At 71.5% G+C, this 56009-nt stretch carries 51 protein-coding genes, 1 tRNA gene and 1 pseudogene (1 of these 53 running past the window's edge); 29 read left to right on the forward strand and 24 right to left on the reverse strand.

The features are described from left to right. Positions 1–496, forward strand: a 496-nt coding sequence (locus QMK24_RS24260; RefSeq protein WP_283468832.1) for a zinc-binding dehydrogenase, incomplete at its 5' end; no start/stop codon positions are given. A 44-nt stretch (positions 497–540) separates the two neighbouring features. Here the strand turns inward: QMK24_RS24260 and QMK24_RS24265 are convergent. Together QMK24_RS24265 and QMK24_RS24270 are read right to left on the reverse strand one after the other, a co-directional pair. Then, on the reverse strand, positions 541–1047 hold the full coding sequence (locus QMK24_RS24265) for a DUF402 domain-containing protein (protein ID WP_283468834.1): 507 nt from the start codon (positions 1045–1047) through the stop codon (positions 541–543). Positions 1048–1056: 9 nt separating this feature from the next. Beyond that, entirely contained in the window at positions 1057–1692 is a 636-nt protein-coding gene (locus QMK24_RS24270) for a TetR/AcrR family transcriptional regulator (protein WP_283468836.1), read from the reverse strand. A gap of 63 nt (positions 1693–1755) precedes the next feature. Here QMK24_RS24270 and QMK24_RS24275 point away from each other — a divergent pair, with 63 nt between their 5' ends. After that, positions 1756–2916 (forward strand): acyl-CoA dehydrogenase family protein, encoded by a 1161-nt coding sequence (locus tag QMK24_RS24275; RefSeq protein ID WP_283468837.1) that lies wholly within the window; start codon positions 1756–1758, stop codon positions 2914–2916. A 155-nt stretch (positions 2917–3071) separates the two neighbouring features. After that, the gene (locus QMK24_RS24280) at positions 3072–3683 is read left to right on the forward strand and encodes a TetR/AcrR family transcriptional regulator (protein ID WP_283468838.1); all 612 of its coding nucleotides are present in this window, start codon (positions 3072–3074) and stop codon (positions 3681–3683) included. 40 nt (positions 3684–3723) lie between these two features. Here the strand turns inward: QMK24_RS24280 and QMK24_RS24285 are convergent, their stop codons facing one another. Together QMK24_RS24285 and QMK24_RS24290 are read right to left on the reverse strand one after the other, a co-directional pair. Beyond that, a complete protein-coding gene (locus tag QMK24_RS24285; protein ID WP_283468840.1) occupies positions 3724–4185 on the reverse strand; it encodes a MaoC family dehydratase in 462 nt (153 codons plus the stop codon). Between the two features lie 193 nt (positions 4186–4378). Further along, positions 4379–5812, reverse strand: a complete 1434-nt coding sequence (locus QMK24_RS24290; protein ID WP_283468841.1) for an amidase — start codon at positions 5810–5812, stop codon at positions 4379–4381. A 445-nt stretch (positions 5813–6257) separates the two neighbouring features. Between QMK24_RS24290 and QMK24_RS24295 the strand changes: the two genes are divergently transcribed. After that, positions 6258–7058: an aminotransferase class IV gene (locus tag QMK24_RS24295; protein ID WP_283468843.1), complete on the forward strand. Its 801-nt coding sequence runs from the start codon at positions 6258–6260 to the stop codon at positions 7056–7058. 195 nt (positions 7059–7253) lie between these two features. Continuing rightward, positions 7254–10064, forward strand: coding sequence for a penicillin acylase family protein (locus QMK24_RS24300; RefSeq protein WP_283468844.1), 2811 nt, complete (start codon positions 7254–7256; stop codon positions 10062–10064). Between the two features lie 73 nt (positions 10065–10137). Here QMK24_RS24300 and QMK24_RS24305 read toward each other — a convergent pair whose 3' ends face one another. Next, positions 10138–11514 carry a lipase family protein gene (locus QMK24_RS24305; protein ID WP_283468845.1) on the reverse strand — a complete coding sequence of 459 codons (1377 nt, stop codon included), beginning with the start codon at positions 11512–11514 and terminating at the stop codon, positions 10138–10140. A gap of 224 nt (positions 11515–11738) precedes the next feature. Between QMK24_RS24305 and QMK24_RS24310 the strand changes: the two genes are divergently transcribed. The 4 genes from QMK24_RS24310 to QMK24_RS24325 are packed head-to-tail and all read left to right on the forward strand — an operon-like array spanning position 11739 to position 15895. Next, positions 11739–12527 carry an SDR family oxidoreductase gene (locus tag QMK24_RS24310; protein ID WP_283468921.1) on the forward strand — a complete coding sequence of 263 codons (789 nt, stop codon included), beginning with the start codon at positions 11739–11741 and terminating at the stop codon, positions 12525–12527. Then, the gene (locus QMK24_RS24315) at positions 12524–14209 is read left to right on the forward strand and encodes a class I adenylate-forming enzyme family protein (RefSeq protein WP_283468846.1); all 1686 of its coding nucleotides are present in this window, start codon (positions 12524–12526) and stop codon (positions 14207–14209) included. Before QMK24_RS24310 ends, QMK24_RS24315 begins: the two co-directional genes overlap by 4 nt. 54 nt (positions 14210–14263) lie before the next feature. Then, positions 14264–14857, forward strand: coding sequence for a TetR/AcrR family transcriptional regulator (locus QMK24_RS24320; protein ID WP_283468847.1), 594 nt, complete (start codon positions 14264–14266; stop codon positions 14855–14857). Positions 14858–14911: 54 nt separating this feature from the next. Beyond that, positions 14912–15895, forward strand: coding sequence for an NADPH:quinone oxidoreductase family protein (locus QMK24_RS24325; protein WP_283468849.1), 984 nt, complete (start codon positions 14912–14914; stop codon positions 15893–15895). A gap of 60 nt (positions 15896–15955) precedes the next feature. On the opposite strand, the gene QMK24_RS24330 is transcribed toward QMK24_RS24325, so the two are convergent. Next, complete coding sequence (locus QMK24_RS24330; protein ID WP_283468852.1) at positions 15956–17170, reverse strand: acyl-CoA dehydrogenase family protein; 1215 nt, start codon at positions 17168–17170, stop codon at positions 15956–15958. Next, positions 17170–18207: a phosphotransferase family protein gene (locus QMK24_RS24335; protein ID WP_283468855.1), complete on the reverse strand. Its 1038-nt coding sequence runs from the start codon at positions 18205–18207 to the stop codon at positions 17170–17172. Before QMK24_RS24335 ends, QMK24_RS24330 begins: the two co-directional genes overlap by 1 nt. Before the next feature lie 158 nt (positions 18208–18365). Here QMK24_RS24335 and QMK24_RS24340 point away from each other — a divergent pair, with 158 nt between their 5' ends. After that, positions 18366–19694 carry a glucarate dehydratase family protein gene (locus QMK24_RS24340; protein ID WP_283468857.1) on the forward strand — a complete coding sequence of 443 codons (1329 nt, stop codon included), beginning with the start codon at positions 18366–18368 and terminating at the stop codon, positions 19692–19694. A gap of 87 nt (positions 19695–19781) precedes the next feature. Here the strand turns inward: QMK24_RS24340 and QMK24_RS24345 are convergent, their stop codons facing one another. The 3 genes from QMK24_RS24345 to QMK24_RS24355 all read right to left on the reverse strand — a co-directional run bounded on the left by QMK24_RS24345 (position 19782) and on the right by QMK24_RS24355 (position 22755). Further along, positions 19782–20720, reverse strand: coding sequence for an MBL fold metallo-hydrolase (locus tag QMK24_RS24345; protein WP_283468859.1), 939 nt, complete (start codon positions 20718–20720; stop codon positions 19782–19784). Positions 20721–20760: 40 nt separating this feature from the next. Beyond that, a complete protein-coding gene (locus QMK24_RS24350; RefSeq protein WP_283468861.1) occupies positions 20761–22158 on the reverse strand; it encodes a GntP family permease in 1398 nt (465 codons plus the stop codon). Between the two features lie 66 nt (positions 22159–22224). Continuing rightward, a complete protein-coding gene (locus QMK24_RS24355) occupies positions 22225–22755 on the reverse strand; it encodes a gluconokinase (RefSeq protein ID WP_283468864.1) in 531 nt (176 codons plus the stop codon). A 115-nt stretch (positions 22756–22870) separates the two neighbouring features. Here QMK24_RS24355 and QMK24_RS24360 point away from each other — a divergent pair, with 115 nt between their 5' ends. Next, positions 22871–23578 (forward strand): FadR/GntR family transcriptional regulator, encoded by a 708-nt coding sequence (locus QMK24_RS24360; protein ID WP_283468867.1) that lies wholly within the window; start codon positions 22871–22873, stop codon positions 23576–23578. A gap of 123 nt (positions 23579–23701) precedes the next feature. Continuing rightward, complete coding sequence (locus QMK24_RS24365; protein WP_283468869.1) at positions 23702–24583, forward strand: hypothetical protein; 882 nt, start codon at positions 23702–23704, stop codon at positions 24581–24583. Between the two features lie 55 nt (positions 24584–24638). Here QMK24_RS24365 and QMK24_RS24370 read toward each other — a convergent pair whose 3' ends face one another. Continuing rightward, positions 24639–25079, reverse strand: a complete 441-nt coding sequence (locus QMK24_RS24370; protein ID WP_283468870.1) for a MarR family winged helix-turn-helix transcriptional regulator — start codon at positions 25077–25079, stop codon at positions 24639–24641. 137 nt (positions 25080–25216) lie between these two features. Between QMK24_RS24370 and QMK24_RS24375 the strand changes: the two genes are divergently transcribed. After that, the gene (locus QMK24_RS24375) at positions 25217–26752 is read left to right on the forward strand and encodes an MFS transporter (RefSeq protein WP_283468871.1); all 1536 of its coding nucleotides are present in this window, start codon (positions 25217–25219) and stop codon (positions 26750–26752) included. 40 nt (positions 26753–26792) lie between these two features. Further along, entirely contained in the window at positions 26793–27716 is a 924-nt protein-coding gene (locus QMK24_RS24380) for an NADP-dependent oxidoreductase (RefSeq protein WP_283468874.1), read from the forward strand. 27 nt (positions 27717–27743) lie between these two features. On the opposite strand, the gene QMK24_RS24385 is transcribed toward QMK24_RS24380, so the two are convergent. Beyond that, complete coding sequence (locus tag QMK24_RS24385) at positions 27744–28052, reverse strand: DUF202 domain-containing protein (protein WP_283468875.1); 309 nt, start codon at positions 28050–28052, stop codon at positions 27744–27746. Positions 28053–28228: 176 nt separating this feature from the next. Beyond that, positions 28229–28594 (reverse strand): YidH family protein, encoded by a 366-nt coding sequence (locus QMK24_RS24390; RefSeq protein ID WP_283468923.1) that lies wholly within the window; start codon positions 28592–28594, stop codon positions 28229–28231. A 133-nt stretch (positions 28595–28727) separates the two neighbouring features. Between QMK24_RS24390 and QMK24_RS41545 the strand changes: the two genes are divergently transcribed. Next, positions 28728–29042, forward strand: coding sequence for a hypothetical protein (locus QMK24_RS41545; RefSeq protein ID WP_349307850.1), 315 nt, complete (start codon positions 28728–28730; stop codon positions 29040–29042). On the opposite strand, the gene QMK24_RS24400 is transcribed toward QMK24_RS41545, so the two are convergent. From QMK24_RS24400 to QMK24_RS24410, 3 genes and pseudogenes are all read right to left on the reverse strand, one after another. Beyond that, a complete protein-coding gene (locus QMK24_RS24400) occupies positions 28933–29475 on the reverse strand; it encodes an NUDIX hydrolase (protein WP_283468925.1) in 543 nt (180 codons plus the stop codon). The two genes, QMK24_RS41545 and QMK24_RS24400, sit on opposite strands and share 110 nt — an antisense overlap. A gap of 24 nt (positions 29476–29499) precedes the next feature. Then, positions 29500–29901: pseudogene (locus QMK24_RS24405) on the reverse strand (ASCH domain-containing protein); the annotation flags it as partial. A 9-nt stretch (positions 29902–29910) separates the two neighbouring features. Next, positions 29911–31083, reverse strand: a complete 1173-nt coding sequence (locus QMK24_RS24410) for an ABC-2 transporter permease (protein ID WP_283468877.1) — start codon at positions 31081–31083, stop codon at positions 29911–29913. A 131-nt stretch (positions 31084–31214) separates the two neighbouring features. On the opposite strand from QMK24_RS24410, the gene QMK24_RS24415 reads away from it, so the two are divergent. The 3 genes from QMK24_RS24415 to QMK24_RS24425 all read left to right on the forward strand — a co-directional run bounded on the left by QMK24_RS24415 (position 31215) and on the right by QMK24_RS24425 (position 34280). After that, positions 31215–32972 carry an acyclic terpene utilization AtuA family protein gene (locus tag QMK24_RS24415; RefSeq protein ID WP_283468878.1) on the forward strand — a complete coding sequence of 586 codons (1758 nt, stop codon included), beginning with the start codon at positions 31215–31217 and terminating at the stop codon, positions 32970–32972. Positions 32973–33071: 99 nt separating this feature from the next. Continuing rightward, the gene (locus tag QMK24_RS24420) at positions 33072–33245 is read left to right on the forward strand and encodes a hypothetical protein (protein WP_283468879.1); all 174 of its coding nucleotides are present in this window, start codon (positions 33072–33074) and stop codon (positions 33243–33245) included. Positions 33246–33311: 66 nt separating this feature from the next. Beyond that, complete coding sequence (locus QMK24_RS24425; RefSeq protein ID WP_283468882.1) at positions 33312–34280, forward strand: pirin family protein; 969 nt, start codon at positions 33312–33314, stop codon at positions 34278–34280. Between the two features lie 63 nt (positions 34281–34343). Here the strand turns inward: QMK24_RS24425 and fahA are convergent, their stop codons facing one another. Further along, entirely contained in the window at positions 34344–35603 is a 1260-nt protein-coding gene (gene fahA, locus QMK24_RS24430; protein ID WP_283468885.1) for a fumarylacetoacetase, read from the reverse strand. Positions 35604–35890: 287 nt separating this feature from the next. Between fahA and QMK24_RS24435 the strand changes: the two genes are divergently transcribed. Continuing rightward, positions 35891–37363: an SDR family NAD(P)-dependent oxidoreductase gene (locus QMK24_RS24435; protein ID WP_283468887.1), complete on the forward strand. Its 1473-nt coding sequence runs from the start codon at positions 35891–35893 to the stop codon at positions 37361–37363. Positions 37364–37508: 145 nt separating this feature from the next. Here the strand turns inward: QMK24_RS24435 and QMK24_RS24440 are convergent. Next, positions 37509–37596 (reverse strand) — tRNA-Leu (locus QMK24_RS24440). A 207-nt stretch (positions 37597–37803) separates the two neighbouring features. Here QMK24_RS24440 and QMK24_RS24445 point away from each other — a divergent pair. The 3 genes from QMK24_RS24445 to QMK24_RS24455 all read left to right on the forward strand — a co-directional run bounded on the left by QMK24_RS24445 (position 37804) and on the right by QMK24_RS24455 (position 40518). Beyond that, positions 37804–39141, forward strand: a complete 1338-nt coding sequence (locus QMK24_RS24445) for a M20/M25/M40 family metallo-hydrolase (RefSeq protein WP_283468889.1) — start codon at positions 37804–37806, stop codon at positions 39139–39141. A 131-nt stretch (positions 39142–39272) separates the two neighbouring features. Next, complete coding sequence (gene chpH / locus QMK24_RS24450; protein ID WP_283468890.1) at positions 39273–39506, forward strand: chaplin ChpH; 234 nt, start codon at positions 39273–39275, stop codon at positions 39504–39506. A 124-nt stretch (positions 39507–39630) separates the two neighbouring features. Then, entirely contained in the window at positions 39631–40518 is an 888-nt protein-coding gene (locus tag QMK24_RS24455) for a chaplin (RefSeq protein WP_283468892.1), read from the forward strand. A gap of 134 nt (positions 40519–40652) precedes the next feature. On the opposite strand, the gene QMK24_RS24460 is transcribed toward QMK24_RS24455, so the two are convergent. After that, positions 40653–40841: a DUF5703 family protein gene (locus QMK24_RS24460; protein WP_283468894.1), complete on the reverse strand. Its 189-nt coding sequence runs from the start codon at positions 40839–40841 to the stop codon at positions 40653–40655. A 47-nt stretch (positions 40842–40888) separates the two neighbouring features. Here QMK24_RS24460 and QMK24_RS24465 point away from each other — a divergent pair, with 47 nt between their 5' ends. Further along, positions 40889–41497 carry a hypothetical protein gene (locus QMK24_RS24465; RefSeq protein ID WP_283468896.1) on the forward strand — a complete coding sequence of 203 codons (609 nt, stop codon included), beginning with the start codon at positions 40889–40891 and terminating at the stop codon, positions 41495–41497. A 105-nt stretch (positions 41498–41602) separates the two neighbouring features. On the opposite strand, the gene QMK24_RS24470 is transcribed toward QMK24_RS24465, so the two are convergent. Beyond that, on the reverse strand, positions 41603–43873 hold the full coding sequence (locus tag QMK24_RS24470; protein ID WP_502962535.1) for a helix-hairpin-helix domain-containing protein: 2271 nt from the start codon (positions 43871–43873) through the stop codon (positions 41603–41605). A 335-nt stretch (positions 43874–44208) separates the two neighbouring features. Continuing rightward, entirely contained in the window at positions 44209–45189 is a 981-nt protein-coding gene (locus tag QMK24_RS24475) for an aldo/keto reductase (protein ID WP_283468897.1), read from the reverse strand. Between the two features lie 126 nt (positions 45190–45315). Here QMK24_RS24475 and QMK24_RS24480 point away from each other — a divergent pair, with 126 nt between their 5' ends. Continuing rightward, complete coding sequence (locus QMK24_RS24480; RefSeq protein WP_283468898.1) at positions 45316–46365, forward strand: LLM class F420-dependent oxidoreductase; 1050 nt, start codon at positions 45316–45318, stop codon at positions 46363–46365. Between the two features lie 38 nt (positions 46366–46403). Here the strand turns inward: QMK24_RS24480 and QMK24_RS24485 are convergent, their stop codons facing one another. Both QMK24_RS24485 and QMK24_RS24490 read right to left on the reverse strand, forming a co-directional pair. Beyond that, a complete protein-coding gene (locus tag QMK24_RS24485; protein WP_283468899.1) occupies positions 46404–47009 on the reverse strand; it encodes a hypothetical protein in 606 nt (201 codons plus the stop codon). Positions 47010–47211: 202 nt separating this feature from the next. Next, complete coding sequence (locus QMK24_RS24490) at positions 47212–48195, reverse strand: magnesium and cobalt transport protein CorA (protein WP_283468900.1); 984 nt, start codon at positions 48193–48195, stop codon at positions 47212–47214. Between the two features lie 54 nt (positions 48196–48249). Here QMK24_RS24490 and QMK24_RS24495 point away from each other — a divergent pair, with 54 nt between their 5' ends. The 5 genes from QMK24_RS24495 (at position 48250) to QMK24_RS24515 (ending at position 55158) form a co-directional block, all read left to right on the forward strand. Then, the gene (locus QMK24_RS24495; protein ID WP_283468901.1) at positions 48250–48954 is read left to right on the forward strand and encodes a histidine phosphatase family protein; all 705 of its coding nucleotides are present in this window, start codon (positions 48250–48252) and stop codon (positions 48952–48954) included. Between the two features lie 158 nt (positions 48955–49112). Then, positions 49113–49703, forward strand: coding sequence for a DUF3090 domain-containing protein (locus tag QMK24_RS24500; protein ID WP_283468902.1), 591 nt, complete (start codon positions 49113–49115; stop codon positions 49701–49703). Further along, positions 49667–50569: an SCO1664 family protein gene (locus QMK24_RS24505; protein ID WP_283468903.1), complete on the forward strand. Its 903-nt coding sequence runs from the start codon at positions 49667–49669 to the stop codon at positions 50567–50569. The genes QMK24_RS24500 and QMK24_RS24505 overlap by 37 nt, the downstream gene beginning before the upstream one ends. Positions 50570–50688: 119 nt before the next feature. Further along, positions 50689–51918, forward strand: coding sequence for a cysteine--1-D-myo-inosityl 2-amino-2-deoxy-alpha-D-glucopyranoside ligase (gene mshC, locus QMK24_RS24510; protein WP_283468904.1), 1230 nt, complete (start codon positions 50689–50691; stop codon positions 51916–51918). A 165-nt stretch (positions 51919–52083) separates the two neighbouring features. Next, on the forward strand, positions 52084–55158 hold the full coding sequence (locus QMK24_RS24515; protein WP_283468905.1) for an NPCBM/NEW2 domain-containing protein: 3075 nt from the start codon (positions 52084–52086) through the stop codon (positions 55156–55158). Between the two features lie 39 nt (positions 55159–55197). Here the strand turns inward: QMK24_RS24515 and QMK24_RS24520 are convergent, their stop codons facing one another. Then, a protein-coding gene (locus QMK24_RS24520) for a PAC2 family protein (protein ID WP_283468906.1) crosses the window boundary here: on the reverse strand, positions 55198–56009 show its 3' portion. Its footprint extends 136 nt past the window's final position; the window shows 812 of its 948 coding nt (coding positions 137–948); its start codon lies off the right edge, out of view; its stop codon occupies positions 55198–55200.

Consider the following 56009-nt stretch of genomic DNA (forward strand, 5'->3'; position numbering starts at 1 on the left):
GTCCGCCCGCATCGCGGGCGCAGGCCCGGTGATCGCCGTCGATGTCTCGCCCGCCAAGGAGGAGCTTGCGCGGGCGGCAGGCGCCACCGAGTTCCTGATCGCATCCGAGGACACCGCGAAGCGGATCCGCAAACTGACCGGTGGGTACGGCACGGATGTCGCCATCGAGTGCGTCGGCCGCGCCGAGACCATCCGTACCGCCTGGTCCGCGACCCGCCGCGGCGGCCGTACCACGGTCGTCGGCATCGGCGGCCAGGACCAGCAGGTCACCTTCTCCGCGCTGGAGCTGTTCTACTTCGGCCGTACCCTGTCCGGCTGCGTGTACGGCAACAGCGACCCGGCCAGGGACCTGCCGGTGCTCGCGGAACACATCCGTGCCGGCCGCCTCGACCTGGGCGCGATGGTGACGGAGCGCATCGGCCTGGACGGCATCCCGGCGGCGTTCGAGGCGATGACGGCTGGGCGGGGCGGGCGGGCTCTGGTGGTCTTCGACTGATCGTGGCGGCGGGCTTCTGGGGTCGGGGGCCGGGGCCGACTGCTCTACTCGACGAGGGCGAGCCAGCTGCGGTAAGCCGTGGCGAACGGCTCCGCCCCGGCACCGACCTGCTTCATGAGCCACTGCGCCGTTCCGGCGGCGTGCTCGATCACGTCGGCCGGATACCCGTACCGGACCTGGTGCTCGGCGAACTCGTCCTCGTCCACCAGCCGCGGCGCCGGCTCCTCGCGCTTGAGCAGTACATCGAGATCGAGGTCGATCATCGTGACCTCGGTCCCGGACACCCACTGCGGCGGCGTGGTGATGTCGCAGTAGATCTGGGTGGAGCGGGGCGCGGCGTTGAAGACCGCCGTCCACCACCCCTCCCGCGGGAAGAGGATCACATGCGCCTCCGGGACGGGCACTTCCGGACTGTGGCCCTTGCGCATCACGCTGTTGGCGGGCAGCCCGAGCCATACCCCGTGCTCGTCCTCGCCGAGTCTGCGCATCCGCAGATTCCAGTGCAGCGAGCCGTCGTACTTGCGGTAGTTGACGTACACGAGTTCCGGCATGACCGGATGCTATCCGCGCAGCTGCTCGTACTGCAGCGCCAGCCCGTCCACCAGCGCCCGCAACCCGGTCTCGAAGGCGCCCTCGTCGACCCGCTGCTGATGCTCCGCCAGCAGATGGGCGCGGCCCAGGTGCGGATAGTCGTCCGGATCGTACGCCGCCGCGTCGTCGACGAAGCCGCGGGCGAACGAGCCGAGAGCCGAGCCCGCCACGAAGTACCGCATCAGGGCGCCGATCCGCGTCGCGTGCGCGGGCGGCCAGCCCGCGTCCACCATGCCGCCGAACACGGCGTCCGCCATCCGCAGGCCGGCCGGGCGGCGGCCCGGGCCCTGGGCGAGGAACGGCACGATGTTGGGGTGCGCGGTCAGGGCCGCGCGATAGGAGCGGCCCCAGTCCAGCAGTGCTGTCTGCCAGTCGGCACCGCCCTGGAACATCGACAGATCGACCTGGGCGACGACCGTGTCGGCCACCGCGTCCAGGATGTCGTCCTTGACCTTGAAGTGGTTGTAGAGCGACGGTCCGCTCACCCCGAGCCCCGCCGCGAGCCGCCGGGTCGAGAGCGCCTGCAGGCCTTCCGCGTCCACGAGGGTGAGCGCCGCGGCGACGATGAGTTCGCGGCTCAGGAGGGGCTTGCGGGGGCGGGCCATGCGCCACATAGTAGAGCCTGCCAACCCGAAACTAGCAGTGCTAATTTATGAGAGGTGCCCCCAGTGGACCTTGCGCTCTCGCAGGAGCAGACCGCCGTCCGGCAGCTCGCCAAGGACTTCACGGACCGCGAGATCACTCCGCATGTGGTGGCGTGGGACCGCGCCGAGAGCGTGGACCGGGGCATCGTCAGGAAGCTCGGCGCACTGGGGTTCCTCGGGCTCACCATCGACGAGGAGTACGGCGGTTCGGGCGGCGACCACCTCGCGTACTGCCTCGTCACCGAGGAGCTGGGCCGCGGGGACTCCGCCGTGCGCGGCATCGTCTCCGTATCGCTGGGGCTCGTCGCCAAATCGATCGCGCACTGGGGGAGCGAGGAGCAGAAGTGCGCGTGGCTGCCCCGGCTCACCTCCGGTGAGGCGGTCGGGTGCTTCGGGCTGACCGAGCCCGGCACCGGTTCCGACGCCGCCAACCTCACCACCCGCGCGGTGCGCGACGGCGACTCGTATGTCATCAGCGGCTCCAAGATGTTCATCACCAACGGCACGTGGGCCGATGTCGTCCTGCTCTTCGCCCGCACCGGCGACCCCGTCGAAGCGCCCGGGCACAAGGGCGTCAGCGCCTTCCTCGTCCCCGCCGATGCCCCGGGACTGACCCGCCGCGAGATCCACGGCAAGCTCGGACTGCGCGGCCAGGCCACCGCCGAGCTGGTCCTCGACGGCGTCCGGGTGCCGGCCTCCGCCATGATCGCCCCCGAGGGCAAGGGTTTCTCCGTCGCGATGTCCGCCCTCGCCAAGGGACGGATGTCGGTCGCGGCGGGCTGTGTCGGCATCGCCCAGGCGTGCCTGGACGCCGCCGTGGCGTACGCGGGGGAGCGCGAGCAGTTCGGCAAGCCGATAGCCGGGCACCAGCTGGTGCAGGAGCTGATCTCCGACATCGCCGTGGACGTCGACGCCGCCCGTCTCCTCACCTGGCGCGTCGCCGACCACATCGACCGCGGGCTGCCCTTCGCCACCGAGTCGTCGGTGGCGAAGCTCTACGCCAGCGAGGCCGCCGTGCGCGCCGCCAACAACGCGCTGCAGGTGTTCGGCGGCTATGGGTACATCGACGAGTACCCGGCGGGGAAGCTGCTGCGGGACGCCCGCGTCATGACGTTGTACGAGGGCACCAGCCAGATCCACAAGCTGCTCATCGGACGCGCCCTGACCGGTGTCTCGGCCTTCTGAGTGGCGGGGCCGCGTGCCGGCCTGTGGTGCGGCGTTCCGGCGGGCGGTGCCGCGTGCCGCGGACCGACCGGCCGGTCTGTGGCGGACCGACCGGTCGGATTGACCGACCGGCCGGTATCTAAGCGCTTGCTCACCTTGGCTGTAAGGTGTCCGCCATGGATGTGGAGGCAGGAACGACCGACGCGTGGGGCGACGTCACACCCGATGCGGCACGCCGGCTGGTGATCGCCGCCGTCGAGGCGTTCGCCGAGCGCGGGTACCACGCGACGACGACCCGCGACATCGCCGGACGCGCGGGCATGAGCCCCGCCGCGCTCTACATCCACTACAAGACCAAGGAAGAGCTGCTCTACCAGATCAGCCGGGTCGGCCATCTGCGCTCCGTCGGCCTGCTCGAAGAGGCGGCCAACGGTGACGGCGCTCCCGGTGAGCGGCTCGCCGTCGCCGTCCGGGCCTTCGTCAGCTGGCACGCGGAGCGGCACACCACCGCGCGCGTCGTGCAGTATGAACTCGGCGCCCTCGCCGAGGACCACTACACCGAGATCGTCGCGCTGCGCCGCAAGTCCGAACGCGCGGTCCGCTCGATCATCGAGGACGGCGTACGGACCGGTGCCTTCGATGTGCCGGACGTCGCGGGGACGGCGCTCGCCATCCTGTCGCTGTGCATCGACGTCGCCCGCTGGTTCAACCCCGACGGACGCCGTACGCCCGACGACGTCGGCGTGCTCTACGCCGACCTCGTCGGTCGCATGGTCAGCCCGCGCTAGGGCCTGTCCGGCTGCGGCCCGGACCCGGCGAACCCATGCGTCAGAGGTAGAAGCGGGCGACCGTCTCCGCGACGCACACCGGTTTGTCCCCGCCCTCGCGCTCGATCGTCACCTTGGTGACGAGCTGGACGCCGCCGCCGACCTCGGTGACCTCCATGATCTGCGCGGTCGCCCGCAGCCGCGAACCGACCGGTACGGGCGCGGGGAAACGGGCCTTGTTCACGCCGTAGTTGACGCCCATCTTCACGCCTTCGACCCGGAAGAGGTCGGGTGTGAACGACGGGATCAGCGACAACGTCAGATAGCCGTGCGCGATGGTCGTACCGAACGGTCCGTTCGCGGCCTTCTCGGGGTCGACATGGATCCACTGGTGATCGCCGGTCGCCTCCGCGAAACCGTCGATCCGCTTCTGGTCGATCTCCAGCCAGCCGGTCGTGCCGAGCTGCTCGCCGACGGCCGCCCGGAGATCGTCCAGCGAAGCGAAGATCCTGGCCTGCGACATCTGATGCCTCCTGTGGACACGGTTACTAAGCGCTTGCTCAGCATGGTTCCGGTCGTCGGCCATGTCAACGTCGCAGCGCCTCGCAGCCCCTCGCAGCCCCTCGCAGCACGTCTCGGAGCGAGGCCGGGCTCGGGAACCGGCGCCGTCAGTGCCTCCGGGCGGCCCCGCTCACCACACCGAGGGTGCCCCCCGCTCACCACACCGAGGGCCGCCGCGCCGCCCACGGCCGGGCCGCCTCGAGCTGCGCCGACAGCTGGATGAGGGTGGCCTCGTCCCCGTACCGGCCGCCGAACATCACCCCGATCGGCAGCCCCGCCTCCGTCCAGTGCAGCGGGACGCTCACCGCCGGCTGGCCGGTGGCGTTGTACAGCGGTGTGAACGGCGTGAAGGCCGCCAGGCCCTCGAACTCCGCCGCCGGGTCGGCATCGTTGCGCAGACCGCCCACCAAGGCGGGCGGCTGCGCCAGCGTCGGGGTCAGGATGACGTCGTACGAGGACAGCAGCGCGTCGGCGATCAGCTGTCCCAGCGCGCGGAACGAGTACAGCGCCGCCGCGAACTCCGGCCCCGACACCCGGCCGCCCCGCTCGCGCAGATGCCGGGTGAGCGGCATCAGCAGCTCCTCGTGCTCCGGCGCGACCGGGTAGACGGTGGACATCACGCCCCACGCCCTGCCGAAGGCGTGGCGGATGCCTTCGTCGACCGGCAGTTCCATCTCGTCCACCTGGTGGCCGAGACCGCGCAGCAGCTCCGCCGCCGCGTCGTACGCCGCCCGGCAGTCGGGGTGCAGTTCGACTCCGGGCACCGGCGGGGTCGGCAGTGCGACCACCCGCAGCTGCCCCGGCTCGGTACCGGCGTACGAGGCGAAGGTCGCGCCGGGCGGCAGAGCGGGAACGCCGTACGGGGCGCCCGGCATCGGGCCGGCCAGGACGTCGAGCAGCGTGGCGGCGTCCGCGACGGTCCGGGCGATCGGCCCCGACGTGCTCAGACCGCTCACGTCGTGCTGCACGGGACCGCCGCTGACCCGTCCCCGGCTCGGCTTGATGCCGAACAGCCCGCAGACGGACGCCGGTATGCGGATCGAGCCGCCACCGTCACTGCCCTGCGCGACCGGCGCCAGCCCGGACGCCACCGCGGCTGCGGCGCCCCCGCTGGAACCGCCCGCGGAGCGTTCCAGGTCCCAGGGCGTGCGGGCGGGCGGCGCGAGCTGGTTCTCGGTGTAGCAGGGCAGCCCGAACTCGGGGGTGTTGGTCTTGCCGAGCAGGATCGTCCCGGCCTCACGGAGCTTCGTCACCACATGGTCGTCCACGTCCGGGACGTGATCGGCGTACGCCCGCGAGCCGAGCGTGCAGCGCACCCCCGCCACGAAGTTGAGGTCCTTCACCGGTACCGGGACGCCGTGCAGCGGCGGCAGCTCCCGCTGCTCCCGGCGCGCGGACAGCGCCTCGCTCTCCGCGTCGGCCGCCTGCTTGCGGGCGACCTCGGGGGTCACGGTGATGTACGCGCCGACGGACTCGTTGAGCCGCTCGATGCGGTCGAGATAATGCTCGGTCAGCTCGACCGGCGATACCGATCCGGTCCGTACCGCCTCCGCCTGCTCCACCGCGGTCAGATCGTGCAGCTGCGCCATGGCTGTCCCGTCCTCTGCTTGTTCGACTTGTACGACGTCGCGTCACCTGCGTCGCGATCCTCGCACTACCGGCCGGTAGCGGAAAGACCCCGTGCGAGGTCGGCGATCACCTCCAACTGGGCCGACTGCGCACCGCCGCCAGCGCCGCCAACGCGGTCAGCGCCTCGATCCGCGGACTCAGCAGCGAGTCGTTCGCCCACACCGAATCAGACCCGAGCCGCTCCGCCCGCACCCCGAACCCGACCACCGCCCGGGGGTCCGTCCCCGCCCCCCCACTGGGCCTTACCGGTCGGCAGCAGCACACCCGTACGTACGCCATGATTCGTCATGCCCCCATCGTGTGCGCGCCCCGAACAGCCCTCAATTCCCCAATGGGAATGGCCGGCCGGGGCGCCGGATCGGTGTGGGAGCCCGCCCGGGACGGTGACGTGATTGGGTGATCGGCATGACTGGTTCTCCTTATCCGCGGGTAGAGATCAACGGCCACACCGCCACGGCCGAGGACCTGAGGCGGTTCGTTATGGTCAGCAGTTATGGCCACTTCACCGCCATGCAGGTCAGGAATCGCGCGGTGCGCGGTCTGGACTTCCATCTCGACCGGCTGGCCACCGCCACACAGGAGCTGTACGGCACCGGCCTGGACGGTGAGCGGGTGCTCGACGCGATCCGGCACGCGCTGTGGGACGACGTGGACGCGTCGGTGCGCGTCAACGTCTTCCGTCCCGATCCGAACCCCCGCCCCGCCGACGAGGTCTCGCTCCTGGTGAGCGTCCGCGGCCCCGGGGCCGGGCCGAGCGGCCCGCAGAGCCTGATGTCCGTCGAACACCAGCGGCCCGTGGCCCATGTGAAGCACGTCGGAGGCTTCGGGCAGGGCTACTTCGGAAACGAGGCGCGGGCGGCGGGGTTCGACGAGGCGCTGCTCGTGGGGCACGGCGGGGTGATCTCGGAAGGCTCGATCACCAACATCGGCTTCGCCGACGGCGACTCGGTCGTCTGGCCGGACGCGCCCGCCCTGCACGGCATCACGATGCGGGTGATCGAGCGGGAGATGACCGCGGCGGGGCTGCCGTGGCGTCATCAGCGGGTCCTTGTGGCGGACGTGCCCTCGTTCGACGGCGCGTTCGTCTGCAACTCCCGGGGGATCGCCCCGGTCAGCAGGCTGGACGACCTGGTCCTGCCGACCGACGCCGGCCTGGTGAAGAGGGTGATCGAGCTCTTCGAGTCCGCCCGCTGGGACGCGCTCTGAGCCGCACGAACACAGGCACGAACACAGGCACGGGTACGGGTACGGGCACGGGTACGGGCACGGGCACAGGCGCCAACCCCCGCCGACCGGATGAGGCGATCCTGTGCCCGACCCGCAAAGGTGACGCATGTTCACCTTCCGGCAGCCGCGTACCGGCGGTAACCTCCGGCGCATCGGCCTCCGGGAGGAGCAGAAATGCCACAACGCACCGGCAAACCACGCACCGGCAAGGTAGGCAACAGCAAGCTCGGAACGGTCACCGCAGCGGCGCTGCTCGCGCTTGGCGTCACCCTCGTCGTACCGCTGCCGCACGCGGCGCAGGCGGCGGCTCCCACCACCGACTACTGCCAGAGCCAGTGCGGCGACATCCTGCCGCCCGGTGAGAACGGCAATGCGACGCTCGCCGACATCCTCGCCCACAAGGTCTTCGGCACCCGCCCCGCGCACGCCGCCGACCAGCTCGGACCGTACAGCGCCCTGGCCACCGGCTATCCGGCGCTCACCGACGCCTCGATCGGCTCCTTCTTCAACGACGCCTCGTTCGGCGTCCCGTCGAACCAGGTCGCGTCCGTGACGACGCCGCGCGCCGATGTCACCATCACCCGCGACAAGAAGACCGGCGTCCCGCACATCAAGGGCACCACCCGCGACGGGACGGAGTACGGCGCCGGGTACGCCGCCGCGCAGGACCGGCTGTGGCTGATGGACCTGTTCCGGCACGTGGGGCGCGGCCAGCTGTCGTCGTTCGCGGGCGGCGCGGCCGCCAACCAGCAGCTGGAGCAGGAGTTCTGGCGGGCGGCCCCGTACACGGAGCCGGACCTCCAGGCGCAGGTCGACCAGATCACGGCGGGCAACGGCGCGCGCGGACAGCAGGCCCTGGCGGACGTCCAGGCGTACGTCAGCGGCATCAACGCCTACATCACCCAGTCCAAGAACGGCCGCTACTTTCCCGGTGAGTACGTACTGACCGGCCAGATCGACGCGATCACCAACGTGGGCGAAATCCAGCCATTCAAACTGACCGACCTGATCGCGCTCGGCTCGGTCATCGGCGCGCTGTTCGGCTCAGGCGGCGGCGGAGAGGTGCAGAGCGCGTTCTCACTGCTCACCGCACAGGGGAAGTACGGGGTGGCCGAAGGCACCAAGGTCTGGGAGACGTTCCGCGAACGCAACGATCCCGAGGCCACGTTGACCGTGCACGACGGCACCGGCTTCCCGTACGCGGGCAAGCCGGCGACCCCGCGCGGCGCGGCGCTGCCCGACGTCGGAACTGCCGTGGTGCCGGAACCGCTGGTCTACGACCGCGCCGGCGGCGCGGCGACCCGCGCGAAGACTCCGGTCAAGGCGGCCGGGCCGCTCAAGGCCGCACAGGGCATCTTCGACAACGGCGCGCTGCCGGCGAATCTCTTCTCCACCAAGAAGGGCATGTCCAACGCCCTGGTCGTCAGCGGCGCGCACACCGCGAGCGGCCAGCCCGTCGCCGTGTTCGGCCCGCAGACCGGCTACTTCGCGCCGCAGCTGTTGATGCTCCAGGAGCTCCAGGGGCCCGGGATCAGTGCGCGCGGCGCCTCGTTCGCCGGACTCGGGATGTATGTGGAGCTCGGCCGCGGCCAGGACTACGCCTGGAGCGCCACCTCGGCCGGCCAGGACATCACCGACACCTACGCCGTCGAGCTGTGCCAGGACGCGGTGCACTACCTCTACCACGGGGTGTGCACGGCCATGGAGAAGCTGCAGCGCGTCAACTCCTGGAACCCGACGGTCGCCGACTCCACCGCCAAGGGCTCCTATCGGATGCAGGTCTACCGGACGGCGTACGGTCCTGTGGAGTACCGGGCGACGGTCGGCGGCAAGGCGGTCGCGTACACGACGCTGCGCAGCTCGTACCGGCACGAGGCCGACTCGATCATCGGCTTCCAGATGCTGAACGATCCCGGCTACGTCCATGACGCGGCCTCGTTCCAGCAGGCCGCCCAGCACATCAACTACACCTTCAACTGGTTCTACGCGGACTCCCGGCAGACCGCCTACTACAACAGCGGCACGAATCCGGTGCGCGCCGACGGTGTGGACCCCTCATTCCCGGTGAAGGCGGAGGCAGGCTACGAGTGGCAGGGCTGGGACGCGGCGACGAACAGCGCCACCTACACCCCGCCCGCGCAGCACCCGCAATCCGTCGACCAGGACTACTACATCTCATGGAACAACAAGCAGGCCAAGGACTTCACCTCGGCCGGCTTCGGCAACGGGTCCGTGTACCGCGGTGACCTGCTGGACGCCCGGGTGAAGCAGCTGGTCGCCGCGGGCGGCGTGACCCGGTCCGCGCTCACCCGGGCGATGGCCGACGCCGCGCTGACCGACCTGCGCGGTGAGGACGTCATGCCCGACCTGCTGCGCGTGCTGCGCAGCGCGCCGGTAACCGACCCGCAACTGGTCACCGCCGTCCAGCAGTTGTCCGACTGGGGCGCGGCGGGCAGCAAGCGCCGGGAGACCTCGGCGGGCTCCCACGTGTACGCGAACGCCGACGCGGTCCGCACCATGGACGCGTGGTGGCCGCTGCTGGTCGACGGCGCGTTCAGGCCGGGGCTCGGTGACGATCTGTACGGGGCGCTGACCGGGAACCTCCCGATCGACGAGTCGCCGTCCGCCGGTCACGGACCGACGGGCTCGCACGCGGGCAGCTCCTTCCAGAGCGGCTGGTGGAGCTATGCGGACAAGGACCTGCGGACGGTTCTCGGCGATCCGGTACGGGGCTGGACGCCGCGGGCCTTCTGCGGTGGCGGTGACCTCGGTGGCTGCCGCGACACGCTGCTGGCGACGTTGAAGCAGGCGGTCGCGAAGACTCCGGCCGTCGTCTATCCGGGCGACGCCACCTGCTCGGCGGGTGACCAGTGGTGCGCCGACTCGATCATCCAGCGGCCGCTCGGCGGGATCACCCAGGACAGGATCAGCTGGCAGAACCGGCCCACCTTCCAGCAGGTCGTGGAATTCCCCGCGCACCGGTAGGAGCTCGCATTCGCCGGAGAGTCCGAAAGGCATGAGGAAACGGCAGCGGGCGTGCGCGCCGCGGGACGGCTGATCAGTGAGCGATCCGTCCCGCGGCGAGCACCACTTGTGCCAGCTCCTCATGGCAGATGTCGCTGTGCGCACCCGCCGGCGGCGAGCCGCTGCACACGACGGCCGACGCGTCCACACTCACGCACCCATTGGCGGGGAACCGGCCCTCGCGGGCGTCCGCGAGCGTCGCCGTACGGGTGCCGTCGACGGCCTGGATGCCGTCGTGCCCGATCGCACCCCAGCGGTCGCCGAGTCCGAGGAACGAGGTGGCGTCGCCCGACAGCCGCGACGCGAGCGGGTAGATCACACCGAGCGCGGTGTCATGGCTGGAGTAGCAGGACACCACGGGCCCGTCCACCCGGTTCTCGACGTCGCGCAGCGCCCCGCCGTACTCCGTTTCACCGGGCAGCTGCCGCGCGAACGCGTAATGGGAGAAGGCGCCCTGGAGCAGCGTCACCGACTTGACGTTGCGCACCCCGGCGGGCAGTCCGAGCAGCGCGAACGACACCAGCCGCCCGCCGAAGCTGTGCCCCACCAGGTGTACCCGTACCGGTCCTGCCGTCTGCGAGAGCCGGCCGAGCATGGGGCCGAGGCCGAGCTGGCCGATGGTGCCGGCCCGCCGCTTCATCGCGAAGTACGAGGCTTGCCGCAGCAGTTCGTGCGCGCCGTTCCAGAGCCGTTTCCCCAGGCCGCCCAGGAACTCCGGCTCCTCGGGACCCAGATCGACGCCCGTCTCCTGAAGCGCGGCGGTCAGCGTCTCGCAGAGCGCGACCGGGTCGTCCCCGAGGATCGCCGGCTCGGCCTCCGGCGCGCCGTTGGCGGCGTCGGCGCCGAACGCGGCGGCCGGGCTGCCGGCGGGGAGTCCGACGAGGTCGCGTACCAGGCGGGCGAACTCCCCGAACGCCTCCGCGGAGCCGGGGCGCTCCCGCAGCATTTCCGCCAGCCGTCCGACCGTCGCGGCATGGCCGGGGAAAGCGGCGGTCAGGGCGAGGCACGTCTCCGGGCTCAGTACGATCCGGTCGGCAGGGAGGGCGACAGGGGTGTCAGGGGCGTCCTGGGCGTCGTGGCCGTCAAGGGCGGTGAGGGAGGTGAGCACCGCCGAGTGCGTGAAGTCGGGGATCGGCTCGTCGCTGAACCGCATCGCGGGCCACAGCACACCGACGTAGCCGAGGCTGGTGCCGGGCGCGGGACCGAGCAGCCCGGGGAAGGGGGCGAAGAAGCGGTCGTAGAGCCAGGTGGCCATGGACCGGTCGTTGTTCCAGCCGTGCGCGAACATCACCAGATCGGTGATCCTCGCCTCGGTCACCTGCGCCAGCAGCTGATCCCGCTGCCGGGGGTCCACGTCCCCGTCCGCGTCGAAGGTCAGTTCCCAGTAGGGCTGCACGCTCATCGCCGCCATGACGGTCCCCCTCGACTTCGACTTCGACTTCGACTTCGACTTCGACTTCGACTTCGACTTCGACCTCGTTCTCCCCCTGCGTCATGTGCCCGCATCATCCCGAAGGGGGAGGAGACAGGCCATACGTCGCGCATACGATTTTGCTCTTCCGTGCTCATGACCGACCGCTTAGTATGCGAAGGGAGCCGGAGCCAAATCGAGTCGAAGGAGACACGATCGTGGTCGTGGAAACACTGCGCGATGCCCGAGTGGTCGTCACCGGGGCAGGTGGCGGCATCGGTGCCGCCCTGGCCCGCAGATTCGCCGCCGAGGGCGCGCGGGTCGTGGTCAACGACCTGAACGCCGGAGCCGCGCAGGCCGTTGCCGACGAGATCGGCGGCACCGCCGTCCCGGGCGACGCCTCGGGCATCGTCGGCAAGGCCCGTGACGCGCTCGGCGGCACGATCGACATCTTCTGCGCCAACGCGGGTGTCGGCACCGGCAGCGGCGCCGACGCCACCGACGAGGACTGGGAACTCTCCTGGGACGTCAACGTCATGAGCCACGTCCGCGCCGCCCGCGAGCTGCTGCCCGAATGGCTGGAACGCGGAAACGGCCGGTTCGTCGCCACCGTCTCGGCGGCCGGACTGCTCACCATGGTGGGCGCCGCGCCGTACTCGGTCACCAAGCACGGGGCCTACGCCTTCGCCGAGTGGCTGTCGCTCACCTACCGGCACCGCGGAATCCAGGTGCACGCGGTCTGCCCGCAGGGCGTACGCACCGACATGATGCGCGCGGCCGGCGCCGCGGGTGAACTGGTCCTCGGGCCCACCGCGATCGAGCCGGAGGAGCTCGCCGACGCCGTCATCGAGGGCATCGTCGCCGAGCGCTTCCTGATCCTCCCGCACCCCGAGGTCGCCGGATACTACGCGGCCCGCGCGGCCGACCCCGAGCACTGGCTCGACGGGATGAACCGCCTGCAGCAGAAGCTGGAGCGCGTCACGGGCGACGCCGGGGGCTGGAGCGGCGAGTGATCTCCTATGCGTCCAAGCCCTGGCTCCAGCACTTCACCGAGGAGCAGCGCTCGCTGCCCGACCCCCCGCCGAGCGTGCTGCACTCCTTCCGCGCGGCCGTCGCCCGGGTGCCGGACCGTACCGCTCTCGCCTACTTCGACGGACGGCTGTCCTACCGCGAGGTCGACGAGCTCTCCGACGGCCTCGCGAACCACCTCGCCGGACGCGGTTTCGCGCCCGGTGACCGGCTCGCGGTCATGCTGCAGAACATCCCGCAGTTCGTGATCGCGCTGCTCGGCGCGTGGAAGGCCGGCGGCACGGTCGTACCGGTCAACCCCATGTACAAGACCCACGAGCTCACCCACATCCTCAGCGACGCGGACGTTCGCGCGATCGTCTGCTCCGACCGCGCCTGGGACGGCTATGTGCGGCAGACCGTGGCCGGATCCCCGGTCCGGATCGCACTCACCACCAGTGATCTGGACCTGCAGACGCGGGACGACCGGCGGGTACTGCCCGAGGGCCGCTTCCAGGCGGCCGGAGCGGCCGGAGCGGCCGGAGCCGAAGCGCCCCACGCCGACGACCTGCTCACCGCCGCCCGCGTCGCAAGCGGGCCGGCAGTCCCATCGTCCCGCCCCGAGCGCGATGGCATCGCGCTGATCAGCTACACCTCCGGTACCACCGGCGCCCCCAAGGGCGCGATGAACACCCACGGGAACATCTCCTACAACGCCGACCGGCAGCGCTGCATGCTCGCCCTCCCGGACGGGTCCGTGATCTTCGCACTGGCGCCGCTGTTCCACATCACCGGCATGGTCGCCCAGCTCTCCTCGGCCATCGCCAACGGCGCCACGCTGGCGCTCGCCAACCGCTTCGAGGCGGGCGTCGTCCTGGAGGCGTTCCAGGAGCACCGGCCCGCCTACACCGTCGGCCCCGCCACCGCGTTCATGGCGCTGATGGCCCGCCCGGAGGCCACCCGGGAGCACTTCGCGTCATTCCGCTACATCTACTCCGGCGGCGCGCCCCTGCCGCCGGCCGTCGTCGAGGGGTTCCGCGAGCGGTTCGGCCCCTACCTCCGCAACGGCTACGGCCTGACCGAGTGCACCGCGCCCTGTGCGAGCGTCCCCGGCGACCAGGAGGCACCCGTCGACCCGGCGTCCGGCACCCTGTCGGTCGGCGTCCCCGGGCCGAACACCATGGTGCGGATCATCGACGAGCTCGGCGCGGACGTACCGTTCGGTACCCACGGAGAGATAGCGGTGCGCGGCCCGATCGTGATCCCCGGCTACTGGAACCGGCCCGTGGAGTCCGCGGCCGCGCTGCCCGGTGGCGAGCTGCGCACCGGCGACATCGGCTTCATGGACGAGGCGGGCTGGCTCTACGTCGTCGACCGGAAGAAGGACATGATCAACGCGTCCGGCTTCAAGGTCTGGCCGCGCGAGGTCGAGGACGTGCTCTACACCCACCCCTCCGTTCGTGAGGCGGCGGTCGTCGGCATCCCCGACGCCTACCGGGGCGAGAGCGTCAAGGCGTACGTCAGCCTGCGACCCGGCCGGTCCGCGGAGGCCGCCGAGCTCATCGCTTACTGCAAGGAGCGGCTCGCGGCGTACAAGTACCCGCGGGAGGTGGAAGTGCTCGACGAACTGCCGAAGACCACCAGCGGGAAGATCCTGCGGCGCGAACTGAAGGTCCGCGCCGGATAGGGTCCATACCGTTCGGAATGTTGTCCGGCGCACGGTGCGGAGAAAGGGCAGGCCATGGCACGCAGTACGAAGGCGACAGCGGTTCCCGAGCGGCTGCTCGCCGAGGCCACCCGGCTCTTCGCCGAGCGCGGCTACGACCGTACGTCGGTACAGGAGATCGTCGAGGCGGCCGGGGTGACGAAGGGCGCGCTCTACCACTACTTCGGCTCGAAGGACGATCTCCTGCACGAGATCTACGGGCGGGTGCTGCGCCTGCAGACCGAGCGGCTCGAATCCATCGCCGCGCAGGATCTGCCGGTGTGGGGGCGGCTGGCCGAGGCCGCCGCCGACGTCGTGGTCACCAGCATCGAGAACCTCGACGACACCAAGATCTTCTTCCGGTCGATGCACCAGCTGAGCCCGGAGAAGCAGAAGGCGGTACGGGCCGAACGCCGCCGCTACCACGAGAAGTTCCGGGCCCTCGTCGAGGAGGGCCAGCGCGAGGGCTTCTTCCGTCCGGAGCTGCGGCCCGACCTCGTCGTGGACTACTTCTTCGGCTCGGTGCACCACCTCGGCACCTGGTACCGCGCGGACGGCCCGCTGTCCGCGGAGACGGTCGCCGGGGACTTCGCAGACATGCTGCTGCACTCGGTGCGGCAGCTCCGATAACGACCTGCCCGCGCCCTGTCGCTGGGGAGGTCTTACCCATCCTGGAGGTATCTGGTGAAGGCATGGCGCGTGCACGAGAACGGGGAGCCGCGCGAGGCGATGCGCCTCGACGAGGTACCGGACCCGCAGCCCGGCCCCGGTGAAGTGCTGGTGCGGGTACGCGCCGCGAACATCAACTTCCCCGACGCGCTGCTCTGCAGGGGCCAGTACCAGATACGCCCGCCGCTGCCGTTCACCCCGGGCGTCGAGCTGTGCGGCGAGATCCTCGCCCTCGGGGAGGGCGTGACGGGACTCTCCGTCGGCGCCCGTGTCATCTCCCCGGCCGCGCTGCCCGGCGGCGCCTTCGCGGAACTGGCCGTCGTCAGCGCCGCGACCGTACTCCCGGCCCCGGAGGCACTCGACGACGCCGAGGCCGCGGCCCTCCACATCGGCTACCAGACCGGCCTGTTCGGGCTGCACCGCCGGGCCGCCCTGCAGCCCGGCGAGACCCTGCTGGTGCACGCCGCGGCAGGCGGTGTCGGCAGTGCGGCCGTCCAGCTCGGCAAGGCCGCAGGCGCCACCGTCATCGGCGTCACCGGAGGGCCCGACAAGGCGAAGGTGGCCCGCGACCTGGGCGCCGACCTGGTCGTCGACCGGTACAGCGAGGACTTCGTGGCCGCCGTCAAGGAAGCCACCGGCGGGCGCGGGGCGAACGTCGTCTACGACCCGGTCGGAGGCGACGCGTACACGAAGTCGACCAAGTGCATCGCCTTCGAGGGCCGTATCGTCATCGTCGGCTTCACCAGCGGTACGGTGCCGGCCCCGGGCCTGAACCACGCCCTCGTGAAGAACTACTCGATCCTCGGCCTGCACTGGGGCCTGTACAACACCCACGATCCGGCCGCCGTCCGCCGGGCGCACGACACCCTCGCCCAGCTCGCCGCCGAGGGAAAGGTGAAGCCGTTCGTCAGCGAACGGGTCGCCTTCGGCGGCGCGGCCGACGCGGTCCAGCGGGTTGCCGACGGCACCACCACCGGCCGGCTGGTCGTCGTGGTCTGAGTCCTCAAAACGCGGGACGGGCTGAATATTCAGCCCGCCCCGCGTTTTGAGGACCACGTATTACAGGTACTTCTTCAGCTCGCGCCGCGCCAGCGACCGCTTGTGCACCTCGTCAGGGCCATCTGCAAGACGCAACGTGCGCGTGGCCGCCCACAGCTCCGCCAGCGGGAAGTCCTGGCTCACACCGCCTGCGCCGTGCACCTGGATCGCCCGGTCGATGATCTTCTGGACCGCCGCCGGAGTGGCGATCTTGATGGACTGGATCTCGGTGTGGGCACCGCGGTTGCCCACCGTGTCCATCAGCCACGCGGTCTTGAGAACGAGCAGCCGCAGCAGCTCGATCTCGACCCGTGCCTCGGCGATCCACTCCTGGACGACGCCCTGCTCGGCGATCGGCTTGCCGAACGCGACCCGGTCCGTCGCCCGGCGGCACATCAGCTCGACCGCCCGTTCCGCCATGCCGATCAGCCGCATGCAGTGGTGGATCCGGCCGGGGCCGAGCCGCGCCTGGGCGATGGCGAAGCCGCCGCCCTCCTCGCCGATCAGGTTCTCGGCCGGTACCCGGACATCGGTGAAGACCACCTCGGCGTGCCCGCCGTGGTCGCCGTCGTCGTAGCCGAACACCCGCATGCCGCGCCGTACATCGACCCCGGGCGTGTCACGCGGGATCAGGATCTGGCTCTGCTGGCGGTGGCGCTCCGCCGACGGGTCGCTCTTGCCCATCACGATGAAGATCGCGCACTTGGGGTTCATCGCCCCGGAGATGTACCACTTGCGGCCATTGACGACGTACGAGTCACCGTCGCGCTCGATCCGGGTCTCGATGTTCGTCGCGTCCGACGAGGCGACATCCGGTTCCGTCATCGCGAACGCGGAGCGGATCTCGCCGGCCAGCAGCGGTTCGAGCCACTGCTTGCGCTGCTGCTCGGTGCCGAACTCGCTGAGCACCTCCATGTTCCCGGTGTCGGGCGCGGCGCAGTTCAGCGCGGGGGGCGCCAGATGCGGGCTGCGGCCGGTGATCTCGGCCAGCGGCGCGTACTGCAGATTCGTCAGCCCCGCCCCGCGCTCGCCCGGCAGGAAGAGATTCCACAGGCCCTGCCGCTTGGCCTCCGCCTTCAGCTCCTCCACGACCGGCGGCGCCGACCAACGGGCATCGCCCTCGGCCTGCTCGCGCTGGAGCGCGAAGACCGGCTCGGCCGGATGGACATGGTCCTTCATGAACGCGTGCAGCCGCGTCCGCAGTTCCTCGGTGCGGGCGTCATAGGCGAAATCCATCAGTCCTCCTGGGGCTGGAGCCGGAGCTTGAGCAGCCCGCGGTCGATGAAGACAGGAACCAGGGAGCCGATCCGGTCGAAACCGGCGCCGACGGTCCGGCCGAGTGTGAAGCGGTAGTGGATGCCCTCGAGGATCACGGCGAGCTTGAAGTACGCGAAGGCCGTGTACCAGTCGATGGCGGAGGTGTCGCGGCCGGACCGCTCGGCGTAGCGCTCGACGAGCTCGAGCGCGCTGGGATGGCCGGGCGCGTCGCCGGTGGTGGACACGGGCGCGTCCGGGACGGTCTCCTGCTCGCTGTACATCACCAGCAGGCCGAGATCGGTGAGCGGGTCTCCGAGCGTCGACATCTCCCAGTCCAGGATCGCCTGGACCCGGTCGTCGGCGCCGATGAGCACGTTGTCGAGCCGGTAGTCGCCGTGCACGACGGTGGGCGCGGCCGAGACCGGCAGGGCCTTGGCGAGGGCGCTGTGCAGGTCGTCGATGCCGGGCAGCTCCCGGCTGCGGGACGCCTCCAGCTGCTTGCCCCAGCGGCGCAACTGCCGCTCCAGGAAGCCCTCGGGGCGCCCGAAGTCGCCGAGGCCGGCGGCGGCCGGGTCCACCGCGTGGAGCTCCACGAGGGTGTCGACGAGCCCCAGCACGACCGCACGGGTGCGCTCCGGGCCGATCGTGGCGAGCTGCTCCGAGGTGCGGTACGGAGTGCCGTCCACGAAGTCCATGACGTAGAACGGCGCGCCGATCACCTCGGGGTCCTGACACAGCAGTACCGTGCCCGGCACCGGCACCGGAGTGTCGCGCAGCGCGCTGATCACGCGGTGCTCTCGCGGCATGTCGTGCGCGGTGGCCAGCACGTGCCCGAGCGGCGGCCGCCGTACCACCCAACGGGAGGTGCCGTCGGTGACGGCGTACGTCAGGTTGGACCGGCCGCCCTCGATCAGCGTGGCGCGCAGGGCGTCGCGCACCAGACCGGGGCGCTGCTGGTCGAGATGTTCCCGCAGCCGACCGAGGTCGAGCCCCGGTGGGTTGTCCGTACCGCTCATCGTTTGCTCCTCACCACCCGGCACACCTTGGTCCTGGCGTCATTGCCATCATGCCGACCAGTCGGTATGTCGTCCAGTAGGGAGCCGGAATCCGCCGTCCCGGGCCGTCCCCGGCAGCCGGTTGACGCGGACTCGGCCCGCGCCTAGCCTCTGGACCTATGGGTGAACTGTATTCACATACGCAGACAGCGGCGCACGCCGAGGCACTGACGGTCGCGGAGGTCAGGCTCACCCCCATCCTGATCGCCGACCCGCCGCTGCTCAACACCCAGGGGGTACACCAGCCCCTCACCCCGCGCCTGATCATCGAGGTCGTCACCGCGGACGGCACGGTCGGGGTCGGCGAGACGTACGGCGACACCAAGTATCTGGAGCTCGCCAAGCCGCTCGGTGAGGCGCTGCCCGGCCGCCCGGTCAGTGATCTGAACGGGCTGTTCACGGTCGCCGAGCAGGTCTGCGGTGAACCCGGCGACGTGTCCGACTCCGTCGACGTCGGCGGGCTGCGCGGGGTGCAGACCGCCGACAAGATGCGGCTGTCCGTCATCTCCGGCTTCGAGGTCGCCTGCCTCGACGCGCTCGGCAAGGTGCTCGGCCTGCCCGTGCACGCGCTGCTCGGCGGCAAGGTCCGCGACAGCGTCGAGTACAGCGCGTATCTCTTCTACCGCCCGGCGCGGCACCCCGGCGCGGACACCCCGCGCGACGACTGGGGCGCGGCCCTCGACCCGGCCGGAGTCGTCGCCCAGGCACGCCGGCTCGCCGACACTCATGGATTCGCCTCCTTCAAGCTCAAGGGCGGTGTCTTCCCGCCCGACGAGGAGATCGCCGCCGTCCGCGCGCTGGCCGAGGCGTTCCCCGGGCGGCCGCTGCGCCTGGACCCCAACGGCGCCTGGTCCGTCGAGACCTCCCTGCGTGTCGCCGCCGAACTCGGTGACGTCCTCCAGTACCTGGAGGACCCGACCAGTACCACCGCCCGCATGGCGGAGGTCGCCGCCCGGACCGACGTTCCGCTGGCCACCAACATGTGCGTGACGACCTTCCCCGAGATCAAGGATGCCTTCACGACCGGCGCCGTCCAGGTCGTCCTCTCCGACCACCACTACTGGGGCGGACTGCGCAACACCCGTGAACTGGCCGCGATCTGCCGCACGTTCGGTGTGGGCCTGTCGATGCACTCAAACACCCACCTGGGGATCAGCCTCGCCGCCATGACCCAGGTGGCGGCGACCGTCCCCAACCTCGACTACGCCTGCGACTCCCATTACCCCTGGCAGACCGACGACGTCATCACGTCCCGGCATGTCTTCACCGGCGGCCGGCTCACCGTCTCGGACGCGCCGGGCCTCGGCGTCGAACTCGACCGCGGCGCGCTCAAAGCGCTCCACCAGCGCTGGCTGGACGACGACGGCACGATGCGCGACCGCGACGACGCGGCCGCCATGCGCGTGGCCGAGCCCGACTGGCAGACGCCGTCGGTGCCGCGCTGGTGACGTCCGGAAACTGAAGGCCCCTTTGGTGCGGGCTCCCGTGCGAGCTCCCGTGCCGGCTCGCGTGCGGGAGCCCGAGCACCGGTCCGGCTACGCGTGGCACGCCACCGGCACGCCGCCGTTCATCTCCGCCATGTCGGCGAACGCCGCGGCCACGTCCAGCGGCGCGCCCGGCGCGATGCCGTCGAGTTCGGCGTAGACACGGTGGAGGTTGGCGACGAGGCGCTCGGACTCGCGGAGTACGGCGAACGTCCCGAGGTCGGCGGCGCGGGCGGTCTCCAGCGGCGTCCGGCCGGCGGCGCGGCCCGCCTCGGCGAGGCAGCCGAGGTTACGGAGGTAGCCCTCCATGGTGTCGTAGACGCCGGGGTCGGTGACCGGACCGTGCCCGGGGACGACGCACTCGGCGTCGAGCGACCGCAGCAGATCCAGTGCACGCAGTGATCCGGTCAGGGACCCCATCAAAATGAAGGGCGTACCGCCGTTGAAGACCAGATCGCCGGTGAAGACGATGCGCTGGCGCGGCAGCCACATGATGGTGTCGCCCGGAGTGTGGGCCACCCCGGGGTGGAACAGCCGTACTTCCGAGCCGGCCGTGTGCAGCTGCAGCGATTCGGAGTACGTGATGGCGGGCGCCGTGATCCTGATGTCGCCGTAGTCCACCTCGGGCCAGACGCCGTGCAGTTGGAGTCCGGCCGCGAGTATCTCCCGGCGGCACGCGGTGTGGCCGATGACGGCCGAGCCGCCGGCCGCGAACAGGCCGTTGCCGTAGGTGTGGTCGCCGTGGTGGTGGGTGTTGACGACGTAGTCCGGCTGCGGCGCGCCGGTCGCGGAGATGGCGTCGCGCAGCAGCCGGGCACGGCGTTCGGTGGCGGCGGTGTCCACGAGCAGGGTGCTCTCGCCGTCGCTAACGAAGCCCGCGTTGCTCAGGCACCAGCCGCCGTCGGGCTGGAGGAACGCATGGACACTCGGAGCGATTTCGGTGAGATAAGGCTCCGTGCCGGTCGTATCGGCGAACGCCGTCGTGCCCATGTGTGCCCTCCCCAGGACGGTATTCGGACGCCGCCGTGCGCTACAGGACCAGCGACAGCAGCAGAACGAAGCCTAGGGCCACCACCGAGATCACTGTCTCCATCGCCGACCAGGATTTGAGGGTCTGCGGGACGTCCATGCCGAAGTACTCCTTGACGAGCCAGAAGCCGGCGTCGTTGACATGCGAGAAGAACAGCGAGCCGGCGCCGACGGCGAGTACCAGCAGTGCGGCATGAGTTGTCGACATGTCGGCCGCGAGCGGTGCCACCAGGCCGGCCGCGGAGATCGTCGCCACGGTCGCCGAGCCGGTGGCGACCCGGATGAGGACGGCGATCAGCCAGGCGAGCAGCAGCGGCGAGATGTGCCAGCTGTCGGACCAGTTGAGAATCATCTTGCCGACCCCGGCGTCGATGAGCGTCTGCTTGAAACCGCCGCCCGCGCCGACGATGAGCAGGATGCCGGCGATCGGGGCGAGTGACTTGTCGACGGTAGAGGAGATCCGTTCCTTCGTGAAGCCGGCCGCGCGGCCCATGGTGAACATCGCCATCACGACGGCGGCGAGCAGCGCGATCAGCGGCGATCCGACCACGTCGAAGACGCGGAAGACCAGGCTGCTCTTGTCATCGACGATGACGTCCACCAGCGCCTTGGCGAGCATCAGCGCCACCGGCAGCAGCATCGTGCACACCGTCGCGACGAAGCTGGGCCGCTGCTCCAGGTCGTCGGAAGCGCGGGCCGGGGTGAGGGTCTCCGGCGGGGTGACCTTGACCCAGCGGTCGGCGAAGCGGCCGAACAGCGGTCCCGCGATGGCGACGGTCGGCAGGGCGACGAGGACGCCGAGCGCCAGCGTGGTGCCGAGATCGGCGTGAATGGAGTCGATGGCGGCGAGCGGACCGGGGTGCGGCGGCACCAGGCCGTGCATGACCGACAGTCCGGCCAGCGCCGGGATGCCGACCCGCATCAGGGAGTAGTTGCCGCGCTTGGCGACCAGCAGCACGACGGGGATCAGCAGCACGATGCCGACCTCGAAGAACAGCGGCAGGCCGATCAGGCCCGCGATCAGCGCCATCGCCCAGGGCATCCGGCGCTCACTGGTACGGGCCAGGATGGTGTCGACGATCTGGTCGGCACCGCCCGAGTCGGCGAGCAGTTTGCCGAGGATCGCTCCGAGCGCGATGAGGACGCCGACCCCCGCGACCGTCGAGCCGAGACCGGTGGTGAAGCTCGTGATGGTCTTCGCCAGCGGTGCGCCCGCCACCACGCCGAGCACTCCGGAGCCGATGGTGAGGGCGAGGAAGGCGTGCATCTTCCAGCGGGTGATCAGCACGATGATGACGGCGATGCCGACCAGCGCGGCGATGCCGAGCCGGGTGTCACCGGCGGAGGTGATGGATGGCGCGGTCGGTGCGGCCAGCAGCTCGACGCTGAGTGCAGACACGTGGGGACTCCATGGGGGAGGGGCGGGAGGGTGGGCTGAGGGCCGTGCGGAGAGGCTGGAGAAGTCCTAGGGCCGGGGGAGTGCGGCGAACGCGCGGTCGGCGATCTGCTGCGGGCCGCCGTCGATCGGGACCACGGCACCGGGCTCGTCGGGATCCAGCGGTTCCAGGGCGGCGAACTGCGAGCGCAGCAGGCCGGGCGGCATGAAGTGCTCCATGCGGGCCGCGAGCCGCGCGGCGATCAGCTCGGGCGGACCGTCCAGGTGCAGGAAGAACAGCTGGGGGGCGTCGGCGCGGAGCCGGTCGCGGTAGCGGCGCCGCAGGGCGGAGCAACTGACCACGCCGCCCTGCCCGTCGTGTTCCGCGATCCAGGCCGCGATGGCGTCCAGCCACGGCTCGCGATCGGCGTCGTCGAGGGGATGGCCGGCCGACATCCTGGCGATGTTCGCGGGCGGGTGGAAATCGTCCGCCTCGGCATAGCGGACGCCCATCCGTTCGGCGAGCAGGCCGCCCACCGTCGATTTGCCCGATCCGGACACGCCCATGATGACGACGACCGGGGGGTGGGGCTGTGGGTGCTGCGCGGGTTCGGCAGTCATGCGCTCGTACCTCCTTGTGCAAGCGGCTGGCACCAATAAACGCCATAGGTACTACTTATTCAAGAGCCTGATATGAAAACGTCATACCAAGGTGGTGGCGCATAGGCTGTCACCCATGCCTCAGCAGGGAGAGAGCGGCGGCCTGCACGCCCGCGTACTGGCCGAACTCGGTCCCGCCATCGCGTCGGGCGCCCATCCGCCGGGCACGGTGCTGCGTATCGACGAACTCGAAGCGCGGTACGGTGTCTCGCGCACCGTCGTCCGCGAGGCCGTCCGCGTCCTGGAGGCCATGCACCTGGTCGAGACGCGCCGCCGGGTCGGCATCACGGTGCGCCGCACCGAGGAGTGGAACGTCTTCGACCCGGCCGTCATCCGCTGGCGGCTGGCCGGTGCGGACCGACCGCGGCAGCTGCGCTCGCTGACCATGCTGCGGACCGCGGTCGAGCCGGTGGCCGCCGGACTCGCCGCGCAGGCCGCCACCCCCGGGCAGTGCCGCGAAATGACGATGCTCGCGGCCGAGATGGCCGCGGCCGGGCGCGCCGCCGACCTGGCCGAATACCTGGTGCACGATGTCGCCTTCCACCGCGTCGTGCTCCAGGCGTCGGGCAACGAGATGTTCGCCCGGCTGGGCGATGTCGTGGCCGAGGTGCTGACCGGCCGAACCGAGCACCACGTGATGTTCTCCGCTCCCGATCCCGAGGCGGTCACGCTGCATGTCCGGGTCGCCGAGGCGGTCCGGGCGCGGGACGCGGCGGGCGCGGAGGACCTGATGCGGGAGATCTGCGTCGGAGCGCTGCGCGAACTGGACATCCTCGCCCCCTGAGGGGTCCTGAGGCGGGTCCGCCCGCCGGGCGGGGCCGCGCGACGGGCCGTGTCCGGCGGGCTGTGTGTGAGAGGCCGGAAAACCGGATGACCGGGACGGCGGGGCGGTGGTCCACTGGGGCCCATGCCCGCTCAGCCGTCCGCCCCGCCCCAGCCGTTCCGCTGGACGCTCGCCTCACGCGCGGGCGCCCGCCCCGACCGGCTCGGCGCGCTCACCGAGGGCGCGGATCCGGCGAAGCCCTGGTACCTGCCGTCGCTCACCGATTGCGCAGCGAAGGTGCTGGCCCGCTCCGGCGGCGCCGACCTCTGCTTCGTCGGCCGCTCGCTGGACAGCATGTACGACCTGCTGACCGGGGCGTTCGAGGGCTCGTCCTGGGACGGGGAGCTGCTGCGGCTGCCCGTCTCGTGCACCAGCGACCGGGGCTGGACCCCGGCGATGACGGGCCGCTTCCGCGAGCACCTCGCCTCGGTGGGGCTCGACCCGTACGCGCTGGCCCGCCGCAAGCGGCCGGTCGCCCTCGTGGACGTGGTCTTCCGGGGCAACACCTTCGACACCCTGCACCGCGCGCTCGCCGCGTGGATCGAGGAGAGCCGCGAGCCCTGGCCGGTGATCCGCCGCAAGCTGCGCTATGTGGGCGTCACCCAGCGGGGCAGGACCAGCCCCCATCACTGGCGCTGGCAGCAGGACGCGTCACGGCCGTGGGTGCGTACGCTGCCCGCCGGGAATGTCGTCAACGTCTCGCTCGACTACGGGACCTGGACGTGGTTCGGCGACCACCAGCCCAAGGTGCACAGCTCGTTCCCGGCGATCCGCTGGTTCGACGAGAACGCCGCCGAGCCCTGGCACCACCCGTCGCTCCCGGCCGCGCTGAGCGAATCGCTGGCGCTGGTCGGGGCGGGCCGCACCCGCGCCGTACGCGACGGTCTGGTCCGTACCCTCGCGCGGGAGCCCGGTTTCGCGGGGCGGGACGTACGCGCGCTCGCGGCGGCGCTGCGCCGCCGCTGACCGTTCCCCCGAGGGTCGGCCGTGGCGGCCGTGGCGGAGGTCGGGCGTGCGGAGGTCAGGCCTGGTTCTCCATCGCCGGGCGGAGCCGCTCCAGCAGGGCGTAGAGCGTCGCGCTGTCGTCCTCGTCCAGGGCGTCGAGCGCGCCGTGGGTCGCCTGCATCTCCTCGCGCACCCGCCGGATGGTGTCGCGGCCCTCGTCGGTCGCCACGACGTTCTTGACCCGGCGGTCGGCGGGGTCCGCCTCACGGCGCACGAGCGAACGCGCCTCCAGCCGGTCCACGATCCCGGTGACGTTCGACGCGTCACACACCAGCAGCGCGGCGAGGCCGCGCATCGGCAGTGGGCCGTCGAGCTGGGCGAGCACCTTGGCCTGGGTGGACGTGAGGCCGTGGTGGGCGGCGGCCGCCGCGAAATCCCGCCACTGGGCGGTGCCGATGGCGGCGAGCAGCTCCAGCAGCTGGAGCTTGGTCGGGACGTGCGGGGTGGTGGCACTCATGGTTGAAGTGTACTCAAGATGGTTGACGACATCAATCATTAACTTGACGTCCTTAACTATTGAGGTCTACCGTCTGTCGAGTTGCTTGACGACATCAAGCATCCATGTTGTGAAGCAACGAGAAGGACCCGCCAGCCATGAGCCAAGCCACCACTGCCCCCGCCGCCGCGGGGCACAGGAACGAGACGGTCATCGTCTTCGCTCTGAGCCTCGCCGCCATGGTCGTGTCGATGATGCAGACCCTGCCCGTTCCGATCCTGGGCCTCATCCGCAATGACCTCGGCACCTCCACCGCCAACGTGAGCTGGGTGACCACCGCCACCCTGCTCTCCGCCGCGGTCTTCACCCCGCTCCTCGGCCGCTTCGGCGACCAGCACGGCAAGAAGCCGACCCTGGTGGCCGTACTCGGCGTCATGGTCGCGGGATCCGTCATCGCCGCCCTGGCGACGTCCCTTCCGCTGCTGATCGTCGGCCGGGTGCTCCAGGGCGCCGCCACCGCGATCTTCCCGCTGGCCCTGTCCGTGCTGCGCGAAGAGGTCCGCCCGCAGAAGCTCCCCGGTGCGATGGCGCTGGTCAGCGGCACCCTGGCCTTCGGCAGCGGTCTCGCGCTGGTCGCCACGGGACTGCTCACCTCCGGCCCGCACGCCGACTACCGCAACGCCTTCTGGATGGCCACCGGCTTTGCCGTCCTCGCCCTGGTCGCGGTCGTCACCCTGGTCCCCGCGACCCGCCACAAGACCGGCGGACGCACCGACATCCTCGGCGCGCTCACCCTCGGCATCGCCCTGCTGCTGCTCCTGCTGCCGATCTCGCAGGGCCACGAGTGGGGCTGGGCCTCCGGCCGCACGCTGGGCAGCTTCGCCGGCGCGGTCGTCATGGCCGCCGTCTGGGTCCTGACCGAGCTCAAGGTCCGCGAGCCCCTCGTCGACATGCGGATGTTCATCCACCGCCCGGTGCTCATGGCCAACCTGGCCGGAATCCTCGTCGGCTTCGGCATGTTCGCGAACTTCCTGGGCGTCTCCTACCTCGTACAGATGCCCAAGGCGCTCACCGGCTACGGCTTCGACGCGTCCATCCTCCGCGCCTCCGTGGAGTTCCTGCTGCCCGGCGCGATCGTCTCGCTGCTCGCCTCGCCGATCGGGGGCCGTCTCGTACGGCACCGCGGCCCGCGCGTCGTGCTCGGCCTGGCCGCGGTACTCGGTACGGTCGGCTTCGGCTGGCTCGCCCTCGACCACTCCCACACCGCCTCGGTGATCGGCGCCGGCCTCATCGTCGGCGCGGCCGTCAGCTTCGGCTACGCGGCCATGCCCGCCGTCATCATGGCGAGCGTCCCGCACCACCAGAGCGGCATTGCCAACGGCATCAACTCGATCTCCCGCTCCACCGGCAGCGCGATCGGCAGCGCCATCGTCACCACCATCCTGGCGTCGAAGACCATCGAGCACTTGCCGCCGGGCGTTCCCGCGCTGCCTGCCGAATCCGGGTTCAGCCTCACCTTCGGTATCGCGGCCGTCTCCTTCGCACTGGTCGGACTGGTCAGCTGGCTCGGCTTGCGCACCAACCACGGACCCCGGACCGTCGAGGTGACGGTCCCCGCAGCCGCCGGGACCGGCCAGGCCGCCCCCCGGGCAGCCGAGCAGTCCGATGAGCCCGACAAGGTCAGCGCCGTCTGACCCCCGTCCGATCCCCCCACGCCGCACAGGAGCCGCCACCATGAAGGCCGTCAGTTACCGCAGCTACGGAGGGCCCGAGGCCCTGGAGTACGGCGAGCGCCCCGATCCCAAGGTCGGCCCCGACGCCGTCCTGGTCAAGGTCAGGGCCGCGGCCGTCAACCCCGTCGACTGGAAGGCGCAGGCCGGCTACCTCGACGGGATGCTCGACGCGGTCTTCCCCGTCATTCCCGGCTGGGACGTCTCCGGTGTCGTCGTCAGGACCGGTCCCGACGTCCCCGAGTTCCAGGAGGGCGACGAGGTCATCGGCTATGTGCGTGAGGACCACCTGTCCCGCGGCACCTTCGCCGAATATGTCGCGGCTCCGGTCCGCACGCTGGCCCGCAAGCCGTCCAACCTCAGTTTCGAGCAGGCCGCGGGCCTTCCGCTGGCGGGCCTGACCGCCTACCAGACGCTCATCGGGGAACTGGCAGTCGGCAAGGGCGACGCGGTCCTCATCCACGCCGCGGCCGGCGGCGTCGGCTCCATGGCCGTCCAGATCGCCAAGCACCTCGGTGCCCGGGTGATCGGCACGGCCGGCGAGCGCAACCACGACTACCTGCGCGGGCTCGGCGCCGAGCCGGTCCTCTACGGGGACGGCCTCGCCGACCGCGTGCGGGCGCTGGCTCCCGAAGGTGTCCACGCCGTACTCGACCTGGTCGGCGGCGACGCCCTCACCGTGTCCCCGGGACTGCTCGCCGACGGCGGCCGGCTGGTCTCCATCGCGGACCCGGCGGTCCTGGGAATGGGCGGCCGGTTCCAGTGGGTCCGCCCGGACGCCGCGGACCTCTCGGCGCTCAGCGACCTCGCCGAGGCCGGTGTGATCACCGTGGAGGTCGCCGCCGCGTTCCCGCTGGAGCGGGCGGCCGACGCGCAGCGGCTCAACGCCGAGGGCCACACCCGCGGCAAGATCGTCGTGACGATGTAGCAGGTGCACGTGCCGGCCGCCGGGCCGTCACCACAGCACGGCCGCGCCGAAGACGGCCAGCGCCACCGTGCAGCCCACCACCGCCGCCGCCCGTGAGCACAACGGGGGGGGCCGCGGCGCGTCCATCCGACGGATCCGGTGCTGGGCGACGAGCAGGAAGACGAGCCAGACCAGGGCACCGAGCGCCACGCCCACGATCCCCACCGCGGACAGCCCCCGGTGGATCGCCTGCCGGCCCGCGAGCACCGCGGCGACCGCGCACGACAGGGTCGTCCGCCGCCACGCCAGCCGGGTCCGCTCGGGCTGCAGGCCCGGATCGCGGTCCCGCGCCGCCACTAGGCCGTGTCCGGCGAATAGCGGCGTCCGCCCGGAGGGCGGGGCCCGGGGCGTCTGGTGCGTGCGATCGCAAGGCGGAGGGCCGCCCTCGTACCGGGCGTACGTGGACGAGCCCGACAACGCGGCGAGCGTGCGTGCCGGGCGCCCCGGGCCAGGCGGGATTTGTCGGACACGGCCTAGCCTGCCCGGCCGAGCAGCACGATCGCCACCATCACCACCGCGACACCGCCCACCAGCACGGCCAGCACCGTCGGGAAGCGCGAGAGGGGCAGATCCTCGCCCCGGCGCATGGCGCGTTCGCAGCGCACCCAGTAGTTGACGGCCCGCACCGCGCACATCGCGCCGCCCACCAGCAGCGCCAGCGCGAGGACGACCCGTGCGGTCCGCGGCAGGTCCGGCAGGAACTGGTCCACCGCGAAGCCGCCGCCGATCAGCGCCAGCGCGGTCCGGATCCAGGCCAGGAACGTACGCTCGTTGGCTAGCGAGAACCGGTAGTCGGGCGTCCCGCCCTCCGACTGCACCCGGGACGGGGTGAACCACAGCCCCGCAGCCGACCTCGCGGCCCGCAGTCTGCCGGGCAGCGCCCGTACGAAGACGATCACCCGGTCACTCTACGGCCGCACCCGGCAGGGGAGCCGCCCGGCGTCCACCAGCGACCTGGCGGGCCGCACCGGGATGTCGGCCGGCGGCCTGTCCCAGCATCTGACCGCGCTGCGGGACGCCGGGATCGCGGGGCGTCTCGCCCGGCTCTCCGAGGTCGAGTGGCGACGGGCCGCGAGCGGAGTAGATCATGCGCATGACTGTTCCCCAATCCCATGGGCGAGGGCGCTGCGTGTCACCGGAAGAGGTCCTTCACCAGCACGTACTTCAGCCAAGACGGCTATGTCACAGGCGTCTGCTCCCGCCACTCCCGCAGCCTGCGGAACGCGTCGAGACCGTCCGGGACCCACTCCCATTCGGGCAGCCGCTGCTCCAGTTCCGCGTCGGTGAGGAAGGCGTGCCAGGCGACCTCCTCGGCCTGCGGGGAGACCGGGAGCTCGCACCGCACCTCGTACACCTGGGACCACCAGGAGTGCCCGCCGTCCTCGTAGAGGAACTTGAACAGCGGTACGGGGCGCGGGAGTCCCGACACCCCCAGCTCCTCCTCGGCCTCCCGCAGCGCGGCCTCGTCGTAGGTCTCGCCCGCGCCGACGACGCCGCCCACGAACATGTCGTACAGGGAGGGGAAGATCAGCTTCACCGGAGTGCGCCGGTGCACGAACGTCCGGCCCGCGCCGTCCTTCACCAGGATGAACGCACAGCGGTGGCGCAGCCCCCGGGCGTACGCCGCACCGCGCCGCTCCTGCCCGGTCACCTTGTCGTTCTCGTCCACGATGTCCAGGAGTTCGTCCGCGGAGCGCGGCTGCCGCGGGGTGACCGGCACCGGGACGAGGCGCTCCACGACACGGAACCGCTGGGTGAGGACGAGAGTGTCGTCGGAGACGGTGAAGGCGGGATCGCCGAGCGCGTCGCGCATCTGCGCGCTGTGCCAGAACACCTCATGGCCGGCGCGCCATTCCGCGACCGTGCGGTCGCCCTCGCCCTCGTCCACCACGTGTGCGAGGCCGACCTCCGCGAGCGGGATCACGCGGACCTCCGTGATCTCCAGCACCGCGACCGGCCGGTCCGCCGAATCGACCATGGCGGACCGCTCGCCGACGACGGGCAGCGCGTCCCCGCAGTGCTCGTAGTCCGCGACGAGCCCGGTGGTCGAGGTCTTCGCACCCGACAGGACCGCTGCGACCAGTTGATCGCGCAGCGGTCCTGGAAAGGCGAACTCGAACGGGGGGAGATTCTCGGGGGAGGCCATGGGCCCACCCTAGGCAGTGACCGTCCCCGTGGCCGCCGGTGCCCCGGCCCCTGCCCGGCGGTCGCGCACCACGACGGTGGCCATCGCGACCACGACACCGGCGAGCGCGTACGCGGCCAGCACCCACAGCGGGCCGGCCGTCGCGCTGCCGCCGAAGTAGACGGTGTTACGGACCGCCGTCGTGCCGGCGCCCGGTGGCAGGGACTGCCCGATCGCGCTCCAGAACCGGGGCAGCAGCGACGCCGGATAGACACCGCCCGCGCTCGGATTGCCCATCACGACGAAGAGCAGGATCGCGAGGCCGATGCCGATGATTCCGAAGAGCGTCTGCAGAGCGGTGGTGACGGCGGCGGCCGAGAAGACCACGAGCGCGCCGATCGCCCACAGCGCCGTGAAGTGGCCGGGCAGCGCCGAGAACACCGGATCCACGATGATCGCCCCGCCGAGCCCGGAGACCACCGAGAAGAGCGCGAGCGTGCCGAGCCGGATCGCCGTGCGGTGCCGGTTGACCGGCCGGGCACCGCCGGCCACACCCAGGATCGAGGCAGTGAGATAGCCGCCCACCACCCAGCCGATGACCAGGTAGAACGAGCTCAGGCCGCGGCCGTCCTCCTTGTTGGGGGCCTTGATGTCGGTAACCGTCACCTGACGGTGCTGGGCCTTCTCGACGCTCTGCGCGATCTGCGCGGCGGTCTGCGAGACCGAAGGGCCGCCCGCGGAGGCCACCAGCAGGGTGTCGGTCTTCCCGGCCGGGTTGATGAGGATCGCGGCGTCGACCGTACGGTTCATGATCTGCCGGCGCGCCTCGGCCTCGTCCGCCACGGCGACCGCCTTCACCGACTCGCCGGGCAGCGCGTTGAGCTGCGCGACCACTTGGCCCGCCACCTGCGCGGGAGCCACCACGGCGGCCGGGATCCGGTGCGGGGTGGGGGAGTGGAACGCGCCCAGGTACGACACGATGAAGGCGAGCTGGATCAGCAGCCCCCCGACGACCAGGACGAACGCCCGGAAACTGATCGCGTCCCGCAGTTCGGCCGCGAAGCCCCCGGAACCGTCCGCGAGGGCGGGAACCCCGCGGGAGGAATCAGCGGCCGGATCGCCGGCACTGCCGGAACCGCCCGATGCGGGGGAGGTGGAGGGTGTCTCGTCCGGCGGCGGTGGGGTCGTCCCAGCGGAGGTCATGCACGCACGTTAGGCGGCCTACGCTTCCGACGCGAGAGGGGGTGCTCCGTACGGGCCCCTTGCCGGGCGGCCACTGCGCGCGAAATGCTGCGCGCGGCCACCCGTTGTCCACCCGACCAGGAGCGACCGTCATGCCGGCACCGTACGACGTCCTGCGTATTGCCAACTGCTCGGGCTTCTACGGCGACCGGCTGTCCGCCGCCCGCGAGATGGTCGAAGGCGGACCGATCGACGTATTGACCGGCGACTACCTCGCCGAACTGACGATGCTGATCCTGTGGAAGGCGCGGCAGCGCGACCCCGACGCCGGATACGCCGTCTCCTTCCTCGCCCAGATGCACGAAGTGCTGGGCACCTGTCTGGAACGCGGCATCAAGGTCGTCGTCAACGCCGGCGGCCTCAACCCGGCCGGGCTCGCCGCCAAACTCGGCGAACTGGCCGCGCTGGGCGGCCTCCACCCGAAGATCGCCCACCTGGAGGGCGACGACCTCCTCGGCCGGCTGCCGGAACTGCGAGAGAAGGGCCACGGGTTCGCGAACCTGTCGACCGGCCGGCTGCTCGCCGACTCCGGTATCGAGCCCGTCACCGCCAACGCCTATCTCGGCGGCTGGGGCATCGCGCGGGCGCTGAGCGGCGGCGCCGACGTGGTCATCTGCGGCCGGGTAACCGACGCCGCACTCGTCACCGGCCCCGCCGCCTGGGCCTTCGACTGGGCGCTCGACGACTGGGACCGGCTCGCCGGCGCGGTCGCCGCCGGCCACATCATCGAATGCGGCGCCCAGGCCACCGGCGGCAACTTCTCCTTCTTCACCGAGATCGAGTACCCGGTGCACCCCGGCTTCCCCATCGCCGAGATGCACCCCGACGGCTCCTGCGTCATCACCAAGCACGAGGGCACCGGCGGAGCGGTCACCGTCGACACCGTCACCGCGCAACTGCTGTACGAGATCGAGCGTCCCGAGTACCTCAACGCCGATGTCGTCGCCCGCTTCGACACCCTCCGGCTGACGCAGGAAGGCCCCGACCGGGTCCGGGTCAGCGGCACCCGCGGTGAGCCCGCGCCCGACACCCTCAAGGTCTGCCTCAACTACCTCGGCGGTTTCCGCAACAGCGCCACCTTCGTCCTGACCGGCCTGGACATCGAGGCCAAGGCGCGGTTCGCGGAGGCGTCTCTGCTCGACGCGACGGGCGGGAGCGACCGCTTCGCCGAGTTCGACCTGCGGATGGAGCGGCCGGCGGCCGACACCGCCCGGCTGACCCTGACCGTCAAAGACCCGGACCGCGACAAGGTCGGACGCGCCCTGTTCACCGCGGTCGCGGGCACGGCGCTGGCGAGCTATCCCGGCTTCTACCTGGAGCAGGCGTCCCCCCGGCCCACCGAGTACGGGGTGTACTGGCCCGCGTTGATCGCCGCCGCCGAGGTGCCCGTCGATGTCGTACTCGCCGACGGCACCCGGCTCGCCGTGCCCAGGCCGCCGGCTGTGGTCCGCCGCCGTCCCGACCGGTCGGTCTCCGGCGCCGGGCCGCGCCCCGCCCAGCCGGCGGGCCCCACCGTCCGGGCGCCGCTCGGCCGGCTGGTCGGCGCGCGCTCCGGCGACAAGGGCGGCGACGCCAACATCGGCCTGTGGGCCCGCACCGATGAGGCGTACGCCTGGCTGAGCGCCCACCTCGGCGTCGACGAGCTGCGGCTGCTGCTCCCGGAGGCCGCCGAACTGGAGGTGGTGCGTTACGAACTGCCCAACCTGCGCGCCCTCAACTTCGTGCTGCACGGCCTGCTCGGCGAGGGCGTCGCCGCCTCCACCCGGCCGGACCCGCAGGCCAAGAGCCTGGGCGAGTATCTGCGGGCCCGTCCCGTCGACATCCCCATGGAACTTTTGCCCGGCGCGTAGATCTCTTTGCATCTCTTTGCCCAAGTGCTGAAGGTCGGCTGCGTACGGTTGGATCCGTTCCTCCGCAAGAGGCGGACGGACGTTTCGAGGGGGCATTCGATGGACAACGCCATCCTGCACAAGGCCATTTTCCTGCTGCGCGACTGCCACGAGTCGGAGCAGCAGGTCGTTTCCCGGCTCAAGGACTACTTCCCCGAGCTCGACCTCAGCGCCCGTGAGCGCTACACGAGCGAGGCGATGGACCTGGTGCACGGCGTCCACCCGGCCATCTGAGCCGTACGGTCCGCCGGGCTGCCCGGCGGGCTGACCGGCGCGCGGCCGCTGCGGCATGATCGGCGTATGAGCAATCTCGATGTGAAGCCCACGCCGACCGTGTGCGGCGGCCGCGGTGACGTCTCCGCCGAGCCGGTCCGCGAACTTCTCACCGCGCGCACCGTCACCCTCGGGGAGAGCACCCAGGTACGGCGGCTGCTGCCGAACCTCGGCCGGCGCATGGTCGGCGCGTGGTGCTTCGTTGATCACTACGGGCCGGACGACATCGCGCGCGAGTCCGGGATGCAGGTGCCGCCGCACCCGCACATGGGCCTGCAGACGGTGAGTTGGCTGCACGACGGTGAGGTGCTGCACCGCGACAGCCTCGGCAGCCTGCGGACCGTACGCCCCCGTGAACTGGGGCTGATGACCTCCGGCCGGGCCATCTCGCACTCCGAGGAATCGCCGCGCGACCACCCCCGGGTCCTGCACGGTGCGCAGCTCTGGGTCGCCCTCCCGGACGCCCACCGGAACACCGCGCCGGCCTTCGAGCACCACGCCGACCTGCCGGTCGTCACCGGAGGCGGCGGTCTGCGCGCCACCGTCATCATGGGCGAGCTGGACGGCGCCGCCTCACCCGGGACCGCGTACACCCCGCTGGTCGGCGCCGACCTCGCCCTCGCGGCGGGCGCCGACACCCGGCTGCCGGTGCGGCCGGACTTCGAGTACGCGGCCCTCACGATGTCCGGCGAGGCGGAGGTCGACGGCGTACGGCTCGCCCCCGGCTCCATGCTCTACCTGGGATGCGGCCGCCGGGAGCTGGCGATCCGCGCCGACGTCGACAGCGGCCTGCTGCTGCTCGGCGGCGAGCCGTTCGACGAGAAGATCGTCATGTGGTGGAACTTCGTCGCCCGTACGGGCGAGGAGATCGTCGCCGCCCGCGAGGACTGGATGACCGGCGACCGGTTCGGCGCCGTCCACGGCTACGCCGCCGGCCCGCTGCCCGCGCCGGCGCTCCCGCCCACCCCCCTCAGACCGCGTGGCCGGGCCCGCTGAATTCAGCGGGCCCGGGGGGCACCGCCCAGCGGTAGCTGGGGGAGCTCGAGGACAGCCCGGCCGTCACGTAGTGGGGCGGGGCACGATCCGGCCCGCCACCTCGCCGAAGCCGATGCGCGTCCCGCCCGGGCCCGGTGCGGTCGCCGTGATGACCACCTCGTCGCCGTCCTCGAGGAACGTCCGCTCGCTGCCGTCCGCCAGCTTCAGCGGATCCTGGCCGTTCCACGTCAGCTCGATGAGCGCGCCGCGCGTCTCGCGCTCAGGACCGCTGATGGTGCCGGAGGCGAAGAGATCGCCGGTCCGCAGGGATGCGCCGTTGGCCGTCAGGTGCGCCAGCATCTGCGCGTACGTCCAGTACATGGCGGCGAACGGCGGCCGGGAGATGACATGGCCGTTGAGCCGGACCTCCAGCGCGATGTCGAAGCCGGACGGTTCGGCCGCGGGGTCGCGGTCGTCGAGGTACGGGAGCGGCTCGACATCGCGCGGCGGCGGGGTGGTGCGGGCCTGCGCGAGGGCGTCGAGCGGGACGATCCAGGGCGAGACCGACGTGGCGAACGACTTGCCGAGGAACGGGCCCAGCGGCACGTACTCCCAGGCCTGGAGGTCGCGGGCGGACCAGTCGTTGACGAGGCAAACGCCGAAGACGTGCTCGGCGGCGTCGGCGAGCGCGACCGGGCTGCCGAGCTCGGACGGGGCGCCGACGACGAAGCCCAGCTCCGCCTCGATGTCGAGGCGGCGGGACGGGCCGAAGACGGGAACCGGGTCGGCCGGGGCCTTGCGCTGCCCGGACGGGCGGGTGACCGGGGTGCCGGAGACGACGATCGTGCCGGAACGGCCGTGGTAGCCGATCGGCAGGTGCTTCCAGTTCGGCGTCAGCGGCTCGGAACCGGGCCGGAAGATCTTGCCGAGGTTCGTCGCGTGGTGCTCGGAGGCATAGAAGTCGACATAATCGGCCACCTCGAACGGCAGATGGAGGGTGACCTCGGCACGCGGCACCAGGCACGGTTCGACGGCCGCACGGAGCGAGTCGTCCGTCAGCCAGCGGGTGAGCGCCGCACGGACCGCCGTCCACACCGGCCGGCCGGCCGCGAGCAGCGGGTTCAGCGAGGAGGCGCCGAGCGCCTCGAATCCGGCGGACTCACCGGGTCCTGCGGGCGCACCGACGGCGCGGGCGGCGGCGCCCGCGTCGAGAACGTGGTCACCGATGGCGACGCCGATCCGGCGCCGGTCCGGCCGGTCGGCGGTGGTGAACACGCCGTACGGCAGGTTGTGTACGCCGAACGGAGAGTCGTCCGGGACGGTGAGCGGGCTGCTGGCGCTCAACTGGCCTCCAGGGAGAGAACGAACGCCCCGAGACTATCCCCCGTCTCACGGACCGGACACGGCGGCCGGGCACGCCCGCCGGGGCCCGCCGGGCACGGCCGCGCTCCCCGGCGGACCCGGCGAGCGGCTGCCCTTCGGTGACATTCGGTCGTGAACCGACCACCGAAAGTGGCCGTCAAGCCGTATCGGGGGTCCCTGATCTGCTCGGGTTTGGTGGTGATACATGCGCGTACGTAGAGTTCGGCCGAGACACGGGTGGAACAGACGATCCAGAAAGCAGCAGTGGCATGACGGCGAGCGAACAGACGGAAACTCAGCGCAGCGACGCGGCGGGCATCGACCCGGCGCGCCTGGAGCTCTGTCTGAGCGTGCTCGCCGAGCTCGACGAGCTGGATGTGGACCACCCCGACGCCATCGCCGTCCGGCGCGCCACCGCGGGCATCTACCGCACTGTGAAGCAGCGCCGCCGCCAGGAGCGACGCGCCTCGAAGACGGCGAACGACAAGGCGGTCACCGAGGCCACGGCCACCGGCGCGGCCGACCGTATCGACGACGAGACGCTGGGCAACATGCTCACGGCCTCCACGACGACGGAGATCGCCGGCATCCTCGAGCGCCCCCGCTCCTGCTACATCTGCAAGACCCGTTACGTCGAGGTCGACGCCTTCTACCACCAGCTCTGCCCGCTCTGCGCCAAGGAGAACCGCAGCCGCCGCGACGCGCGCACGGACCTCACGGGCCGCCGCGCCCTGCTCACCGGCGGCCGCGCGAAGATCGGCATGTACATCGCGCTCCGGCTGCTGCGCGACGGCGCGCACACCACCATCACCACCCGCTTCCCCCATGACGCGGTCCGCCGCTTCAAGGCGATGCCCGACAGCGCGGACTGGCTGCACCGGCTCAAGATCGTCGGCATCGACCTGCGCGACCCCGCCCAGGTGATCGCACTCGCCGACGAGGTCGGCGCCGAGGGCCCGCTCGACATCCTGATCAACAACGCCGCGCAGACCGTCCGCCGCAGCCCCGGGGCCTACGCGGAACTCGTCAGCGCGGAACTCGCCCCGCTGCCGGCCGGCGAGCTGCCCGCCAAGACCGTTCTCGGCCATTTCGGCAGCGGCGCCCAGATCGCCCTCCCCGGCCCGTCGTCGTCCCGCCACGACGCATTGACTCCCGAGTCGATCACCGCCCTCGCGCTGACCACCGGCTCCGCCACCCCGGCCCGCATCGAGGCCGGCACGGCCATCGACGCCGGCGGCCTCGTGCCGGACCTGGACGCCACCAACACCTGGATCCAGCGCGTTGAGGAAGTCGACCCGCTCGAACTCCTCGAAGTCCAGCTCTGCAACGTCACCGCGCCCTTCGTACTCGTCAGCCGGCTGCGCCCGGCCATGGCCGCCGCCGCCTCACGTCGTAAGTACGTCGTCAACGTGTCGGCCATGGAAGGCCAGTTCAGCCGCGGCTACAAGGGACCGGGCCACCCCCACACCAACATGGCCAAGGCCGCACTGAACATGCTCACCCGCACCAGCGCCCAGGAGATGCTGGAGACCGACGGCATCCTCATGACCGCCGTCGACACCGGCTGGATCACCGACGAGCGCCCCCACCCCGACAAGATGCGGCTCGCGGAAGAGGGCTTCCACGCCCCCCTCGACCTCGTCGACGGCGCCGCCCGCGTCTACGACCCCATCGTCCGCGGCGAACTCGGCGAAGACCTCTACGGCTGCTTCCTCAAGGACTACGCCCCGGCCGCCTGGTAGGCCCCGACGGCGGCTGCAGAACGCGGTGCGCCCCCCTTCCCGCTGACATGGGGAAGGGGGCCGCACCGCGTTCTGCGTTCAGAGGTCCGGAAGAGTCCGGAAGAGGTCCGGGCATGAAAAAAGCCCCTCGGAAGGGGCCTTGTTCTGGTGTCCGAGGGGGGACTTGAACCCCCACGCCCGATAAAGGGCACTAGCACCTCAAGCTAGCGCGTCTGCCATTCCGCCACCCGGACCGGGTGTACCGCAGGCCTCTCGGCCGCGGCGACGAGGTAAACCATAGCAAAGATCCCAGTGGCTCGATCACGCGTGCCGGTGTGAAGGGATCATGACGCGGGGCGGCCGGCTCTTGGGCGGGGCGGGCGCGCGGGGGAGTATGGGAGCGGAATCCGCCGCGGCCGCCGGGTGCGGGCGTGGGAGTGCGTGAGGGACGAGGAGACAGCGTGAGCGAGTCGAATTCGGGCGCGAGGAGCAACGGGAAGATCACCGGCGAGGACGAGGTCGTCGACCTGTGCCGGGATCTGATCCGGATCGACACCAGCAACTACGGCGATCATTCGGGGCCCGGTGAGCGTGCCGCCGCCGAGTACGTCGCCGAGAAGCTGGCCGAGGTCGGTCTCGAACCGCAGATCTTCGAGTCGCACAAGGGGCGGGCGTCCACGGTCGCCCGGATCGCGGGGGAGGACCCGTCCCGGCCCGCGCTGCTGATCCACGGGCACACCGATGTGGTGCCGGCCAACGCCGACGACTGGACGCATCATCCGTTCTCCGGCGAGATCGCCGACGGGTGTGTGTGGGGGCGCGGGGCCGTCGACATGAAGGACATGGACGCGATGACGCTGGCGGTGGTGCGGGACCGGCTGCGCAGCGGCCGCAAGCCCCCGCGCGACATCGTGCTGGCCTTCCTGGCGGACGAGGAGGCGGGCGGCGTCTACGGCGCCCGGCACCTGGTCAACAAGCACCCGGACCTGTTCGAGGGGGTGACGGAGGCGATCGGCGAGGTCGGCGGCTTCTCGTTCACCGTCAACGAGAACCTGCGGCTGTATCTGGTGGAGACGGCGCAGAAGGGCATGCACTGGATGCGGCTCACCGTCGACGGCACGGCCGGGCACGGCTCCATGACGAACAACGACAACGCGATCACTGAGCTGTGCGAGGCGGTCGGGCGGCTGGGCCGGCACAAGTTCCCGGTGCGGATGACCAAGTCGGTCCGCGGGTTCCTCGACGAGCTGTCGGACGCGCTGGGCACCGAGCTCGACCCGGAGGACATGGACGCGACGCTCGAGAAGCTCGGCGGCATCGCGAAGATGATCGGCACCACACTGCGCAACACCGCGGCGCCGACGATGCTCGGCGCGGGCTACAAGGTGAACGTGATCCCCGGGCAGGCCACGGCGCACGTCGACGGGCGCTTCCTGCCGGGCTACGAGGAGGAGTTCCTCACCGACCTCGACTGGATCCTCGGCCCGCGGGTACAGCGCGAGTCACTGCACACGGACAAGGCGCTGGAGACGGACTTCGACGGTGCGCTGGTGGACGCCATGCAGGCCGCGCTGAAGGCCGAGGACCCGATCGCGCGGGCGGTGCCCTACTGCCTGTCGGGAGGCACGGACGCGAAGTCCTTCGACGACCTCGGTATCCGCTGCTTCGGTTTCGCTCCGCTGAAGCTCCCCCCGGAGCTGGATTTCGCGGGCATGTTCCACGGTGTGGACGAGCGAGTTCCGGTGGACGGGCTGAAGTTCGGCGTTCGAGTGCTGGACCGGTTCATCGAAAATTGCTGATTAATCGGCCATCAGTGTGAGTCGAACTGAGACGGGTGAATGCGCCCGCAGTCTCGTAGCTCGTTTCCTTCGGGGTCGTTACGACTTGTGCGGTCCGCGGCTGGGACCGCATTTCCAACTAGGAGGAAACCATGATCAAGAAGATCGTCGCTGCTGCTGCTGTCACCGGTGGTCTCGTGCTCGCGGGTGCGGGCATGGCTGTTGCCGACGCCGGTGCGCAGGGTGCCGCCGTGCAGTCCCCGGGCGTGGGCTCGGGCAACGTCGTCCAGGTCCCCGTGCACATCCCGGTCAACGTGTGTGGCAACACGGTCTCCGTGATCGGGCTGCTGAACCCCGCCTTCGGCAACAGCTGCGTCAACGAGTGACGTCGTGTCTGTGACCCGTTGAGGGTCTGAACCGGGCCGGCCCCGGAGTGCTTATTTCCGTGCTCCGGGGCCGCTTGACTCACTGACACTGACACTGACACTGACAGCGAAGGCAGGGAAGGCTATGCGACAGGTCGCGAAAAAAGGCCTGATCACCGTGGTCGCGACGGGCGGCGTACTCGCCGCCGGCAGCGGCTTCGCGTTTGCGGACTCGGGTGCCACCGGCGCCACGTCCGACTCGCCGGGCGTGGGCTCCGGCAACACGGTTCAGGTACCGGTGCACGCGCCGGTCAACCTGTGCGGGAACACGGTCAGCGTCGTCGGGGCGCTGAACCCGGCGATGGGCAACCACTGCGAGAACACGTCCGGCACGGCCGGGCGGGGCGGCCACGGCCGGGCCCACGGTTCGTCCGGGCCGTCCGGCACGGCCGGGCGGGGCGGCCACGGCCGGGCCCACGGTTCGTCCGGGTCGACGGCGCACGGCGGTGCCAAGGGCTCGCCGGGCGTCCTCTCCGGCAATACGGCGCAGGTGCCGATCGATGTGCCGGTCAACGCGTGCGGGAACAGTGTCACCGTGATCGGCGGACTCAACCCCGTGACCGGCGACTGCTGCGAGAACTCCGAGGGGCACGGGCCCCACGGACCCGGAAACCCGGGTCAGCCCGGTCAGCCGGGGAATCCGGGTCAGCCGGGAAACCCCGGTACTCCTGGCAACCCGGGTACTCCCGGCAATCCCGGAGCGCCGGGTAATCCGGGAACCCCCGGTAATCCCGGGAACCCGGGCCGGCCGGGGAATCCCGCCATTCCGGGCCTGCCCTCATCGCCGCACGGTCCCGGGACACCGGTCGTGCCGGCCGCTCACCATCCGGGCGCCCAGTCGGACACTCCCGGCAACGGCCGGAGCTCGCTGGCCGCCACTGGTGGGCAGATCGGTGCGGCGCTGCCCACCAGCGCGGCCCTGCTGCTCGGGGGCGCCATGCTCTACCGTCGCAACCGCGCGTCCCGGGTCTGACCTGCCGGAAACGCACGGTTCACCGCACGACCCAACGCATGACCCAACGCATGACCCAATGCAGGCTCAATGCACGACTCAATGGGACCCCGCGGTCGCGGGGTCCCATTTGTGCGTTATATGTAGATATCAGCTCACCAGGTGGCCCTGACCTGGCGGATGATCCGGCGGCGCAGCCGCACCCGGCGGCTCCCGTCGGGGTAGAGGCGCAGCCGGTCCAACTCCCAGTGGCCGTACTCCGCCTGATCGGTCAGCAGTCGCGTCGCGTCCTTCCGGGACACACCCCGGGGGACGTACATCTCTGTGAATTCGTATTCCGGCATCGCATCTATTGTGCGGGCAACGCCCTGGTGCGGATAGCGTCTGCACCATGTCTGATGACGTGCAGCCCACCGTTGCCGAGGTACGTGCCGCCGCTGAGGCGGTCAAAGCCGCGCTGGACCGCCACCTCGAGGCGATCGAGAACCGGACGGGGGAGGACGACCCCGCCGTCTACACCGCGTTCGACGATCTCGCCTCGGCCGCCGAGGCCTACGACGAGCTGCTCTATGACGCCTATGACGAGGTCACGCCGTTCGAAGTCCCGTCCGGCGACACCCTGCCCGAATACGCGGGTCCCGATGAACCCGCCGCGATCAGTGTGCTGATCCGGCGCGACTACAGCATCGTGGAACCGCAGCGGCTTCTCGTGCAGGCCCAGCGGGTCGCCGATGCGGACTCCGGAACGGACACCGGCGTCAACGCCGCGGTCGGCATTCTCTTCGGCGAGTACGAGCCGGACGAGATCGCCCAGCGGCACAAGGAATTCGGGCTCGAAGAGGGCGACTCCACCCTGTGGGTGTCGGCCGCGGAGCCCACCGAGCCGGGGGACTGGCTGTCCACTCCGTTCGACCAGGCCGATCCCCAGCAGATCATCTGCCGGTTCGACGTCAGCGCGGTCTTCGACGACGAACTGAGCGCGCTCGACCCGGACAACTGACCTCCGACCGGATCGATGGGTCAGTCGGGTCAGTCGGGGAGGACGGGCCGGGCAGGACGGACGAGGCGGCGGGGGCGGACGGCAAGCCGTCCGCCCCGGCCGGACTCACTCCGCGACCGCCTGTTCGCGCAGCACCGAACGCAGCCGGGTCGTACGGTCCTTCGCCGGGATCGCGGCCACCGCATGGGCCAGGCCCTGGTCGGCGCCCTGCACCACCGACAGATGGCGCTCCCCGCGGCCGAAGGCCGTGTAGACCCACGCGCGGGTCAGCGCCTGCACCGCGTCGCCCGGCAGGACGACGACCACGGCGGGCCACCGCAGCCCGGCGGACTGCTGGGTGGTCATCGCCCACCCGTGCCGCAGGGCCGCCACCTGATCGCGCGGGACGAGGACCCTGGTACCCGCGCAGTCCAGATACAGCCCCTCGGGATCGGCCGACACCACCGTGCCCGGCAGCGTCAGGCCCGGCTCCGGTGCGTAGACGACCCGGTCACCGGGGTCGAAGCCGCCGAATCGGCCCGGTCCGGGGTTGAGCCGTTCCTTGAGCGCCGCGTTGAGCACCTGGGTGCCGACTGCGCCGCCGTGGCCCGGTGTGATCACCTGCGTCTCCCCTGCGGGCACTCCGATGACGCGCGGCACCGAATCGGCGACCAACTGCACCGTGCGGTGCACCGCCTCGCGCGGGTCGCGCACCGGGACGATGACGACCTCCTTGCCGGGGGCCTCCACCGCCGTCAGCTCCCCGATGCCGATCCCCGACACCAGCTCGCCGATCGGCCCGGGATCCGGGGTGCGCGACGCCACTTGCGGGCAGGTCTTCGCCGCCAGCAGATCCGCGAAGGCCCGGCCGGGCCCGACCGACCACAGCACCCCGGGATCGCCGCTGAGGACCAGCCGCGCCCCGTCGGGAACGGCCTCGACGAGCGTCGCCGCGAGTTCTACGTCGAGCTGCGGTGCGTCGAGTACGGCCAGCACGTCCAGGGCGAGGCTTCCGTCCGCCTCCCGGCCCGGCCCTTCCTGCCCGGACAGCAGCCCGGCCACGGTGACGGCGACATCCGTGTCGTCCGCGCCGAGGCGCGCGGCGAGCCGCCGCCTGCCTTCCTCGGTGTACGCGGCCGCGTACGCCCGCAGCCCCAGCGTCCGCGCCGCCGCGACCAGCGCGGCCGGTTCCGCGCGGGCCGCCTCGCCACCGGTGTGCGTGACCAGACCGCAGGCAGCCGCCGCGCGGACCAGCGCCGCGGCGGACGGGGACGGCGAGGCGGTCGCGGCCGCCTCCCAGTCGAGGTCATCCCCTTCGAACGTCTTGAGCAGCCGGTCCAGACCGTCCGCGAGGCTCTCCTCGGCGAGCGCGTACCGGTCGAGACCGAGGAGCAGCCGGACCGGCGGGGCCTCGTCCCCCTCATCCGCCGGGGCGGACTTCGCCCCGGGAACGTCCTCCGCGTCCTGGAACACCAGCACCCGGCCCTCGGCGATGGCCGCGGTCAGCCCCTCCTCGGCGCCGGACACGGACTGCTTCTCCAACGCCGTACGCAGCACGGACGATTCGAGAGCCGTGTGTCCCTGCTCGGCGGCCCGCTCCAACAACCACACCACCAGCGCCCGCACCCGGCGCTCGTCGTCCGGCCCGCACTCGCCGCCGAGCAGCGCCCGCGCGAAACCGTCCGCGTGCTCGACCCGCACTCCGGCCAGCGCCAGCACCTGCCACGGGTCCTCGCGCAGCGTCTGCGCCGCGCGCTCCCCGAGCGCCGCCACCGCCGGCTCGGCCAGTTCCGCCGGTGCCCCGCCCTCCGTCAGCACGGCCCGCGCCGCCTCCACGGCGGCCGGATCGTACGCCACCGGCACCCGCGCCGGCCGGATCGCTCCCCGTACGCCCTGAGCCTCGTCGCTCTGCCCAGCGGGCGCCTGCCCCCGCACCGCCCCGGAACCCGTCGGCCCGCCGGGCCGGCCTTCGCCCGTGCCTGCGGCCGCCTCGGCGCCGCCGTCGGGCCGGCTGTCCGCCGGCCTCTCGGCAGCGGAGTCTCGCACGGCATCCTCGGCCCGTTCCGGCGCACTCGTCGTGGCGGTGCCGCTGTCGGAGGAACCGGCGCCCTGCGACGTGGCGCCGCGCGCCGCGCCCTGCGCGTCAGCCCTGGCGGGTGTCACCGCCGGGCCGGGTGTGGCCGGGCCTTCGGCGGGGTCGCTGTCGGTGCCCGTCGGAGCCGGGTCGGGTGCGGCCGTGTCCTCGGTGCTGTCGCCGTCGTCGCCCGGGAGGGATTCCGCTGCGGTCTCGACACCGGTCTCCGCGTCCGACGCGTCCGCGACCTCCGCCGTCGGCGGTTGAACGCCGGCCGCGGCAGCGGCCTCGGCTGCTTGGAGTTTCGCGGCTTCCGCGGCCATCGCCTCACGGCGTTTGCGGCGGGCGGCCGCCGCGTCGCCCTTGGGAGCGGGGGCGGCGGGGTTGTCGCCGCGTTCGATGGAGCGCATGGCGGCGGCCAGCCCTGCGAGGTCGACCGGGGGCTTCGTCCGGGCGCGGGCGGGCGCGGCCGGGGCGGGGACGAGGGGGGCGTCGGCGTCGGCGTCCTCTATGACCCGCTCCGTCTCGGCGAGGCGGGCCGGGGCCGTGGGCGGTTGCCCGTCGGTGCCGGGCGTCGCGACGTCCTGGTCGGTGCGGTCCTCAGACACGTGGGCCTCCGTGGTGCGGCGTGGTGCGGCGGGTCCCCGGCCGGGCTCGCTCAGAGCGTGCTCCAGTCGTGGTCCGGGTAGCGGTGCAACGGCGCTGACACATCGTCCAGCGCCTGGCAGATCTCATCCGGAAGACTAAGGGCCTCCACTGACAATGCTTGCGCGAGCTGCTGCGCGTTGCGCGCGCCGACGATGGGCGCGGCCACTCCCGGCCGGTCCCTGACCCAGGCCAGCGCGACGTCCATGGGCCGGACCGCGAGCCCGTCTGCCGCCGTGGTGACGGCGTCGACGATGAGCCGTGCCGTCTCGTCGAGGTAGGGGTCGACGAAGGCGGCCATCTCCTCCGAGCCGCCGCGTGACTCGACCGGGGTGCCGGTGCGGTACTTGCCGGTGAGCACGCCGCGCCCGAGGGGCGAGGACGGCAGCAGCCCGACGCCGAGGTCGAGCGCGGCGGGCAGCACTTCGCGCTCGACGCCGCGCTGCAGCAGTGAGTACTCCATCTGGGTACTCGCCAGCGGGGTGCGGCCGGGGACGGCGCGCTGCCAGGTCGCGGCCTTGGCGAGCTGCCAGCCGCAGTAGTTGGAGACCCCGACGTACCGGGCGCGGCCCGAGGTGACGGCGATGTCGAGGGCCTGCAGGGTCTCGTCGAGCGGGGTGTACGGGTCGAAGGCGTGCACCTGCCACAGATCGACGTAGTCGGTGCCGAGCCGCTGCAGGGAGGCGTCCAGGGCCGAGAGCAGATGGCCGCGGGAACAGTCGAACCGCCGGTCGGGATCGGGCACGCTGCCCGCCTTGGTGGCGATCACCAGGTCCGCGCGGGGGACGAGGTCCTCGATGAGCCGCCCGAGCATGTACTCCGCGCCGCCGTCCGCGTAGACGTCGGCGGTGTCCACCAGGGTGCCGCCCGCTTCCCAGAAGGTCTTCAGCTGGTCGGCGGCGTCCCGTTCGCCGGTGTACCGCCCCCAGGTGAGCGTGCCGAGCCCGAGGCGGGACACGCGCAACCCGGTGCGGCCGAGGTGCCTCTGTTCCATGACCGCTGAGATTACTGGGGAAGTGGCTGATTGGGCAGCAGTGACGAACCCGACAAGCGCCGGAAGGACGGCATGGCGCTAAAGTCCGGAGTGACAGAGACGTTACTCATCAGTAAGGGGAGCGGTATGCGGCTCGGAATCAACCTCGGCTACTGGGGCGCCGGGATGGACGCGGACAACCTGGCCGTCGCCCGTGAGGCGGACCGGCTCGGCTACGCGGTCTGCTGGGCCGCGGAGGCGTACGGTTCCGATGCCGCGACCGTGCTCTCCTGGGTGGCCGCGCAGACCGAGCGCATCGACATCGGCTCGGCGATCTTCCAGATCCCGGCCCGTACCCCCGCGATGACCGCGATGACCGCCGCGACCCTCGACTCGCTGTCCGGCGGCCGCTTCCGGCTGGGCCTCGGCGTCTCGGGACCGCAGGTCTCCGAGGGCTGGTACGGCATCCGGTTCGACAAGCCGCTGGCCCGTACCCGGGAGTACGTGGAGATCGTCCGCAAGGCGATGTCGCGCGAGCGGCTGTCCCACGAGGGCGAGCACTGGACGCTGCCGCTCCCGGGCGGCCCCGGCAAGCCGCTCAAGCTCACCGTGCACCCGGTGCGCGAGCACATCCCGCTGTACATCGCCGCGATGGGCCCCAAGAACCTCGAGCAGACCGGCGAGATCGCCGACGGCGCGCTGCTGCTCTTCAGCGCCGCCGAGAACCTCGAGGACACCTCGCTCGCCCCGCTGCGCGCGGGCCGTGCCAAGGTCGGCAAGACCCTCGAGGGCTTTGACGTTGTCCCGACGCTGCCGATGGCGCTCGGCGACGACGTGGACGCGCTCGCGGACATCTTCCGTCCCTACACCGCCCTGTACGTCGGCGGCATGGGCAGCCGCAAGCAGAACTTCTACAACCAGCTCGCGCAGCGCATGGGTTACGAGAAGGAAGCCGCCGAGATCCAGGACAAGTACCTGGCGGGCGACAAGGACGGCGCCGCCGCGGCCGTGCCGCGCGACCTGATCGACAAGACCAGCCTGCTCGGCCCGGTCGAGCGGATCTCCGACCGCATGCAGGCCTACGCGGCCGCCGGTGTCACCACCCTGACCGTCACCCCGGCAGGCTGGACGCTCGACGAGCGGATCGCCGCGCTGCGCGCGGGAGTCGAGGCCATGGAGCGCGCGGGCCTCGCGTAACCGACGGGACCGGTCCCCGGCCCAGGCCCCACTCGGGTCTAGCTGGGGACCAGCCGTCCCAGCAGCCGTCCGAACGCGACGAGCCGGGCTATCTGCCCCGCGCCGCCGTCGTCGAGCGACTTGCTGAACCGGAACGCCTCGGGCCGGAAGCGGGCGGCGGCGACCGGCGAGTCCGGATCGGTCTGCACCGCGCTCAACTCGTGCGGCATCGAGGTCGCGAGCACCAGGTACACCCCGCGGTCGACGCGCAGGCCCTGCTCGTCCCGGCCGACCAGGGTCCGCATCCCGACATGCCCGATGGAGTTCAGCGGGAGCACCTGCACCGACGAGTCCAGCACGGTGCCGCCGGGCGCGCTGTCGTCGGCCAACTCCTCGCTGTGCCACAGGATCAGCCGCCGGCCGTCGCACACCGCCGCCTCCTGCCAGACCGACGTGCCCGCCTCCGTCAGGTCCACCACCCGTTCCAGGGTGAAACCGAGCACCTTGCGGCGTCCCAGTACGCCCCCGATCGCGTCCAGTGCGACATCCGCGTGCAGGAAGTAGGCGTCCGAGGCCTCCTCGAGGCGCTCGTACGGCGACCAGTCCGACCCCGCCGGACCCGACCGGCGCGTGGTCGGGCGGCTCCTCGTCGCCTTGCTGAACATGTCCACCTGCTTTGCGATTCACGGCCTCGTTGGCCCCTCAGCCCCCGTTGCACCTTACCCAGGAGGTAAGACAGTGCGGGATGAGGCGGCTCGACCGGATCGCTGGGTTTCCGCGGCCGTGGTGGGGGCTCGGGGGTCTTCCCCGCCACGGCCGTCATCAAACACAACGCCCCAGCGGGTCAGGGGTTACGGGGATTGCGCCTCACAGCCACCCGCGCCGTTTGAAGAACCAGTACAGGAACCCGTCGACGCCGGACATGACCGCCACCACGGCCGGATAGCTCCAGCTCTGGTGCAGTTCGGGTATGTTGTCGAATCTCATTCCGTAGATGCCGGCGATCATCGTCGGCGCAGCGGCCATCGCCGCCCACGCCGAGATCTTGCGCATGTCGTCGTTCTGCCGCACACCCACCTGCGTCAGATGCGAGTCCAGGATGTCGGAAAGCAGCCGGTCCAGGCTCTCGCCCTGCTCGTGCGCCCGGATCAGGTGGTCGGCGACGTCGCGGAAGAACGGCTTGCCGGAGTCGGCGACGAACGGCAGCCCGCCGCGCGCGAGCCGGGACATCGGCTCCATGAGCGGGCCGGTGGCGTGGCGGAACTCCAGCACCTGGCGCTTGAAGTTGTAGATCGCGCTCGCGGGGTTCCCCGGGCCACCGCCGGCCGGGGCGAACACCCGCTCCTCCAACTCCTCCAGGTCCACCTGGAGTTCGGCGGCGACCTCCGCGTAGTGGTCCACGACTGTGTCGCTGATCACATAGAGCACCGCGGGCGGCCCGTGCTTCAACAGCTCCGGGTCCTCCTCCAGCCTGCGCCTGACCTCCGCCAGCGCGCTGCCCTCGCCGTGCCTGACCGTCACCACGAAGGCGTCGCCGACGAACACCATCAGCTCGCCCGAGGTCACCGTGTCCGCGTCGTCGTCATAGTCCAGCGGCTTGAGGACCACGAACAGCGAACCTTCGTAAACCTCCAGCTTGGGCCGCTGGTGAGCCTTCAGGGCGTCCTCGACGGCCAGCGCGTGCAGGCCGAATTCCGAGGTGACGAGATCGAACTCCTCCGCCGTCGGCTCGTAGAGACCGATCCAGATGAAGGCGTCGCCCGACGCCCGCGCCCGGTCCAGTGCGTCCGAGAGGTCGTCGGGCCCCTCGGTGCGGTGCCCGTCCTTGTAGATGGCGCAGTCAACGATCACGGGCCTATTCTGCCGCGATCCGGCGAAGTCATACCACCGACGTAGGCTGGCGGCATGCCCACCGTGATCCTTGTCCGCCACGGGCGGTCCACCGCCAACGCCGACGGAGTGCTGGCCGGCTGGAGCCCGGGCATCGCCCTGGACGACAGCGGCCGTGCCCAGGCCACCGTGCTCGCCGCCCGGCTGGCCGTGCTGCCGCTGGCCGCCGTCGTCACCAGCCCGCTCCAGCGCTGCCAGGAGACCATCCAGCCCATGCTGGACACCCGCCCCGAGCTGCGCGTCCACACCGACGACCGGATCGGCGAATGCCACTACGGCGACTGGACCGGCCGCAAGCTCGTCGAGCTCGCCGATGAACCGCTGTGGGCCACCGTCCAGCGCCACCCGTCCGCGGCCGTCTTCCCCGGCCCCGACGGGGAGTCGCTGCGGGGCATGCAGGCCCGCGCCGTCGGCGCCGTACGGGACTGGAACGCCAGGATCGAGGAGACCCACGGCCCGGACGCGGTGTACGCCGTGTGCTCGCACGGGGACATCATCAAGGCGATCGCCGCGGACGCCCTCGGCATGCACCTCGACCTCTTCCAGCGGATCGCCGTCGACCCCTGTTCTGTCACCGCGATCCGCTACACCGCGTACCGGCCGTTCCTGCTGCGGCTCGGTGACACCGGGGACCTCACCGGGCTCGCGCCCGCCGAGTCCGCGGGGGAAGCCGGCGCGGCCGGAGACGCGGTGGTCGGTGGCGGCACGGGCACACCGTGATCAGCTTCCGCAGTAGGGTGGTGGACCGGCAGCGGTCACCGGAAGCGAACGAGTGACCGGCGGCCGCCGAACAGCCGGACAGACCCACAGCTGGGCACACCGACAGCTGAGCACACCCATAGTCGAGCAACCGCACAGTCGAGCAAACGGAGCAGGACGTGCCCCGTCAGGTCTTCTTCTACGAACAGCCGGACCGGTTCGTCGCCGGCACGGTCGGTGAGCCGGGCCAGCGCATCTTCTTCCTGCAGGCGACCGGCGCCGGCCGCACCACCAGCGTCGCCCTCGAGAAGACACAGGTCGCGGCGCTGGCCGAACGGATCGACGAGCTGCTGGACGAGGTCGTCCGGCGCACCGGCGGCAGCACCGTCGTGCCCGCTGTCGCGCCGAGCGAACTGGCCGACACCGCGCCGCTCGACAGCCCCGTCGAGGAGGAGTTCCGGGTCGGCACCATGGCGCTGGCCTGGGACAGCACCCAGGAGCGCATGGTCCTGGAGGCCCAGGCACTGGTCGAGGTCGAGCCCGACGCCGACGCCGCCGCCCTCGAAGCGGCCGAGGAGCTGCGGGAGGACGATGAGAACGGCCCTCCGCTGCTGCGGGTCCACCTCACCGGCGCACAGGCCCGGTCCTTCGCGAAGCGGGCTCTGGGCGTGGTCTCCGCCGGCCGCCCGCCGTGCCCGCTGTGCAGCCTGCCCCTGGACCCGGAAGGACATGTATGCCCGCGCCAGAACGGGTACCGGCGAGGAGCCTGACCGGCGCGACCGGCACTGACGGCGGGGCCGACAGGACCGGCGATACCGGCGCGGCCGACGGGCAGGATGCCGCGCAGGTCGTCCAGGACGCCGTGGAGCTCCTCACGCGCGGTGAGCTGACGGTGCGCGGGCAGCTCCGCGACGCCTCCAACGCCGTCCTGTACTGCGAGGTCGAGTACGACGGCCGGAAGGCCGAGTGCGTGTACAAGCCGGTCGCCGGCGAGCGCCCGCTGTGGGATTTCCCCGACGGCACCCTCGCCGAGCGCGAGGTGGCCGCGTACCTGGTCTCCGAGGCCACCGGCTGGGGGCTCGTCCCGCCCACCGTGCTGCGCGACGGCCCGTACGGCGAGGGCATGGTCCAGCTGTGGATCGAGGCGGCCGACGAGGGTGTGGAACTGCTGGCCCTGGTCGAGGAGGCCGAGCCGGGACCAGGCTGGAAGCCGGTCGTGCGCGCCGAGGTGGGCGAAGGCCGCACCGCGCTCCTGGTGCACGCCGACGATCCGCGGCTGAGCCGTCTCGCCGTCCTCGACGCCGTGATCAACAACGCCGACCGCAAGGGCGGCCACCTGTTGCCGGCACCGGACGGCCGGCTCTACGGAATCGACCACGGGATCGCGTTCCATACCGACGACAAGCTGCGCACCCTCCTGTGGGGCTGGGCGGACGAGCCGCTGCCGGACGAGGCCGTCGCGGCGCTCCGGCGCCTCGCCGCCGCCCTGGAGGGCGAGCTGGGCCGCCGGCTGGGCGAACTGCTCACCAGCGCCGAGGTGGCGGCGGTGAGCACCCGGGTGGCGGAGCTGCTGCGGACCGGCCGCTACCCGCGGCCGAGCGGGCAGTGGCCCGCGATTCCCTGGCCGCCCGTCTAGGGCCCCGCCCGCTCCGTCATGCTGCCCGCCCCGACCGGGGTTGGACCACACCGCGCGGCGGGCGAAAGTCAAGACCGTCCGGTTCGTTTCCGGAACCCACGTCCGGTTACGCTCATGACATGTATGCCTGGCCCGCTTCCGACGTCCCTGCCCTCTCCGGCAGTGGCCGCGACCTCCGCCTCCACGACACCGCGACCGGTGGCCCGGTAACCCTGGACCCCGGTCCGGCCGCCCGCATCTACGTCTGCGGGATCACCCCCTACGACGCCACCCACATGGGGCACGCGGCTACGTACAACGCGTTCGACCTCGTGCAGCGCGTGTGGCTCGATACGAAGCGCCAGGTGCAGTACGTCCAAAACGTCACCGACGTCGATGATCCGCTCCTGGCGCGGGCCATCGCCAACGGCGACGACTGGACCGCGCTCGCCGAGCGGGAGACCGCCCTCTTCCGCGAGGACATGACGGCCCTGCGGATGCTCCCCCCGGACCACTACATCGGCGCTGTCGAAGCCATACCCGGGATCGTCCCGCTGGTGGAACGGCTCCGGGAGATGGGCGCGGCCTACGAACTGGGCGGCGACACCTACTTCTCGGTCGACTCCGACCCGCACTTCGGACAGGTCTCGCACCTGGACGCGACCGCGATGCGGATCCTGTCCGCCGAGCGCGGCGGCGATCCGGACCGCCCCGGCAAGAAGAACCCGCTGGACCCGATGCTGTGGATGGCCGCGCGTGAGGGCGAGCCGAGCTGGGACGGCGCCACCCTCGGCCGGGGCCGCCCCGGCTGGCACATCGAGTGTGTCGCCATCGCGCTCGACCACCTCGGCATGGGCTTCGACGTACAGGGCGGCGGCTCCGACCTCGCCTTCCCGCACCACGATATGGGCGCCTCGCACGCCCAAGTGCTCACCGGCGAGTTCCCGATGGCCAAGGCGTACGTGCACGCCGGCATGGTTGCCCTGAACGGCGAGAAGATGTCGAAGTCCAAGGGCAACCTGGTCTTCGTCTCCCAGCTGCGCCGTGACGGGGTCGACCCGGCCGCGATCCGGCTCTCCCTCCTCGCGCACCACTACCGGGCGAACTGGGAGTGGACCGACGGCGTGCTGGCCGAGGCCGTCGACCGCCTCGCCCGCTGGCGCGCGGCGGTCTCCCGCCCCGACGGGCCGTCGGCCGAGGCGCTCGTCGAGGAGATCCGCGAGGCACTCGCGAACGACCTGGACGCGCCGGCCGCGCTCGCCGCGGTGGACCGCTGGGCCGTCTCGCAGGCCGCCACGGGCGGTACCGACGAAGGAGCGCCCGGCGTCGTCTCCCGCGCGGTGGACGCGCTGCTGGGCGTCGCGCTGTAACGACGGCGCGCGGAGGTCCTTGGGGCCGGGGTCGCGTCATCGGCGCGGCCCCGGCCGATGCGCGTCCGGCCGCCCCCATGCGTGTGACCGGTGTGACGGAAGTCCATCAATCCGTCACTACCAGTCCATGGTCATGAACGTGCCATCGGGACTAGACACACGGCCATGCGAACACCAACACGTATCAGAGCAGCGCTCATCGCCGCCCTGTTGGGGCTGGCGGCGGCCGTGGCCGGACCGGTCGGCAGCGCGCAGGCCGGCCAGGCCGGACGAGCTGCCGCGCCGGCCGCCGGCGTGGCGCAGACCGTGGGAAACCTCACGGGATTCGCCGCGGACGGGCCCGTCTACCACCTGACCGCGGGCCGAGCAGAGGTCCGGGTCAGCTTCGTGTCCACCGACATGTTCCGCGTCGAGCTGGCCCCGGACGGGAAGTTCACCGATCCCACGGGCACCGACATCGTCCTGCCGCAGGGCGCGGCGCCCGCCACCGGCTGGCGCGACGCGGGCGACCGCTATGAACTGCGGACGTCCAAGGTGACCCTGCGCGCGTACAAGTCCCCGCTGCGCTTCGCCCTGTACCGCGCCGACGGCACCAAGGTCTGGGCCGAGTCCAAGGGCCTGACCTGGGACGGCGCGAAGACCACCCAGACCCTGGAGCGCGGCGCCGCCGAGCAGTTCTACGGCGCCGGCATGCAGAACGGGCGCGGCAATACCTCGCACCGCGGCAAGACCGTCGAGGTCGGCGCCGACGACAACTGGAACGACGGCGGGCACCCCAACTCCGTCCCGTTCTACCTGTCCTCGGCCGGCTACGGGGTCTTCCGCAATACGTACGCGCCGGGTACGTACGCCTTCACCGACCCGGTGGCGACGACCGAGCAGGAGAACCGCTTCGACGCGTACTACTTCGCGGGACCGTCGGCCAAGGACGTCATCGGCCAGTACACCAAGCTGACCGGCCGTCCCTTCCTGCCACCCGTCTACGGGCTCGAAGTCGGCGACTCCGACTGCTATCTGCACAACGCCAACCGGGGCGAGCGCCACACCCTGGACTCCCTCAAGGTGGCCGACGACTACGTCAAGAACGACATGCCGAACGGCTGGATGCTCGTCAACGACGGCTACGGCTGCGGCTACGAGAACCTCCCGCAGACCTCCGCCGGCCTCCAGGACCGCAAGATGAAGACGGGTCTGTGGACCCAGGACGGCATCGCGGACCTCGCCGCCCAGGTCAAGGCCGGCCAGCGGATCGCCAAGCTCGATGTGGCCTGGGTCGGCGCCGGATACAAGTTCGCCCTCGACGGCTGCAAGGACGCCTACAAGGGCATCGAGGACAACAGCGACGCCCGCGGCTTCACCTGGGCCCCGGAGAGCTGGTCGGGCGCGCAGCGCTGCGGCGTGCAGTGGTCGGGCGACCAGTCCGGCAGCTGGGAGTACATCCGCTGGCAGATCCCGACGTACGCGGGCGCCACGATGTCCGGCCTCGCCTACACCTCCGGTGACGTGGACGGGATCTTCGGCGGCAGCCCCAAGACCTACACCCGCGACCTGGAGTGGAAGTCCTTCCTGCCGGCCGTGATGACGATGGACGGCTGGGCGGCGAGCGACAAGCAGCCCTACCAGTACGGGGAGCCGTACACCTCGATCAACCGGCAGTACCTCAAGCTCAAGGAGTCACTGCTGCCCTACGCGTACTCCTACGCCGCCGAGGCGAACCGCACCGGTGTCGGCCAGGTCAGGCCGCTCGCGCTGGAGTACCCGGACGACCCGAAGGCGGCCTCCGACGCCGCGAAGTACGAATTCCTGTCCGGCGAGGACTTCCTGGTGGCGCCGGTCTACCAGGACAGCGCGGTCCGCGACGGCATCTATCTGCCCAAGGGCGCCTGGACCGACTACTGGACCGGCCGCATCTACCAGGGGCCGACCACGGTCAACGGCTACAGCGCGCCACTGGGCACGCTGCCGCTGTTCGTCAAGGCCGGTGCCGCCGTGCCGATGTGGCCCGGCATCAGGTCGTACCAGGACCGTACGCCGTCCTCGCCGCTGGTCTGGGACGTGTACCCGCAGGGCACCTCGTCCTTCACGCTGTACGAGGACGACGGCGTCACCCGGCGGCACCGCGCCGGGCAGTACGCGCAGCAGAAGGTCACCGTCCGTGCCCCGGCCTCCGGGGCGGGAGAGGTGACGGTCGATGTCGGCACCAGTGCCGGAACCTTCCAGGGCAAGCAGACCGCGCGCCCCTACCGGTTCACCGTGCACACCGGCGATTCCCCGTCCGGTCTGCTGCTGGACGGGACGGCGCTGCCCAAGTACACCTCCAAGGCCGCCTTCGACGTCGCCACGCGCGGCTGGTGGTACGACGCCGCCGACCGCGGCGGCGTGGTCCAGGTCAAGACCGCCTCGCTGAGCACCGCGAAGGCGTTCCGGCTGCGGCTGCTGGGGGCCAGTGCGATCGGCGGCAAGGTGCCGGGCGCCGCTGCCGTCGTGGCCTCGCCCTCCGGCCAGGAGGTCGGCGCGGGCGTACCGGGGACGGTGCCCGTGGATGTGACGGCGGGCAGCCGTGACGCGACCGGCGTCCACGTGACGCTTTCGGCGCCGGCCGGCTGGACCGTGTCCGCGCCCGCTCCGGTCGACCGGATTCCGGCCGGGACGACCCGGCGGGTCCAGGTCGGCCTCACGCCGCCGCAGGGCGCCCCGCCGCGGGAGACCGTTCTCACGGCCACCGCCGCGTACCGGTCGGCCGGTCGGGACCGGGCGGTGGCACAGCCGTTCGCGGTTTCCGCGATGCCGCAGCCGCCGACGGCCGACACCTGGGCGAGCGACATGGTGTGGCTGAACGCCGTGAACGGCTGGGGTCCGCCGGAACGCGACCGCAGCAACGGGGAGTCGGGCGCCGCGGACGGCCATCCGCTCACCCTGGCCGGGACGGTCTACGCCAAGGGGATCGGCGCCCATGCCGACTCCGACATCGAGGTCTACACCGGCGGGCGCTGCACCCGTTTCACCGCGGACGCCGGGATCGACGACGAGATCAACGGCTACGGGGAGGTGGCCTTCTCCCTCGAGGCCGACGGCAAGGTGCTGTGGACCTCGCCCGCGGTGACGGGCGCTTCGGCGACCGTGCCGGTGGACGTACCGCTCGCCGGGGCGCGCCACGTCCATCTGCGGATCACCGACACCAACGGCTCCAAGAGCGGTGACCACGGGGACTGGGCCGCGGCGAAGTTCACCTGCGCCTGACGCCGTTGGCGGAAATGGCCGGGCCCGGTCCCCGACCCCTCACTCGTCGTCGGAGTCGTCCGCCTCGGGCTCGTCCTTGGCGCCGCCCCGCGAGGGGTGCGGGCCCGAGGAGGTGTCCCTGAGATAGGGATGGGCCTCGCCCGTGTCGGGGTCGCGCCGCCGCAGATAGCGCTCGAACTCCTTGGCGATGGCCTCGCCCGACGCCTCCGGCAGTTCGACGGTGTCGCGGGCCTCCTCCAGCGTCTGGACGTACTCGGCGACCTCGCTGTCCTCGGCCGCGAGCTGGTCCACCCCGACCTGCCAGGCGCGCGCGTCCTCCGGCAGTTCGCCGAGCGGGATCCGCACGTCGAGCAGGTCCTCCAGGCGGTTGAGGAGGGCGAGCGTCGCCTTGGGGTTCGGCGGCTGCGACACATAGTGCGGGACGGCGGCCCACAGGCTGACCGCCGGGATGCCCGCGTGGGTGCACGCCTCCTGGAGGATGCCGACGATTCCGGTCGGGCCCTCATAGCGGGATTCCTCCAGGTTGAGGGCGACGGCCAGGTCCGCGTCGGAGGTCACGCCGGTGACCGGTACCGGACGGGTGTGCGGGGTGTCGCCCAGCAGCGCGCCCAGGACGACGACCATCTCCACGCCGAGTTCATGGGCGAAGCCCAGGATCTCGTTGCAGAACGAGCGCCAGCGCATGCTCGGCTCTATGCCGCGGACCAGGACGAGGTCACGGGGCCGGGGGTTCTGGACGCGGACCACCGACAGCCGGGTGGTCGGCCAGGTGATCTTGCGGACCCCGGCGTCCAGCCAGACGGTCGGCCGGTTGACCTGGAAGTCGTAGTAGTCCTCGGCGTCCAGTGCCG

The sequence above is a fragment of the Streptomyces sp. PH10-H1 genome, assembly GCF_030063355.1.
In the GTDB taxonomy this organism is placed as follows: Bacteria; Actinomycetota; Actinomycetes; order Streptomycetales; family Streptomycetaceae; genus Actinacidiphila.

Excerpts from the sequence above, each read along its gene's own strand:
- QMK24_RS24360 (WP_283468867.1), top strand. The coding sequence starts at position 22,871 with ATGCCTCAGCAGGGAGAGAGCGGCGGCCTGCACGCCCGCGTACTGGCC.
- QMK24_RS24300 (WP_283468844.1), top strand. The coding sequence starts at position 7,254 with ATGCCACAACGCACCGGCAAACCACGCACCGGCAAGGTAGGCAACAGC.
- QMK24_RS24365 (WP_283468869.1), top strand. The coding sequence starts at position 23,702 with ATGCCCGCTCAGCCGTCCGCCCCGCCCCAGCCGTTCCGCTGGACGCTC.
- QMK24_RS24485 (WP_283468899.1), bottom strand. The coding sequence starts at position 47,009 with ATGTTCAGCAAGGCGACGAGGAGCCGCCCGACCACGCGCCGGTCGGGT.
- QMK24_RS24495 (WP_283468901.1), top strand. The coding sequence starts at position 48,250 with ATGCCCACCGTGATCCTTGTCCGCCACGGGCGGTCCACCGCCAACGCC.
- QMK24_RS24290 (WP_283468841.1), bottom strand. The coding sequence starts at position 5,812 with ATGGCGCAGCTGCACGATCTGACCGCGGTGGAGCAGGCGGAGGCGGTA.
- QMK24_RS24515 (WP_283468905.1), top strand. The coding sequence starts at position 52,084 with ATGCGAACACCAACACGTATCAGAGCAGCGCTCATCGCCGCCCTGTTG.
- QMK24_RS24505 (WP_283468903.1), top strand. The coding sequence starts at position 49,667 with ATGCCCGCGCCAGAACGGGTACCGGCGAGGAGCCTGACCGGCGCGACC.
- QMK24_RS24355 (WP_283468864.1), bottom strand. The coding sequence starts at position 22,755 with ATGACTGCCGAACCCGCGCAGCACCCACAGCCCCACCCCCCGGTCGTC.
- QMK24_RS24320 (WP_283468847.1), top strand. The coding sequence starts at position 14,264 with ATGGCACGCAGTACGAAGGCGACAGCGGTTCCCGAGCGGCTGCTCGCC.
- QMK24_RS24410 (WP_283468877.1), bottom strand. The coding sequence starts at position 31,083 with ATGACCTCCGCTGGGACGACCCCACCGCCGCCGGACGAGACACCCTCC.
- QMK24_RS24280 (WP_283468838.1), top strand. The coding sequence starts at position 3,072 with ATGGATGTGGAGGCAGGAACGACCGACGCGTGGGGCGACGTCACACCC.
- QMK24_RS24265 (WP_283468834.1), bottom strand. The coding sequence starts at position 1,047 with ATGCCGGAACTCGTGTACGTCAACTACCGCAAGTACGACGGCTCGCTG.
- QMK24_RS24460 (WP_283468894.1), bottom strand. The coding sequence starts at position 40,841 with ATGCCGGAATACGAATTCACAGAGATGTACGTCCCCCGGGGTGTGTCC.
- QMK24_RS24435 (WP_283468887.1), top strand. The coding sequence starts at position 35,891 with ATGACGGCGAGCGAACAGACGGAAACTCAGCGCAGCGACGCGGCGGGC.
- QMK24_RS24465 (WP_283468896.1), top strand. The coding sequence starts at position 40,889 with ATGTCTGATGACGTGCAGCCCACCGTTGCCGAGGTACGTGCCGCCGCT.
- QMK24_RS24270 (WP_283468836.1), bottom strand. The coding sequence starts at position 1,692 with ATGGCCCGCCCCCGCAAGCCCCTCCTGAGCCGCGAACTCATCGTCGCC.
- QMK24_RS24330 (WP_283468852.1), bottom strand. The coding sequence starts at position 17,170 with ATGGATTTCGCCTATGACGCCCGCACCGAGGAACTGCGGACGCGGCTG.
- QMK24_RS24375 (WP_283468871.1), top strand. The coding sequence starts at position 25,217 with ATGAGCCAAGCCACCACTGCCCCCGCCGCCGCGGGGCACAGGAACGAG.
- QMK24_RS24420 (WP_283468879.1), top strand. The coding sequence starts at position 33,072 with ATGGACAACGCCATCCTGCACAAGGCCATTTTCCTGCTGCGCGACTGC.
- QMK24_RS24285 (WP_283468840.1), bottom strand. The coding sequence starts at position 4,185 with ATGTCGCAGGCCAGGATCTTCGCTTCGCTGGACGATCTCCGGGCGGCC.
- QMK24_RS41545 (WP_349307850.1), top strand. The coding sequence starts at position 28,728 with ATGTCGGCCGGCGGCCTGTCCCAGCATCTGACCGCGCTGCGGGACGCC.
- QMK24_RS24370 (WP_283468870.1), bottom strand. The coding sequence starts at position 25,079 with ATGAGTGCCACCACCCCGCACGTCCCGACCAAGCTCCAGCTGCTGGAG.
- QMK24_RS24415 (WP_283468878.1), top strand. The coding sequence starts at position 31,215 with ATGCCGGCACCGTACGACGTCCTGCGTATTGCCAACTGCTCGGGCTTC.
- QMK24_RS24345 (WP_283468859.1), bottom strand. The coding sequence starts at position 20,720 with ATGGGCACGACGGCGTTCGCCGATACGACCGGCACGGAGCCTTATCTC.
- QMK24_RS24380 (WP_283468874.1), top strand. The coding sequence starts at position 26,793 with ATGAAGGCCGTCAGTTACCGCAGCTACGGAGGGCCCGAGGCCCTGGAG.
- QMK24_RS24305 (WP_283468845.1), bottom strand. The coding sequence starts at position 11,514 with ATGGCGGCGATGAGCGTGCAGCCCTACTGGGAACTGACCTTCGACGCG.
- QMK24_RS24470 (WP_502962535.1), bottom strand. The coding sequence starts at position 43,873 with ATGGCCGCGGAAGCCGCGAAACTCCAAGCAGCCGAGGCCGCTGCCGCG.
- QMK24_RS24455 (WP_283468892.1), top strand. The coding sequence starts at position 39,631 with ATGCGACAGGTCGCGAAAAAAGGCCTGATCACCGTGGTCGCGACGGGC.
- QMK24_RS24340 (WP_283468857.1), top strand. The coding sequence starts at position 18,366 with ATGGGTGAACTGTATTCACATACGCAGACAGCGGCGCACGCCGAGGCA.
- chpH (WP_283468890.1), top strand. The coding sequence starts at position 39,273 with ATGATCAAGAAGATCGTCGCTGCTGCTGCTGTCACCGGTGGTCTCGTG.
- QMK24_RS24425 (WP_283468882.1), top strand. The coding sequence starts at position 33,312 with ATGAGCAATCTCGATGTGAAGCCCACGCCGACCGTGTGCGGCGGCCGC.
- QMK24_RS24480 (WP_283468898.1), top strand. The coding sequence starts at position 45,316 with ATGCGGCTCGGAATCAACCTCGGCTACTGGGGCGCCGGGATGGACGCG.
- QMK24_RS24295 (WP_283468843.1), top strand. The coding sequence starts at position 6,258 with ATGACTGGTTCTCCTTATCCGCGGGTAGAGATCAACGGCCACACCGCC.
- QMK24_RS24475 (WP_283468897.1), bottom strand. The coding sequence starts at position 45,189 with ATGGAACAGAGGCACCTCGGCCGCACCGGGTTGCGCGTGTCCCGCCTC.
- mshC (WP_283468904.1), top strand. The coding sequence starts at position 50,689 with ATGTATGCCTGGCCCGCTTCCGACGTCCCTGCCCTCTCCGGCAGTGGC.
- QMK24_RS24335 (WP_283468855.1), bottom strand. The coding sequence starts at position 18,207 with ATGAGCGGTACGGACAACCCACCGGGGCTCGACCTCGGTCGGCTGCGG.